The organism is Turicibacter sp. KK003, from assembly GCF_037014675.1.
Lineage (GTDB): Bacteria > Bacillota_I > Bacilli_A > MOL361 > Turicibacteraceae > Turicibacter > Turicibacter faecis.
This window is the reverse complement of sequence record NZ_CP142738.1, coordinates 1,562,041-1,619,711: the sequence shown is the minus strand read 5'-3', so window position 1 is coordinate 1,619,711 and position 57,671 is coordinate 1,562,041. Positions and strand designations below refer to the sequence as shown.

Here is a 57,671-nt window from a genome sequence, read left to right as displayed (position 1 = left end):
TAATGAGTCGAACGCAAAATCGTTAAATGAGGCTGAATCCGAAAATGTAACAGTGTTCATTGGTTCTGCTCCAATGTTTGAGCTAAGTGGTTCATTAAATGAAGAAGTGGGTGTCAATGGCGCGTAAGTATTTTGTAGACTTGGGTTTGAAATAGATGTGACATAACTATCGTTACTCATCATCGGTTGGGGTTGATTAAAGTTGTTACCCATCATGGATTGGGGTTGATTGAAATTATTACCCATCATCGGTTGAGGTTGATTGAAGTTGTTACCCATCATGGATTGAGGTTGATTGAAGTTGTTACCCATCATCGGTTGAGGTTGATTGAAGTTGTTACCCATCATCGGTTGAGGTTGATTGAAGTTGTTACTCATCATCGATTGAGGTTGATTGAAATTGTTACCCATCATGGATTGAGGTTGATTGAAATTATGACTCATCATCGGTTGAGGTTGATTGAAGTTGTTACCCATCATCGGTTGAGGTTGATTGAAATTATGACTCATCATCGGTTGAGGTTGATTGAAGTTATGACTCATCATCGGTTGGGACGAATTGAAGTTATTGCTCATCCCTGGTTGGGATGGATTGAAGTTGTTGTTCATCATTGGCTGCCCTTGATTAAAGCCGTTATTTACCATCGCGTTTATTCCTCCTGTAGGTGGGACCATTCGTCCAGAGACTTGAGGACCCGCGCTATGATTAAAGCCCATTCCTCCTTGAGGCATTCCATTTGGTCCTTGTGGCGTAGGTTTTGGCGGGTTAAGAAATTGATTTAAATAGAATTGCTCCATCTGTTCAACAGGCGATTTTGTTTTTTGTTTTTTTAGTTTACCAAACATGGGCGAAGCCCTCCTTTCTTTTAGGTAAACGAGTTTTAGACACGGGTTGTTAGGCCATACGTTAAGATGTTTGAGTCAAGCGTGAACCACAAAATAACCGGTGCCTTTAACCTGTTAATATATTCTATGATTTATGCCCTAGTTGTGTTATGATATTTTTGTTGAAAAAAAGTATTTTTGTCGGAGGATAGGCCAGTGCGTTTAGATAAATTATTAGCTCATACGGGGTATGGTACCCGTTCTGAGGTGAAGCGATTATTAAAATCAAAAGTTGTAAAGATTGATGGTCAGGTGGCGAAAGACGCCAAAGTAAAGGTTGACCTTTCATCTCAAGTTGTCACTGTTTTTGATGAAGTAGTAGACTACCGTGAATTTGTTTATATCATGATGAATAAACCGCAAAACTGTTTAAGTGCGACACGGGATCGTGATTATCGAACCGTGATCGATTTGTTAGATGAGTCGTATTTGATTTATGATGTGGCCCCCGCAGGGCGTTTAGATCGAGATACGGAAGGATTAGTGCTCTTAACAAATGACGGAAAATTAGCACATGAAATTATCTCTCCTAAAAAAGAGGTGTATAAACATTATAGAGCCCACATCAGTGGCGAGTTAACCAAGGAAGCCGTGAAGCGATTAGAGAACGGGGTCGAAATTTTAGACGGAAGCAATGAGTCTTTTATGACCAAGCCTGCAAAGCTTCAGTTAATCGGATCGATGGATGATCTAACTGTCGTTGACATTTGGATTATGGAAGGTAAATTTCATCAAGTGAAACGAATGTTTGCGAGTGTAGGGTGTAAAGTCGAGTATTTAAAACGATTAGCGATCGGTGAATTGAAATTAGACGAGTCGCTACCTTTGGGTGGATATCGTGAATTGAAAGATGAAGAGCTTGAGTTGCTACGACGAACGGTTTAATAAGATGAGGCAGGGGTCACTAAAAGGTGGCCTCTTTTTAATGGGCTAAGAGAATTGTTGCTTTCACAAAGGCGGGGACATGTGATACAATTAGGGCGATAAAAAAAGACGAAAAAGAAGAAATATTGTCAAAAAATTAAGAATATAGGTTAAGACATCTATAGTAAATAGAAGAAAGGTGCTGATAGTGATGCGTTTAAGAAAGGTAAAAGGAGCGTCCGAAACGATTGCTGCCCATCCAGAGATTGTCATCCCAAATGGTGAGGAGTTAAAAGGAAACTGGCAATCTGTTTTTGAAAAGGAACAACCTATTTATATTGAGGTAGGAATGGGGAAAGGGCAGTTTATGATTGGAATGGCTAAACAAAATCCTCATTTAAACTTTATTGGAATTGAAAAGTTTGATTCAGTTATGGTTCGTGCATTAGAAAAGGTGCTTGAGGCAGGAGAACTTCCTAATTTAAAGCTATTAAAAATCGACGCAGAAGATTTAACCGATATTTTTGCTGAGAACGAGGTAGAAGGTGTTTATTTAAACTTCTCGGATCCATGGCCAAAGCCTCGCCATGCGAAACGCCGCTTAACACATGAAAACTTCTTAACGCGCTATGAACAAATTACGGTCCCAAATGGATATTTACGTTTTAAAACGGATAATCGTTTACTTTTTGAATATTCGCTCGTTAGTGTGACAGGGTATGGAATGAAACTTGAAGATGTTGCGTTAGACTTACATCAACGAGAAGCGTTAGATTGGAATATTATGACGGAATATGAAGAGAAGTTTAGTGCAAAGGGACAACCGATTTATCGATTAGAGGCACAATTTCAATCAAAAAAGTTAGCTTAGGAAAGTGGGGATGAAGTTGAAAGTTGTGGTAGGATCAACGAATAAGGTAAAAGTGGGAGCGGTTAAGCGAATTCTCACCCCACAAGGATATGAAGTAGAAGGAGTCGATGTTTTAAGCCAGGTTTCAGACCAGCCATTTAGTGATGCTGAGACCGTATTAGGTGCAAGTCATCGTGCACAAGGGGCGCTAGCCTTTGGGGACATTGGAATTGGACTTGAGGCTGGAGTTGAATATTTAAATGATCAGCTGTTTTTAGTCAACTGGGGTGTGCTAAAAACGAAGGAAGGTCAAACCTTTTATGCGGGAGGAACGCGCCTGCCATTGCCTGATGAATTACGTGACGCCCTAGAAGATGGAATCGAATTGGGTGATGTCATTGATGGTTATTCTAAGCGACAAAATGTCCGTACAAATGAGGGAGCCATCGGCGTTTTAACAGCTGATTTTGTCAGTCGAGAAGATAATTTCTGTCATATCGTCCGCTTGTTATGGGGACAATTCGTCCGTAATAGCAATTGTTGTCGAAAATAAAAATTTGGTTAGAATCGTCTCCTATGATATAATAGAGTATATCATGTGATAAGGGGGCGATTTTTTTGTCGAAACAAAAAACTGATATGCAAAAAAACAGTGAAGAAATGAAAAAAGTATCACATTGGCTAAAAGAACAAGTGATTAATTTTACTCAATCGTCAAAACGAAAATTACAAGCCATTCGGCTAAAAAATAAATTAAATTCAACATCAGAAGGCATGAACGAACATTCATCGCGACTTCGAGTCATTAATCGTCTAACGACGACAATTAGTGGGGTAGTCGTGGTGGGACTAAGCGTTGGGCTTCTTTATATGGCTCAACCTATTGTAACAGCAGAAACGTTTGAAGGAACGATGGAAGACAGTATTAGTGCCGCATTTAATTACAAGGGAAATAATATTAATATTAAGAATGAGACACTAAGTTATCATATTCCACGACAATTTAAGTATAAATGGTCAATAGGAGTTAATGATATTATTAAATATAAAGATAACGAGGTGATTATGAATTATAATCATCAATATAGTGCTGTCGATGTGAATAATGAGACGTACGACCTCTTACGTGATGAGAATAAGGCGGCGGGTCATGAAGTTTTTTACAAAAGCTTTAATCGCGATGGAAAAAATGGATTTGTTCAATTGGTTCAATTGCCCGAGAAATATTTACTGATGGTGTTAGTGGATGGAACAAAGCTTTCAGCCATTATTGACTATCAAGAGGCCCCTTACTTAACATATAATATGTTAGTTTTAGGGCGTACGGCAGTAGCTGATGAAGTGGGAGTTGCTAAGGAATTACAAGTTTCAAAAAATGAGGCAAAATTAGAGGATGCTGAAGCGAAAGTTCGGTCGGTAGACCCTAATGTAGAGGGGCAAGGGAATGAGGCACAGGACGCTAAGGCGCCTGTGATATCGAAAGAAGATACACAAGCAACAGAAATGAGCGAGTCAGTCGATTCTTCGAATCAACAGATGGCGACTGAGGAAGGAAATCAAGTTATTCAATTTGATTTTAGTACAGAAAAGCGTCAGGAAACAGAGGGAAATAAGTAGCGAAGATGATCATCTTTGATGAGGAGCCGATGATAGAAAACTGTTATCGGTAAGTATAAAAAAGGAGGATTCATATGAAAGAGATTACGACAGTAGAGCAGTATCAAGAGATTATTAAAAATGAAAATGTGATTATTTTATTCACCGCTAATTGGTGTCCAGATTGTATGGTGATTAAACCATTTATGCCAAAAATTGAAGAGAAATACTCAAATTATCAGTTTTATACGGTTAACCGCGATCATTTAATGGATCTTTGTATCGAACTTGATATCTTTGGAATTCCTAGTTTTGTGGCCTTTAAAAATGGAAAAGAAGTGGGACGTTATGTTAATAAGGAACGTAAAACACGTGAACAAATTGAAGGTTTTATTGAATCATTGGCATAGGTCATTAAGATTAAATCGTCATGAAAACGCGTGGCGATTTTTTTTGAACATTGTTGAGAATAATGGAATTTTTCATGTATAATTAAATGTAGACATTTGGGTAATTTAGGGTGAGACAATATGAAAAAAAGGAAGATTTTTGATATTGAGAAAATTGGTTTTGGAGATGAGGAAGTTGTAGCTACTCCAAAATCAGTCTCAATAAATGAAGTGAAACAAAGAGTAAATACGGTTCGTCAATCGGAAGTTAAACCGGTGATAGACCGCCCACAGGCAATATTAAGTCAAGAAATTAAAGTGGTACAGGAAAAGAAACCGATGCCATCAACAACACGCACAGGAGAGGGACAAACGGGTGCACCAAAAACGGCCATTTATAAGCCGGTAGAGTTTGTTTCTCCGATTACTGGACGGCGCGTGCAACAACCTAAAGCGGTCCAACTCGCGCATGGGAAGTATCAATTATCGACTGCAACCATCGTTACCGATGAAGGTCAAGAAGCGGGGCAACGTGAGGAGGAGTTCGCACCTGTTTGTCGTGAGGAGCTAACAGCTATTTCTAACGAGGAGCTAAACGAGCTCTTCGAGCCGACTGATGATGTTACTCCTTGTCCCAGTTTTACAGCTGAGGAAGACGCTTCTTGTTTGGAAACAGACGAAAAAACGGTGGATCGATCAGTATCAAAAGATGAGGAAATTAACACACCGGTAGCGTCAACCCAGGCTGTGAATGACTCCATAGATGAAGGGGCACCGACGGTTGAAGAGGAACAAACGGAACGAGTAGAAAATACGGTTGCTTTTCAACAAGTAGCAGGGGGATTAAAGGAAAAAAATCAGGAGTTAGGATTAGAAGATGTCTTTTCCTTATTAGAGGATGAGGAACAATTGCCTTCGATTTTTGATTCAATTCTTTCCGAAGGTGAAGTCGACCAAGCGATTGAGCAAGATCAAGTCATTGATTTTTCTCAATCGATCGAGGAGGATGACCTTCACTCACAAGATCTCCTTTTTGAAGACGATGACGAACCTTACGATGATGAGAATTTTTGTAACGAATTATTAGATCAGGTTCAGATTGCGGATGAAGAGGAAGAGGTTATTTATTATGAAACGCCTTCTTTAGAATTGCTAAATGAACCGAAACGCGAAGATTTCATCGATGAAGAGTGGATTTTTAGCAAGATGGATATTCTTGAGCGAACGTTCCTTGATTTTGGAGTAAAGGTGAGGCTAACGGGAGAATATACGCAAGGACCAACGGTAACTCAGATTGAAATTCAGCCGGAGTCAGGAACAAAATTAAATAAAATAATGAATTTATCGGATGATCTAAAACTTAGTCTGTCTGTTGAGGAGTTACGTATTGAGCCGATTCCAGGTAAAAATACGATAGGAGTAGAAATTCCAAATCCTAAGCGGAAAATGGTTTGTTTAAAAGAGATTCTTTCGCGACCAGAATTTATTTTACATGAAAGTCCTCTTTACATTGGGTTAGGGCAAGATGTAGCAGGAAATCCAGTTTATGCGGATATCGCGGCGATGCCACACGGATTAATCGCGGGACAAACAGGTTCAGGTAAAAGTGTGTGTATTAATACCTTACTTATTAGTATGTTGTATAAAGCGAGCCCCGAGGAAGTTCGTGTGATGTTAATCGACCCTAAACGAGTAGAATTGGCTCCGTATAACACCATTCCGCATTTAATTACTCCTGTTATTTGTGATGAACACAAAGCTGCTCAAGGATTGCGCTGGGCAGTAGAAGAGATGGAGCGACGCTATGATTTATTTTTAGCAAATGGTGTTAAAGACATTAAGTCCTTTAATGAACGCCGTCACCAATTTGAAATATCTTATGGGAAACTCCCCTATATTTTAATTGTTATTGATGAGTTAGCCGACTTGATGATGGTGTCAGCACAAGAGGTTGAAGATTGTATTATGAGGATTACCCAAAAAGCTCGTGCGGCAGGAATCCATCTGATTGTTGCCACGCAACGACCAACGGTGGATGTCATTACGGGAACGATTAAGTCTAATATTCCAAGTCGGATTGCGTTTACCGTCGCCCAGGCGAATGATTCACGGGTAATTTTAGATGAGACAGGTGCTCAAAATCTGTTAGGGCAAGGTGATATGCTGTTTTTAGGAAGCAGTTCAAAGGCAAAGCGCGTTCAAGGAGCCTATATTTCAAGCGAGGAAATTGAACGTATTGTTGATTGCATCAAAGGAAAGGGGAAACCGAAGTATTTAATTGCAGATGACATCTTTAAACGTGGAACATCTGCAATGAACACGGATACAGACCCGCTCCTATATGAGGCAATGAGTTTTATCTTTGATCGCGGATATGCGACCGTATCATCTTTACAAACACGTTTACGTATTGGGTTTAATCGTGCCGCCCGAATTATTGACACGTTAGAGTTAAATGGATGGATTGGCCATCCTCAGGGGGCACAAAAGCAACGTGAAATAAAAATTACACGTTCGGAGTTTGAAAGTTTACAAGATCAAACGCGCCTATAAATAAAATGAGAAAAAACGTTCCCTCTTCATTGTCATGAGGGAACGTTTTTTTATAGGTGGATGATATAATGGAAAGAATCGTAAAAAGACGGTTTCCAAATACATGATAAATGATATAATAGTAAGGAAATTATGACGAGATAGGAGTCGATTCGAAATGAGTGAAAAATACCATCTCATTGGGATTAAGGGTTCAGGAATGAGTGCGTTGGCACATATTTTATATGATATGGGATATGAGGTTCAAGGATCGGATATTGAGGAGACTTTATTTACTCAGATCGGATTAGAAGCTAAAGGGATGAAGCTTTATCCATTTGGACACTCTCATATCGACCCTGATATGACCGTGATTATCGGAAATGCATTTAAGGATGACCATGTGGAAGTGGTATTAGCGAAAGAGGTTGGAGCAACGTGTATTCGTTATCACGACTTCTTAGGTTCTTTAGCGGGGAACTTTACGTCAATCGCTATTTCTGGAACTCATGGAAAAACAACAACAACAGGGTTGTTATCACACGTGTTACGCCTTAACCACAAAACATCATTTTTAATTGGTGATGGGACAGGACAAGGGGTTAAATCAAGCGAATATTTTGTATTTGAGGCTTGTGAGTATCAAAGACATTTCTTGGCTTATCATCCTGATTATGCAATCATTACAAATATTGAACATGATCACCCAGACTACTTTAAGGATATCGATGATGTGCTAGATGCGTTTAATACATTTGTAAGTCAATGTAAGAAAAAAGTGATTGCTTGCGGTGATGACGTTGAGGTGAAAAAATTAAAAGACACTGATAAAATTATGACCTATGGATTTGAACCAACTAATCATGTCGTTGCAACAAACGTCATTAAAAGTTCAGCAGGAACAACATTTGATGTCTTAATTAATGGAGAATTTTATCATACCTTCCATACACCGTTTTTTGGAGACCATATGATTTTAAATAGTTTAGCCGTGATTAGTATTTGTTATTTAGAAGGGTTGAATCAAGAAACGATTGAAAGTGATTTATGTTCGTTTGAAGGTGTGAAACGTCGTTTTGCACAAAAAAATTATCGTGATCAAATCATCATTGATGATTATGCCCATCATCCAACAGAAATTGCGGCGACATTAAAAGCGGTTCGTCAAAAATATCCGGATCGTGATTTAGTTGCTGTATTTCAACCGCATACATTTACGCGAACAGCTGCCTTTATCGACGAGTTTGCTCAAAGTTTAAATTTAGCGGATTATATTTATTTAACAGAAATATTCGGATCTGCTCGTGAAGAAAGTGGTGCTGTCAATATTCAAACATTAATTGATAAATGTCATAGCGGCCATTTAATTACGAAAGAGACAGTCAATCAGTTAGAACAATATCCAACCGCTGTTATTGTCTTTATGGGAGCGGGAGATATTAAGAAGTATGAGGATGCTTATACCACATTAACGCCAAGCATTTAAGGTAAGTTTTAAGGAGAGAAAAGAATGATTTTAGCAGCAGGAATGACAGTAACATTAACCTTATCGGATTTATTAATGTTAACGATTATTGGATGTTTGATTGTTTTAACGGTATATCTCGTATTAACGTTAAAGGCAGTCATTCGTTTGCTTAATGAATCACGTGTTCTAGTTAATGAGAGTACAAAGATTGTTGATGATGTGCAAGAAAAAACAAAGGTCATGGGGGATTACATGACGGATGCTTTAACAAATGGGCATGGAATTTTTAAAATTTTTTCGGTGATGAATCGTCAGCGATAAGTTGATTCATTTCAATCACCCGATTGTTCAATAATTTTTAGCGGAAACGGTGATAATTTCCGTTAATACTTCATAGGATAATCTGAAATGGGTAAAATAGAAACTGTAAAAGGAAAGGTGGTTTTTATATGAAAAAAAGAAATGCTTTTTTCTTAGGCGCACTAGTGGGGGCAGCAGCTGTTGCCTTATTTACACCTAAGTCTGGTCAAGAAATGCAAAAAGAATTATTACAAAAATTAGAGGACCTTCAATCAAAAATCAAAGATATTGAAGTGGATGAAGTAAAGGCTGCTTTTACAGCGAAATTAGATGATGTAAAAGATGTGATTAATAATTTTGACTGGGAAACATCAAAAGCAGAACTTGAAGTTAAAGTGAACGAAGTAAAAGCTAAATTAAACGAAATGATGGTTCGTTTAGATGAGGCTAAAGATAATATTAAAGATCAAGCGGAATTAGCTCAAGAAGATTTAGAAGAGAATTTTACTATCGTTATTGATACGGTGAAAGAACATGCAAAAGATATTGCCGAAGATGTGAAAACACGTGTTTCTAATGTTTCAGATGATGCAAAAGTGATTGCATCTGATGTGGCAGATGAAGTGAAAAAGGCGACATCTGATGTTGTTGATATTGCCATGAAAAAAGAAGAGAAATAATGAAAAGGAATAGCTCTTTCATAGAAGAAGGGGCTATTCCTTTTTAACATCATAACAATCGGCGTGATGACTTAATGAATAGAAAAAAGAGTTATGCCTTTCCCCAACATAACTCTTTTTAAATTAGCAATAATAACAAAGCGTATAGCTTGTTAATAAATATTGCGGAATAAGATTAACTTTACAAGGTTTAATCAAAGGCGCTAACTCGTACGCATATGCGACGACCTCATTCATTGTTGGATGAAAATGAATATAATCTTCTATGTCTGGATCATAGAGTCCCCATGCTTCCCTTGAATAACAATATTGAATGTAGAGTTCTTTCATTATATCCCTCACTTTCAATGAGAAAATGTAGATTAATTATATAATGGAGCCAAAGTTTATTTTGTCGTTTTTACTCCACGTTTAAAAAATCCATTTTTTCATTTAACGTTTTTAAAATATAAAGAGCTGACTTATATTTATGCTGCTTTTCGTAGATGTGATGAAGTTGGTAAGAGTAGAGTTCGAACGCCTGACGATCATGGCGTTTTTTTGCAAAAGGAATCGCTTCTCCCTGAAGGAAGATTCGAAAAGAATCTGAAAGAGGGCGATTCATGAGGTAATGATAGAATTTCCATTTTAAAATATCGGGGAGCGGCACAGCAAAAGGGAAATGAGTTAACTGCTGTAGCAACTGTTTTAATTTAGTAGTTTGTTGAGACTGATAGTAAAGGTCCATTAAGGACGTAAGGGTTTCAACCTTATAGGATGACGTCTTTAGACCTTGAATGTACATGATTTCAGCATTAGGATAATCTTTAAGGGCGGTGTAATACTCACCGTAACGATTAAATAAGGTAGACACTTGTCTGTATGGGTCTTTAAGTGTTAACTTCGCTTTTAATTTTTCAAGTAAAGGGGAGGCGGTTGAAAATAGATGAGTGAATGTATATTCTTGACATAAAAGAAGCTCACAGTCAAGCGCGTATCCCATTGCATAATCTTTGAGGAAGAGGGCATTCGCCTCATAGGCCAATTGAACGGCCTTCAACGAGTGGCGGGAAAGTGAGTAATAACGGGCTAACATCAAAAGGAGCAGGGGATCATCCCAATGGTGTTTGATCGCTAACTCATAAGAGAGGTCGTAGTATCCTTTACTAAGTTGTCCATCATGTAATAAAAAGTAGTAATAACCCATAAAGAGAAAATAAAATTGAAGTTCTTCTACCGAAAAATAAGGGAGCATTTTTTCAAGGAAGGGCATCTCACGTTTGGCATAACTGGTGTTTCCTTGAAGAAGATAATAAGAAAATTTGAGGAGGGAGAACTGGTAGTGCAGTTCAAAATGTGCTTCGTTTAAGTCATGGGCGGATAAGTCTTGATGATAAATCATTTGGCGAATGGGAAAGAGCCATCCCTTTACGGGTGGCTTTTTCCTAGGAGAAAGCGTTAATTTTTTATAGATAGCCTCTAACAGGGAAGCGGAAGGAGCGAGTTTTCCAGTTTCGATTTTTGATAAGGTAGACGGGGAACAAAGCGGTGTAAAGTCTTCCATTTTTAGCTTTAAAAACAACCGTCTATCTCGAATGAAGAAACCAGCAGGGTACACTTCTTCAGTGGATAAACGTTCATGCATGATTTGTTGAGCGCGTTGATAACATTTCATAAGACACCTCGTTTAGTTAATGAATTAATCCCTTCAAGACTTAAGATAAAAAATAATTTAGGTCTAGTGATAAAAGAGCGACGATTTAAGGAGAAGATCGAAAGGGATAGTCTTTTTTGATATCAGCCTTTTCTAGCAGAAAAAAATCATCGCTACCTTTTTAGTTTAACAAAACAATAGATGGATCACTATGGATGATATGGATAAAAATATGAACGGAGTTGACAATAAGAAGGAAAGGACCACGCTAGAAGGCAGGTGTCGTCTAGTATTAGTAAGGAAGCAGAAAGTTAGCCCTTCGTTTAGTCGAATCGTTTTTCGTAAAAAATGTTCATGAGAAGAGGGGGGGCGTATAAGGTGCATAATGAGCAGGGGAAGGACACATCCCCCTGTTTTTGCAAACAAAAAGACGATTTCAGTAGAGAAATCGTCGTTGTTATTCAATTTATTTTAATGCTTTTAATACTTTGTTTGCAAGGCCGAGGTAAGCAACTCCAATATCCTCTGTTGGAGTGAAGATGGAGTGTGAGAGGTTATTTTGTGGTTGACCGATTGGGAGTGTAGCAAGTAGGTCAACCTTTAAGGCATTTGCAACGATTTCTCCACCACCTGAACCAAAAATCGCCTCATGGGCCTGATTGACTGGATTTGGGTAATAAGACATGTTTTCAACGACCCCAAGGATTTGATGTTTAAGTGTTTGAGCCATATACCCTGATTTCACGGCAATATGTGAAGCGGTCGGATGAGGAGTGGTTACAACGATTACATAGGCTTCAGGAATAAGCTTTTGAATATCGATGGCAACATCACCTGTACCAGGAGGGAGATCGATGAGCATAAAATCTAAGTTCTCGTCCCATTCCACGTCGTTAAAAAAGTGATTTAACATTCGATTAAGCATTGGACCGCGCCACATGAGTGGTTGATCGTCTTCTAAGAAAAACTCTGTTGAAATGACAGGAATATCAAACGCCTTTGGAGGATAGATTTTATTATTGCTCGCTAATTGGAATCCTTCTTTTTTCATTTCGAAAATATGAGGGATACTTGGTCCGTAAATATCAGCGTCAATAATCCCAACCTTTTTTCCTAAGCGTGCAAGTGCAACGGCTAAATTAGCTGTAACCGTTGATTTTCCAACGCCACCTTTTCCCGAGGTAATGGCGATATAAGTTGTTTTTTTCTTTGTTGTCGATTCTTCTTGTGATGGAAGCTGCTCAAATTGTAATTTAACTCCACGGAATTTAAAGTCAATTTTAATAAGTTTCGCTAATTGGCGTGAGAGTGTTTTTTCTTCTGGGCCTTTAATTAATCCGATGGCGAGGATCGCTGTTACAATTGAATCCTCTTCATTGACGGCGAGATGGCGAATACTGTGCTGTTCGCCTAACGTTTTTTGTGTGCTTGGATCGATTAATTGTTCAATCGCTTGTTTGATTTGTTCTTTTATCGTCATGTTTAACAACTCCTTTATTAAAGCATATGAATCATCTAATTTTTATTATACCTTAAAATAGACGAAATGCCTGAGTTAACGCTCAATGTGAAGAGGAAAATTCATATATTCTTCTTGGTTTAGTTGGGTGCAAAGTGGTTCGGGTAAAATCGCGCTATAGGCAGCGGTGACCGCCTGTTCGTGCTTGAGAATTTCATGAGCTTTTAGCTCGAATTTACTATATATAGGAACCGTCACTTCCTTTTTAATCTGTTTTAAATAGCGTTTACCTGTAGGGGTCGAACCTAAAATTCGAACGTAAGGGGCGCCGTTTTCAATCTGTAAAGCACGAATCCAAGTTTTTTCAGTTTGCGTCAAAATGTGAGCACAAATACGTTGAATCCGTGTTCGGGTATAGCGCTTGGTTTTGACATGATTCATAAATTCTTCAAAGCTTGAACTCTTTATCATCGCAGCATATAAACGGTTTTCAAGTCCTTCTTCAACATCATGGATGCCGAGGAGGCCTTTAGGGGTGAGCGTGAGAATTTTTTGCTTAAGAAACGGAAAATAGGCTTCCCACGTGTGGTAGGTTGCTGTTAGCTCATAATGCTCCTTTAATAGGTGGGCCACATTTTTTGGGACAAATGCATCAATGGCTTGTCCCTTTTCACTGAGATTTCTGATAGACGTTGCACTAGAAATCGCGTGATGCGTTGGGGCGAGGTCGCGGTAATCACTATGTATTCGTGTTAACGTGCCAGCCGTTATCGGACTATTTAATTCACGAATAGCTTTGAGGTAGTAAAGACCTAGGGTGTTGTTTGGAGAGGTTGCTAACTCATGATTTAGATTAAAGGATTCTAAGGTCGCGGCACTTGCCTTTGGAAGACTAAGCCCTGCTTTTAGCTGTTGTTTGAGTTTTTTTTGAAATTGATCCTCCTGCATGATTCGATCGAGGGTCAATAATTCATCAATATTTCCGCTTTCGCTTCCAAAAATGAGTTCATTTACGCGTAAATGTGTTAAAATAGAAACGGCCCCTTTTGCAAATAAGTCGGCAGATTGACAACTATAGACATAAGGAAGTTCAACGACGAGATCGGCGCCGTTTAACAGTGCCATTTTAGCACGTTCCCATTTGTTTACAATCGTCGGTTCCCCTCGTTGGGTAAAATGTCCACTCATCACGACAATGAGCACATCGGCCTGTGATTGTTTAAGACTTTCTGTTAAATGGTATAAATGACCGTTATGGAATGGGTTATATTCAACGATTAAACCGGTTGCTTTCATCTTTTATCACCTTCCTTGTTTTATTATAGCAAAGATTAGGTGAACATCGCTAAAGTTTTAGCGGATGAGGCGTTGATTCGGTTAACGAAATGGCCTACTTTTTTGGATGGATAGATGATATTCCCTGATGAGTAGGGGATATTAAAAAGGAGTGCTACGCGATAAATTTATAAGATTACAATTCTTTTTGTTGAAAATTATCAAGTGATGTGTTGACAATAGGATACAAAGTATGTATAATGTAATCTGTTGCAATTAGAGGTGATTGTAATGAAATGGGCAATTGCTCAACTAGTCAAACAAGGTTCCAAAGTTTTTGAAATTGATGAACTGATTGATTTCTCTGACATTGTGAACGCACACGATGAAATTCGTAAACTTTCAAAGCTTAAAGTGACAGGAACAGGACAGCTTCAAGGAAAAAAAGTTGTTTTCAACCTTCATATCGAAGGGACGATGACACTCCCTTGTGCCGTTACACTGGATGATGTAGAGTATCCATTTGATTACGATTCAGTAGAAATTTTCGTATTAGATGCTGATCTCTATGAAGAAGGTGAAGACGAGTATCTCGTAACTGGAACAACAATTGAACTCGCACCGATTATTTGGCAAAATATTTTGCTACAAAAACCTTTACGTGTGGTGAAGGAAGGTGCTTACGAAGAAATGAAGAAAAAAGGTATCGAATTTGAAACAGAAGAAGATTTGCACGAATCAGAACCTGAAGTAAAAGTCGATCCGCGATTAGCAGTTTTATCAAAATTGCTAAATGATACTCAAGATAAGTAGGAGGTGTCAACATGGCTGTACCACAAAGAAGAACATCTAAAACTGCAAAACGTAAACGTCGTACTCACTTCAAATTAGAAGTACCAGGTATGGTAGCTTGCCCACAATGTGGAGAAATGAAATTATCTCACCGCGTATGTGGAACTTGCGGAACTTACAAAGGACGCGAAGTTGTTAAAACTGAAGAATAATCCTTTATTAATGGGCCCATTAATAAAGATTAGCGAACCAGAACAGAAATGTTCTGGTTTTTTTGTGGTTCTATAATATTTGGTGTGGGTGATGCCCACGCCTCTTTTATTGGAATTAAAAAATAAGTACAAAAAAAGAGACATAACGTCCCAAATTCTATACAATGTAATCGACCAAAAAAACACGAAAGGATTGGGTTTATGTCTCACACTAATTGTATCTCAACTTTACTTGATTTAAAAGATAAAAATATTACTTTTTCAAAAAATTGTATCCAAGAAACTCAGATTAAGAATGTTCGTTCTAAACTTATTTTGGGAACTCTTTCTTTTCAACCGACTCATTGCTACCACTGTGGTCATTCTTTTGACTCAAATATCATTAAACACGGCTTCAAAACTTCACGTATTAAGCTAGTCAAAATTTCCGGATTTGATGCTTATCTAGACTTAAAAAAACAACGTTATAAATGCCGTCATTGTGACCGAACATTTACCCTAGAAACATCTCTTGTTAACCCTAATTGTTTTATTTCCACTCCCGTAAAACAAGCCATCTTTTTAGAAGCTAGTCATAAGAAATCCGAAACAGATATTGCACGTGAGCTTAACGTTTCTCATTCAACCGTTAACCGCGTCATTCATTCTTCCTATGAAGAACAGCCGCTTCCCTTTAATTCTCTCCCAAAAGTTCTTTGTTTTGACGAGTTTAAGTCGGTTAAATCGGCCGAGGGTCACCTGCCATGCGAAGCATGTATCCTCCATTGGTAGGGAACGGAGCAATGTCTTTCATTTTTTGTGATGCGTCCAATGGAAAGCTAATTGATATCGTTGAAGACCGTCGCTTAAGTACTCTAAAGGACTATTTTATGCGGTTTTCTAAGGAAACTCGTGAAGGTGTAACCCACATCGTCATTGACATGTACGCCCCTTATATGACACTCATTAAAGAGGTATTCCCTAAGGCTAAGATTGTTTTAGATAAATTTCATATCGTTCAACTAGTCTCTCGTGCTCTTAATAAAACACGCATTCGTTTCATGAATCAAAATAAAGAGTTTTATAATAAATTCAAACATTATTGGCGACTTCTCTTAAAAGCCCAAGAAGATCTTAATGCCACTCATTACTTCTATTCCAACTGCTTCAAAAAGATGATCTCTCAACAAGAAATTATTGACTTTTTATTAGCCCTAGACCCTGAACTAAAGGAGACTTATGATTTCTACCAAACTGTCCAACAGGCTATTAAACTTCGTAACCTTGAAATATTTCATCATGCCATTCAACACCCCTCTGACCTGCTTTCACACGAAATGAAAACAGCTTTAAAAACACTCACTCATTATCAAGATTATGTCAAAAATACTATCGAAACTCCTTATACAAATGGAGTACTTGAAGGAATTAACAACAATATCAAAGTCATTAAGCGAATCGCTTTTGGATACCGTAGTTTCTACCATTTCAAAGCAAGAATTTTGATTATCCATAAATACACTTTTGAACAAAAAAAGAAGAGGAATCAAGCCGTCTAAAAGATGGCCTAATTCCTCCCGATTACATGTATAGATTTTATTCACCCACACGATTTGACAAAGAACCTTTTCGGTTATGTCGAAAAAGGGTAATCAATACAGGTGCCAGCCCTTTTTATCATAAATTGAAGGATTCCCCTCTTGTGAATGGGTTGGTAAACTTTACAATTTCTTGTACGTATGGTAGGATTAGTTATAGTATGACAGTGGGGGAGACTAGATGATTAGAAAATTGATGGAAAAGGACCGCGAAGCGGTTTTAACGTTTTTGCGAGAGGAGCCCCTTTTGAATTTATTTCAAATCGGGGATATTAGAAATTATGGGTTTAACTCAAGTATTCAGACTGTTTATGGTTATTTTGATACGAATCATCAGTTAACAGGTGTTCTTCTTCGTTACCGGCAACACTATCTTCCTTATTTTAAGGAGGAGGGCGAGGTGTGTCAGTCCTTTTTAGATGTTATTAAAACAGACCCTGAGGCACAGATGATTTCAGGAGATGAGCGGTTGGTTCGCCCTTTTTATCGTTGTTTTAATGAAGTAGAGAAAGAGATGACCTTTTTGTGTGAATTAATAGATGGAACTCATTTGCCCTCAAATGAGTTAGTAGGGGTAAAGCGAGCGACAGTAGCAGATGCTCCTCGGATTGCGACATTAATCCAGATGATAGCGGAGTTCCACTCAGATTCGGCTAATGTTCAGAATATAAGACAAAAGATTAAGGATGAATCTGGACGGATTTACTACATTGAAAATGAACACAAAGAAGTGATTAGTGTGGCACAATCAACAGCTGAAAATGAGGAATCGGCAATGATTGTCGGGGTAGCGACGCATCCTTTGTATCGGCGACGGGGGTTCATGACGCAAACCTTATCAAAGCTATGTTATGATTTGTTAGCAGAACAAAAGCGAGTATGTCTATTTTACGATAATGAAGAAGCGGGAAGGATTTATCATCGATTAGGTTTCAAGACGATGGGGACATGGGCCATGTTAAAACGTGTCCAACAAACACGATGAGTTTGATGTTAGCAGGAGTTGAGACAATCTGATGGAAAAATGAAGAATTTTGCAGAAGAAATACGCTATTTTTAAAAAAGATGTGATACAATAAAGGAAAAAATAAGGTATAGGAGTGAGACAATGGAAAGCTTAATTTGTTCAACAACTGCAATCGCATTAGGTGTTGCACGAAGCGATGTAACCATCGATTACCGATTGATGGGGGGGATGTCAAACTTAATGTACGTCGTTTCAGCCAAGGGGAAAAAGTATACCTTCCGTATTCCGGGAAAAAACTCGGAGGTATTTGTTGACCGTAAAGAGGAATTGTTCAACATTCAAATTATTGATGGACTTGGAATTAATAATAAACTGGTTTACTTTGATACGAAAACGGGATATAAGTTATCAAAATTCGTTGAGGGAACACCATTAGGAGAGATGCCAGACCCGGAATCTCACTTAGAAGAAGTAGCCTGTGTTTTACATCGATTACACGATTCGGGACTAAAAGCGCATAAGGATTACGGTCCTTATGAACGATTAGAGAAATACGAACAAGAGGTTAAATTATTAGGATATACGCACGATGAAAAGTATACCCATCTTAAGTCAGTATTTTTAAGTCACCGCGAATTCCTCGATCAATTTGAACAAGTGATTTGTCATAATGACAGTCAAATTTCAAATATTGTGATTGGGGAAGAACAACCTTATTTATTGGATTGGGAGTTTGCTGGAAATAACGACCCGATGTATGATGTTGCTTGCGTCGGTAATAAAGATTTTGGATTAGCCTTAAAATTTTTACCGGTTTATCTCGGTCGTGAACCACGTGCTGAAGAATATCGTCGAGTGTATTTATGGCGAGCATTTCAATGCTTGCAATGGCATAATGTTGCTTTATATAAGGAAATGATCGGACTGAGCCAAGATTTAGGTGTTGATTTTAAAGGGGTCGCAACCCTGTATTTGGCCAAAGCTGAGGAGTTCCTAAACGGGGCCAATCAATATTAATTAATTAGGAGGGGAAGCTAATGGGCTCCTCCTTTTTTTGTTTTTAGCGGAGTAACCGTGTAAAGTCGCCTAATGGCACGATTCGATAAAAGATGGCAGACATCGCTGTCTGATTGGTCGTCGTTAAAGCAAAAAGCAATTCACGTCAAAAAGTGAGTTGCTTTTTTCATAAATGGGACGATTACCGTATATTTTTATAGTAAGGATGTATCGGGTGGAGGGATAAAATGGATGGATTTTGCTGTTTAACATTGGAACAAGTCTATGGTCCGCAACTCAAACAGGCGGTCCTTTTAGATCCGAATGTGGTCAATTACGACGAATTACGTTATTTAAAGGTGTTGCACATCGGCTATGATGGTTGCCCTCATCAAGGGGAGCTCATTGTCCACCACACCGTAGCCAAGGAGGTTCTTGAAATCTTTCAAGCGCTGTATGAGATGAGCTACCCCATCGAAAAAATGCGTCTTATGAATTGTTACGACGGTGATGACGAATGGTCGATGACCGATAATAACAGTAGTGCGTTTAACTTTCGTTATGTGACGGGAGACGGGGGGAAGAAGTATTCGAAGCATGCCTACGGTTTGGCGATTGATTTGAATCCACGGGTTAATCCTTATATAAAAGGTGAAATCGTCCTTCCGAAGAATGGGTTACCTTATATCAACCGGGACCAGCATGCGCTGGGGATGATTAAAAAGGATGATGCCGTCTACCGATTGTTTAAACAATACGGTTGGATTTGGGGGGGAGATTGGGAAACCTTGAAAGATTACCAACACTTTGAGAAAAAGAAAAAATAAAAATCCAGGAGTTTCCTGGATTTTTATTTGCGTTTAAATAACACTTTGTCGCTTGTTATTTGCGAGGTTGTATCCCAAGTGGTCTCATCCTTTGGATCATAGGCTTCTAAAAATTCAATAACTTCTTTTGTTACCGCCGTTGGAGTTGATGCTCCTGCTGTGACAGCAACGGTTTCGATCTCTTTGAGCCAATTAAGGTCGATATCCGCTACAGAGGCGATGCGATGTGAAGGGGTATGGGCACGCTCGATTGAAATTTGTGAGAGTCGCGCCGTATTATTGCTATGCGGATCACCAACAACTAATGTTAAATCAGCTGCTCCTGCTTGATTGGCGACGGCCTCTTGACGCACTTGAGTGGCGTTACAAATTTCTTTAATAAAGGTTGCCTGTGGAAATTTTTCTTTTATTTTTTCTGAGAGTGAGTAAACATCCCACAGGCTCATTGTTGTTTGATTGGTGATAATAATTTTTTCGTTAGTTAGCGCGAGTTTTTCTAATTCATCGGCCTTAGATAAGAGATGGATATGGTCTTTATCTACACCGAGTGCTCCTTCAGTTTCTGGATGTCCGTGCTTACCAATATAAATGACGTCATAGCCAGCATCGATATGTTCTTTCATCAAAACATGGGTTTTAATGACGTCTTTACAACTAGCATCAATAACGGTTAACCCTTTATCCATCGCTTTTTGCTTTACCGCGGGAGCGATTCCGTGTGCAGTAAAAATAACAGTTCCGGCGTCGATTTGTTCAAGGAGTTCTTCACGTGTTTTTGTTTTATCGTCGATGGTGATGACGCCTAAATCATCAATCGCCTTCGTGATGTGTTCGTTATGAACAATCATGCCAAGGACATAAATAGGTCGTGGTAACGATTCGTCTTTTGCTGCATCTTGAACAATATTTAGGGCGCTAATAACCCCGAAACAGTAACCTCTTGGGGCAATTTTTATGACTTTCAATGCATTCACCTCTACTTTAGATTATGTATTTATTATAGCATATTTCGACTTAAAACTCCTAATAATGAACAATATAGCTTGAATTTTAAGTCCTATGTTTGATATGATAGAATTTGTATGTCAAATGGAATAGCAAAATAACGAGTTATTTTCGTTAAGATGGATAGAAGTTAGTCATACTAACAGTGAAGGAGTGGTAGAAATGTCTGTACGTTTTGAAGAGTTAAAGATTAAGCCTTACTTAAAGGAAGCCGTAGCGAGTCTACATTTTGAAGAATTAACACAAATCCAGGAGGAAGTCATTCCGTTAGCATTACAAGGGAAAGATATTATTGGACAATCGCAAACAGGAAGTGGAAAAACACATGCTTTCTTATTGCCGATTTTTCAAAAGTTAGATGAACAAGCACAACAAGTTCAAGCCGTGATCACAACTCCAACGCGTGAGTTAGCGGATCAAATTTATCAAGTAGCGAATCAACTTGCTTCATTTTGTGAGCACCCAATTAAAATTGGACGTTTCGTTGGTGGAACAGATAAGCAAAAAACAATTGAAAAATTAGGAACACAACCTCAAATTGTAATTGGGACTCCAGGTCGTATTAAAGATTTATCGATTAACGAACGCGCCTTATTCGTTCATACGGCAAAAATGTTTGTAGTTGATGAGGCAGATATGACGCTTGAAACTGGATTTTTAACTGAAATTGATCAGATGGCCGGAACGATGGGGAACGATTTACAAATGATGGTGTTTTCAGCAACGATTCCTCAAGCGTTAAAACCCTTTTTGAAAAAATATATGACGGCTCCGGTGCATATTCATATTCAACCTCGTCAACAAACAGCGGTTAAAATTGAGCATGTTTTATATCCGACAAAACACCGTAATCGTGTAAATATTGTGGCCCAGTTATTAAAGGCATTAAACCCTTATTTAGCGATTATTTTCGTGAATACGAAACAAAGTGCAACGGAGGTGGCGAATGCTTTAACATCGGCAGGGCTTCGTGTCGGACAAATTCATGGGGATTTAACCCCACGTCAACGTCGTCAAATGATGCAACGTATTCGTCATTTAGAGTTTCAATATATTGTAGCGACAGATATTGCCGCACGTGGAATTGACATTGAGGGAATTAGCCACGTGATTAACTACGAATTACCACAGGATTTAGAGTTTTACATTCATCGTGTCGGTCGAACAGCGCGTGGAAATTATGATGGAATGGCGATTACGTTATACGATTCAAAAGAGGAAGAATTATTACAACAACTTGAAGCGCGTGGAATTGAATTTAACTATCGTGAATTAAAAAATGGAGCATTAGTGGAGGTAAATGCGCGTAATGCTCGTCAAAAACGTGTGAAAAAGGAAAATGAAATTGATAAAATTGCGAAAGCTAAAATCCGTAAACCGAAAAAGGTAACACCGGGTTATAAAAAGAAAATGAAAGCTCAAATGGAGCAGGTGAAGCGTCAGGAACGACGTAAACGTAAATAATAGAGGGTTAGGTGGTATAAGATGTTAAAAATTGGATCACATGTTGGGATGGCTGGAAAGGAAATGCTTCTTGGAGCGGCTAAGGAGGCCGCCTCATATGGTGCAAATACGTTTATGATTTACACGGGGGCCCCACAAAATACGCGTCGTAAACCGATTGAAGAGCTAAATATTGAAGCGGGATGGGAGTATATGAAGCAGCATGGACTATCTGATATTGTCGTCCATGCACCTTATATTATTAATTTAGCGAATACTGTTAAACCGGAAACGTTTGAATTGGCCGTTGAGTTTTTAGCGAAAGAAATTGAACGATCAGAGGCGCTGCGCGCTTATACACTTGTCTTGCATCCAGGTGCACATGTAGGAGCTGGAGCAGAGGTTGGATTGGCCAAAGTGGTTGAAGGACTTAATGAAGTGTTAACGAAAGATACGAATATTACGATTGCGCTAGAGACGATGGCAGGAAAAGGGACGGAAGTTGGGCGTAGTTTTGATGAGCTGGCCTATATTTTTGATAATGTCGTACATAATGAAAAATTACGTGTTTGTTTCGATACCTGTCACGTTCATGATGCAGGCTATGACTTAGTGAATGACTTCGCGGGTGTTTTAGAATCGTTTGATCGTTTAATTGGAAAGAAACAGATTGCCGTTTTCCATATTAATGATAGTAAAAATATAATGGGGGCCAAAAAGGATCGTCATGAGAATATTGGATTTGGCGAAATCGGATTTGATGCCCTCAAAACCATTATGTATCATCCAGATTTTAAAAAGGTTCCGAAAATCTTAGAGACACCTTATGTTGCTGTTGGCGGGGATTCTAAAGAGAAATTACCACCGTATAAACAAGAAATTGAGATGTTTAGAAAAGGGGAGTTTGACCCTAAAAATCTTGAACGTATTTTAGGAAAACAATAAAAAAAGGTTCTTTGTCAAATAGTGTTGCTGATTAATTTGTAACCTGTTACAACGAAAATTCAAATCGAAATCCTAGTAGCTATGCTGCTAGGATTTTCGTTTTAGGCTTTGTTAGATTTTGAACCATGAGAATACGAGATTTAAAGTGATAGAAACTACGATATCCAAAGGCAATACGCTTAATGACCTTAATTTTATTATTAATTCCTTCGATGGGACCATTTGTGTAATGAGTTGAGAGTGTATTTTTAATATAGGATTGATAAGTTTTAAAGGTTTGGAAAGCCGTTTGAAACTCAGGAGAAACAAGCGGATGTTCCGTTTCGAGTAAATGATTAAATCGTTTTAAGTTTTTTGTCTGAAGAGCGAAAAGTAACTCTTGATATAAATCATAGGTTGCTTTTAATTCAGGAGATAAATCAAGTAGAAAGTTTAAGATATCAATTTCACGCATGGGTTGTTTAAAGCAGTAAACTGATCGATAAGTGGTGGTATTAAGTAAAGCGTGAGATTTTAAAAATAAGCGCCAATAACGTTTGAATTTACGACCATGCTTTTTGAACTTTTTCATGAATCGGATTCGAGTTTTGTTCAGTGCACGAGAGAGATGTTGAACGAGATGAAATTTATCAATGATAATTTGGGCATGAGGAAAAAGATCCTTAATGAGGCTGATGTAAGGAGCGTACATATCAATCACAATATTTTTTACTCGATGACGTGCTTCCTTTGTGTATCGTTTAAAATAAGCTTGAAGGGAGTTTAAACGACGATCTTCAACGATATCGATGATTTGTTTTGAGTCAGCATCGCAAAAAATAAAAGACATATGCCCCTCAGCAGACTTAACGGATTTAAATTCATCAAAACAGAGATTTTCAGGTAAATAATTAAGGTTTAAGGTTTGAGATTCATAAAAGCTATGGATGATTCGATTGACGGTTGAATGAGAGACCTGATGGCGACGTGCGATATCACATTCAGAAATTTTATTTTGGGCCTCTAAAGCAATGGCGTGTTTCGTATGATAAGAAATGTAACAGTTCTTTTCAACAATTGAAGTACTTAGTGTAAAAGTAGACTGGCAATGCCCACAATAATAACGCTGTTTTTTTAGGTCTAAGTAGGTATCGTGAAGAGAGACTTTTGGAATGACAATTCGAGAGGTTTTAAATCCATGCTTCTTAAATTTTGAATCAAATAGGGTTCCGCATTTTTGACAATGAGTCGGTTGATACGTAAGAATACCTTTAAAGATAAAGCTAGTAATTCCGTTCAACTTCACTTCCTCAAGATAATCTTCTGAAAATGTAATATTTTTATCTTTAATATTTAAAAGTTTTCTAGTAAAATATGAGTGAGACATTAAATCTTATCCTTTCAATATTGTTTTAGTCGATAACATTGTAACAGGATTGAGACTTGAAGTCTCTTTTTTTTTATCCTATGAAAAAAGTGCTGCTTAATCAGCAACACTAAATATTATAGAACCTAAAAAAATAACCATCCGTTTGGATGGTTATTTTTTATGACGAATTGTCAATACAAATGCGACAGTTTCTCATGAAATAGCTCGAATGAAGTTTTCCAACCTAAGCATTTTCGTGGTCGATGATTAATGAGGAGGAGGGCTTCATCAATCTCTTTCTCACTAACTCGTGCTAAGTCCGTCTTCTTCGGAAAGAATTCTCGAAGAAGACCATTGGCATTTTCATTACTTCCTCTTTGCCAAGAGGAATAGGCGTCAGCGAAGTAAACAGGAACCTTTAAATCTGCTTCTACTTTGGAATAACAAGCAAACTCTTTTCCTCGATCAACGGTATAAGTTTTAAAGGTGTCTTTAGGAAAATGTTCATATAACTCACTAATCGCTCGGTACATTTCAGATGCTGAGCGATTTTCGATTTTAACGGCGACATAAAATCGTGTTTGACGTTCAATAAATGTAGCTAAACATCCTTTACTTTTACCACGGCTTGAAACAACTGTATCAAGTTCCCAATGACCAAATGCCTGACGTTTTTTTACCTCTTTCGGACGTTGATGAATTGATGTCCCAATGTTAAATCGTCCGCGTGTTTCTCGTGGTTTTCGGCGTTTTCCCTTTTGCCTTAAACAGCTTAAATCCCCTAACAAAATCGTTCCGTCATAAATCCAACGATAAATAGTTTTGAATGAAATAACACCCTTTAAAACCGTATTAGAAATTTGTTCAGGCGACCAGGTTAACTTTAAATAATGTTGGATGGTTTGAATAACTTCTTCAGATTTGGTCTCTGGACGATGACAAACTAAGCGACGTTGCTCGGCTAATTCATCTGCTAGCTCTGCTTGATACGTCTTTTGAGTATTTCGTTTTAGTTCACGAGCAATGGTTGAATGATGACGATTTAATTGCCCCGCAATTTGTCTCGTTGAATAACCCATTTTTGAAAGAACTTCTATACGTGTACGCTCAAATGTGTTAAGATGTTTATAACTCATAAATAGATCTCCTTGTTAAGAATTTGGTGTGGTAACTTCATTCTATAACAAAGAATTCTATTTATGAGCTTTTTTTATTTGTCGCACTTAATATTACAATCTGTCTTATTAAAAATGATATTTCGTTTAATTCCAGTAATTAATTCATTGTATTTAGATATATTAGACGTTTTTAAATAGGTACGTAATTGGTCATGATTTAAAGATAACGAAGGCTCATCGATAATCTCACTCCAATGATGGGTCAGGAGATGATGAAAGTTTATTAAGTCATTGGGATCAATTTTCAAATCGTTCTTACAGTTTAAAGTGAATAACTCCTCAACACTTAAATGCATCAAGGTTGTTTTTAGTAACTCATACATAGCAAGTCCCCCTTTGTAACAAATGAGTGGCACTTCTTTATACTATGCAGTTTATGGAAGAATGGTTCGAAAAATGCTTATCTTTTTTCTGGCATCGTTTACAAGTGAGATTCTTTTTTGTGTCTTTACGTGATATGAAAAAAACCTCGAAGCATATTCGAGGTTTTTAAGTTAGGCTTTTTGTTGTTGCTCACGTTCTTTGACTAAAAGTTGAATTTCTTCGACTAATGTATCAAACATTTGATCTTCTGGGACTTTTCGAATAATTTCTCCGTGTTTGATGAGGATTCCTTCTCCGCGACCACCGGCAATCCCAATATCGGCATTTTTAGCTTCACCTGGGCCGTTAACCGCACACCCCATTACAGCAACATGAATATCGTGAGGAATTGTGGTTAAGTAATCTTCAACGCGTTGAGCGAGTGGAATTAAATTATATTGAATACGTCCGCACGTTGGACAAGAAATAAGGGTTGGAGCATTTTTGATTAATCCAAAATTTTTGAGAATTTCACGTGCGACTTTAATTTCCTCAACCGGATCGGCACTTAATGAAACGCGCATGGTATTTCCAATTCCTTGGTGAAGTAAAATCCCGAGTCCGATTGAACTTTTAATTGTTCCAGAAAATGCCGTTCCTGCCTCTGTAATTCCTAAATGTAAAGGATAGTCAAACGTTTGGGCTGCAAGTTCATACGCTTTAATCGCTAAATCTGTATCCGACGCTTTTAGCGAGATAATGATATCTTCAAACCCTAAGTCTTCTAAAATTTTAACATGCAATTGGGCGCTTTCGACCATTCCTTCTGGCGTTGCTTGCCCATATTTTTTTAAAATTTCACGTTCGAGTGAACCGGCATTGACTCCAATACGAATGGCCACCTGTTTTTTCTTAGCCGCTTCAACGACTTGGCGAACCTTTTCTTCGTTTCCGATATTTCCAGGATTAATTCGGATTTTATCGACACCTGCTTCAATCGCAAGTAAGGCTAAACGATAGTCGAAGTGAATATCAACGACTAACGGAATAGAAATTTGTGCTTTAATCTCTTTTAAAGCGTGTGCATCTGCCTCATCTAAGCATGCGACGCGGACGAGTTGACATCCCGCTGACGCTAAACGATTAATTTGTTCGACTGTGGCTAAGACGTCGTGCGTTTTCGTTGTGGTCATACTTTGAATAATGACCTCATCTTTACCACCAATAAATAAGTTTCCGACTTTTACACGTTTTGTATGTTGACGATGTGTGAACTGAGACACCGTAAATCACCCCACAATTTAGCTTCTTTTGATATAAAATGCGAAAATGACATTTCCTATCTGTCTTTAATTATATAATAATTCCAGAGTGTTTCAACTGTTATACAAAAAAATCAGGAGGCGAAGAGATGACGGAATATCCTTTTTTACCATTACCTTATACTTATAATGCGTTAGAACCTATTTTGGATGCAAAAACAGTAGAGATTCATTACACTAAGCATCATAAAGCTTACTTAGACAAATTAAATGCACTCGTCAAACGATATCCTTCTTTTTTTGAGGGGAAAACGATAGAAGATGTACTGAGTCATCCCGATGAAATTCCAGCTGATATTCGTCAAGAGGTGATTAATCAAGGGGGCGGGTATGCCAATCACAACCTGTATTTTTATTGTTTATCACCGAATGGCGGAGGGGAGCCGTTTGGAAAATTAGCGAAAGAAATTAAACTCGCGTTTGGAAGTTTTGATCAATTAAAACGATTACTCGCACAGGCAGCAACGTCTCAATTCGGATCGGGTTATGGATGGCTAGTTCTTGATCAGAATAAAAAGTTACGGGTGGTGAAGACACTTAATCAAAATTCTCCATTAAGTGCAGGCTTTACACCATTATTAAATCTTGATGTTTGGGAGCACGCGTATTATTTGAAATATCAAAATCGTCGGGCGGATTATACAGAGGCTATTTTTGAAATTATTAACTGGGATGAAGTGGAGCGCCGTTTTGAGGAAGGGCTTCGTAAATAGTAAAAAAACTGGTTCGAGTAATGAACCAGTTTTTTTAATTTTAACAAAAGTGGACAGACTAAAGGTATGTATCCATAGGTGAGGAGGGAGATTTATTTGATTGGAGAATGGATCTCATGAACAAGGATAACAGGGTTAAGATGATGAATGAAATCTTCCCACCTATCGCGCCCCTGTTGGATGGAAGAAGAGGTGTGGGGGTCGTGGGAACCCATACGACAAGATGACCTATTTTTTTACACAAAAAATTCAAAAGACCCGTTTTTAAGTGTGATATAATAGGTGAGAAGTTAGAGTGAAAGGTGCGGGATGGACGTGGATAAGTTATTTAAACTAATCAAGTCATTAGTTTTTAGAATACAAGTATTAAAAGTAGTTTGTTTGTTAATGTTTATTGTGATTGCGTTCCGTTTATATGCTATTCAGGTGAAGTATTCGGACGATTATCAGGCTTATGTGAATAAGACATCGACTGTTGCCTTGCAACGGAATGTTCCGCGTGGGGTCATCTACGATCGAAATATGTCTGTGTTAGTTGATAACGAGGCGGTGAGTACGATTACGTATCAACGGTATGCGGATGTCAGTGAAAAAGAGATGCATCAAATTGCTGATAAATTGGCGGATTTAATTGAAGTGGATTTTAGCAAGTTGACGTCACGTGATTTAAAAGACTTATACTTAGAGAAATTTGAGGATGAGGCGAAGGAGTTATATACGAAAGAAGAGTTGAAAAAGTATGGGGATAAAAAGCTCTATCAATTACAACTCAGTCGTATAACGGATGACATGTTATCAAAACTTACCGATCAGGATAAAGAGGCCCATGCGATTTATATTAATATGAAAAAGGGGACAAATCAGACATCTAATATTATTAAAAAAGGTGCAACTGAAGAAGAAGTAGCGATCGTTAGCGAACATTTGGAGTCGATGCCAGGGGTGAATACAGAGGTCGACTGGGATCGAACGTATCCAAGTGTTGCGCAGTGGCACCCGATTTATGGACGTGTTTCAAGTTATGAGCAAGGATTGCCAGCGGTGTTAGTAGATTATTATAAGGCGCATGACTATCAATCAAACGATCGGGTAGGATTATCCCAGTTAGAACTTTATTATGAGGCGTTACTTGGTGGGCATAAGTCGCAATATTTATTAACGAATGATGACGATACGTCAACGTATGATGAAATCTATGAGGGGCAACGAGGGTATGAATTAGTGTTAACCATCGATGCCGAGTTGCAGGCAGCCGTTAATGATATTGTCCGTGATGAGTTGTTAAATGCGAAGAAAAATTCATCGACGACGAAGTATTTACGTGAGGCGTACATCGTGATGACAAACCCTAATACGGGGGAAGTGTTAGCGATGACAGGAAATATTATTGATTGGGACGACGAAGCAAAAGATTATGTGATTTATGATAACTCGCTTGGAACTTTTCAAAGTTCGTTTACGGTCGGATCGGTTGTTAAAGGTGCGACCTTGCTTAGTGGATTTAAGTATGGAGTGACGACGCCAGGACAAGTGGTTAATGATACAAAGATGTACTTTAAAGGTGGTCTTGTCAAAGGATCGTGGCAAACATTAGGGGCGGTTAATGACTTAACAGCGTTACAAAAGTCGAGTAACGTGTACTTCTTTGACCAAACGATTCGTTTCGGTGGCTCATATTATTCACCGTACATGGCGCTAAATCTGAATTTAGATGTTTTTGATAAATATCGTTCAACCTTTAATGAGTTTGGACTCGGTGTAAGTACTGGAATTGATTTACCGAATGAGTCGACGGGATTAGTTGAAGCGCAGCGAACGTCAGGGAAACTTTTAGACTTCGCGATTGGACAGGCGGATTTATACACGCCGATGCAACTTGTTCAGTACGTTTCAACGGTTGCGACGAGTGGGAAACGTTTTGCTCCGACACTCGTGAAAGAAGTCTATTTGCCATCGAATGACGATATAAGTGGAAAACAATTAGTTAAAGGGTTTGCTCCTAATTTATTAAATGTGGTTGAATTAGATCAACAATATTTTGATCGTGTTCATCAAGGGTTTGTAATGGCCTTACAACAAAGTGGAGGAACGGGATATTCAACGTTCTATAAGGCAAACTATAATCCTGCAGGTAAAACAGGGACGGCACAGGAATATGCGCGTGATGCGGATGGACGATACATCAAGGATGCCAACGGCGAATTTATTGACGTGCATAGTCGAACATTAATTGCCTACGCCCCTGCGGATAAACCAGAGGTGGCTCTTTCTGTTATTGTTCCGCAATGTGAGTTACCGAGTCAATCCCACCCGATTTCGCTTCAAATTGGTGAACGAGCGATGCAAGCCTATTTTGATTTAAAGAAAGAACGAATGGCGGCTCAAAATGAAGTGGATAATGGAGAGACTATAGGACAAGCACCGGAGAATGTAGCACAAGGTGAGTAAAGAAAAACAGAAATGGCTGAATAAAAGGGGAGAAAGGCCCCATAATAAATTGATTTAACGTGTAAAAAATATAGGCGAAAACGAATGACTTGGAAACTATTTTTAAATAAGGGATAAATTACTTATAAATAGGTCTTGAGGTACGATTAAGCTTTTGTTATAATTTTTACACAGGAGATTAAACAACAAAGAAACACTTTATAGTACAAATTGATAAAAAAAACTTTGTTTTTTGATGTCGTGCGTGCTATAATGTAGAAGTTGTTATTAGATTGGAGGGATTTTAGTGCGAGTAAATCTTACATTAAAATGTACAGTTTGCGGTGAAGAAAATTACATTTCTAAAAAAAATAAACGTAATAACCCAGAACGTCTTGAGATGAATAAATACTGCCCACGTTGCCGTAAATCAACTGCTCATCGCGAGAAAAAATAAGGAGTCATCCTTTTTACAAGCCCTGCCTTCGGTAGGGTTTTTTTTATGTTCAAACAAAATGTATGGATGAGAACTTTAAGAGTTGAAGGTTTTAGCTTTTTTAGGCAGTGAGGAGACTAATCTAGTAGAACGAATGGGTTATTTTATCTATTGACTAAAGAAAAATAAAGAAAGAAAGCGATTTTTTACACTTTTTAGTGAATAATGTTTGTGAAAAAATAAATCATGGTATATAATTAAAAATGAATTTAAGACACATTTGCATTTCATAAAAATAGTGAAGCTGTCGGAGTTCGCGAAAATATGGCATACGAAAGTGTATGTCATAAAAACATGTTGTAGAGGTGAAAGATATGAAAACAGGTGTAAGACGCGTTGCTTTAGTCGGAACAGGATTCGTAGGAATGAGTTTCGCATACTCAATGTTAAACCAAGGCGGATTAGAAGAATTCGTTTTAATCGATGTAAACAAAGATAAAGCTGAAGGGGAAGCAATGGATTTAAGCCATGGTTTACCATTTGGACCACAAAAAATGGATATCTGGGCGGGGACATATGAAGATTGCCGTACAGCAGATATCGTTGTTATTACAGCAGGAGCTAACCAACAACCAGGGGAAACTCGTTTAGCTTTAGTTGAAAAAAATGCAAAAATCATGCGCGGAATCGTTCGTGAAATCATGAAATCAGGATTCAATGGAATTTTATTAGTAGCAAGTAATCCAGTTGACGTATTAACTTACGTTGCATGGCAAGAATCTGGATTACCACGTCACCGTGTAATCGGATCAGGAACAACTTTAGATACAGCTCGTTTACGTTTCGAAATCGGTAAATATTTAAATGTTGACCCACGTAACGTACACGGATACATTATCGGTGAACACGGAGATACTGAGTTCCCATTATGGTCTCATACAACTGTAGGTGTTCAACCAATTATGGATGTTGTGGCTAACAACCCTAAATTCAACCAAGAAGATTTAGAGCAAATTTACGTAAATGTACGTGACGCTGCTTACCACATCATTGAACGTAAACGTGCAACTTACTACGGAATCGGTATGGCATTAGCTCGTATCGTACGTGCTATCTTAGGTGATGAAAACAGCTGTTTATCAGTTTCAGCTTACTTAAATGGACAATACGGACAAAATGACGTATTCGTAGGGGTACCTGCAATCGTTAACCGTAACGGAATCCGTGAAGTATTCGAATTAAACATTACTGAAGAAGAAACAGAAAAATTAACAAAATCAGTTAACGTATTAAAAGAAACTTTAAATACAGTTAAATAATTTTAAAAAAAAGCACCGGACTCTGACACGGTGCTTTTTTTTATGAATTTTGAATATGTAACGGGTTTGGTTATTTTTAAAGGGGTTACATCTTTTTATTAAGAAGACTTTATGATAAAATGAATACGAAGAAATTATTAAAGGATCAAGTACATGATATAGGAAGATATCTGACTTTATGTGGCATGATAAGGAGGAGTTTGAAAATGAATAAATATGTATTCGGAATTGACGTTGGTGGGACAACAATTAAATGCGGATTATTTTCATCAAAAGGTGAAATTTTAGATTCTTGGGAAATCGTTACGAATAAAGAAGATAACGGGGACCATATCGTTTCTGATATTGCACGTACGATTGAAGCAAAATGCGAAGAAAAAGGAATTCAATTAAGCGAGGTTGAAGGTGTTGGAATTGGGGTTCCAGGACCTGTTGATAATAATGGTGTTGTCAAAGTTGCCGTGAACTTAGGATGGACAGAACGCCATGTGAAAACGGAATTAGAAGAAATGATTAAAGTTCCAGTGGCAGTTGGAAATGATGCAAACGTCGCTGCATTAGGTGAATTATGGTTAGGGGCTGCTGCAGGGGCACAAGATGCGATCATGTTTACGTTAGGAACAGGTGTTGGTGGTGGAGTCATCGTTGATGGTAAAGTTGTTGCAGGTGTTCATGGTGCTGGGGGAGAAATCGGTCACTTAGCGGTTGTTCTTGAAGATGGGAATCAATGTAACTGTGGGAAAAAAGGATGTTTAGAAACGGTTGCTTCTGCAACAGGAATCGTTCGCGAAACAGAAAAATTCTTACTTCATACAGCAGAAGAATCAACGTTACGTCAATTAGATAAAATCGAAGCTAAAGATGTCTTTGATGCAGCGAAAGCTGGAGATGCTGTTGGATTAAAAATGGTTGATCAATTAGGTCGATATATTGGTTTAGCGGCAGCTAACTTAGCAGCAACAACTGATCCACAAAAGATTATTATCGGTGGAGGGGTTTCAAAAGCCGGAGACATTTTAATCGATACCATCGTTAAACATTACCAAAATTATGCTTTCAGTGCGGTTCGTCAAACACAATTTGTTTTGGCTGAATTAGGAAATGAAGCGGGAATTGTTGGTTCAGCTTATTTAGCTAAAACGTTATAATAATAATTAGAAAAGCACCCTTTGTGGGTGCTTTAATCGATTGATGAGGTGATTTTGTTGAACGTTTATCCATTAGTATTAGGACCTGTTCAAACGACGTGCTACGTTGTTTCAAGTCAAGGAAGGGCAGTTATTGTAGATCCCGCTGCCAATGCCACTAAAATTATTCAATATTTAGGGACGAAGAAACTCATCCCTGAGGCAATTTTGTTAACTCACGGTCATTTTGATCATATTGGTGCTGTCAATGAGTTAGCAGCGAAGTACAGTCTTCCAATTTATGCGCATAAATCGGAAAAAGAGTATTTTGATCAACCAGAGGTTAATCTTTCAACGATGACGTATCAACCGTTTGTGTTAAGCGAAGACCTGGATTATCATTGGTTAGCGGATGGGGCAACACTTACTTGTTTGGATACTCAAGTAAAAATCTTTCATGTACCTGGTCACACGTCGGGAAGCCTATGTTACTATTTTGTGAAAGATCGCATGGTATTCACAGGAGATACACTATTTAAACAATCGATTGGACGAACAGATTTTATTTATGGAAACCATCAACAGTTAGTGACTGGAATCAGACAGAAATTATTAACCTTGCCAGATGATACACTTGTTTATCCTGGCCATGGTGACTGTACAACGGTTGCAGACGAAAAAAGAAACAATCCATTTTTAAACAACTAGGAGGAGGCGAATTTGCCTCCTTTTTTTATAGGTTCATTGGTGATGAACAATGTTTAAACATATTTATTGTTTTTTAGACATAGGGTATACAAGTGGCGCCATGTTTTATCCTAAACTTACGGTCATTATCATTGATCCGATGTGTTTGATGATTAAATCGTGAGAGAGGTAACATGAGAGGTGAAAGCTTTTTCGCCCCATAAGAGATAGATTTTTTATAAAGGGAGGAGAGAAGAAATGGATCAAACGGGACAATCAAATCCATTAGGGGAGGCCCCTCTTTTTAAATTGATTTGTAAATTTGCCATTCCCTCAATGATTAGCCTTTTGGCGAGTGCGATTTATAATATTACAGATCAGATGTTTATTGGTCATCAGGTGGGTGTTCTTGGAAATGCGGCAACGAATGTTGCGTTTCCTGTCGTCACTTTGGCAACTGCTATTTCTCAGTTGGTTGGTGTTGGGACAGCGGCTCATTTTAATATTTGTCAAGGAGCCGGACAGGAGTCGGATGCTAAACGATTTATTGGAAATGGACTTGGGTTCATGTGTTGCGCGGGAGTCGTTATGATGGGGGCTTTATTTTTGTTTAAGTTAACCATTTTAAATTTATGCGGAGTAACGGATGAAGTGTTTAACTATGCTAATCTTTATTTAAGTGTCACGCTATTTGGTATCCCGTTCTTTATCTTTTTTACCGCGGGTAGTTTTCTGATTCGGGCGGATGGGAGTCCACGCTATGCGATGGGGTGTTCGATGACGGGGGCGCTATTAAATGTCGTTCTTGATGCTCTTTTTATGCTCGTTTTTAAATGGGGAATCTTTGGTGCTGCACTCGCCACCGTTTTAAGTCAAGGGGTTTCAGGAACGCTTTGTTTATGGTATTTTAATCGCTTCCGGGCGTTTAAGATTAAGTGGCAAGATCTTCGGCTTCAACCGACGTATGTGTGGGAGATTGCCAAATTAGGATTTCCTAATTGTTTAACGCATTTTTTAATGATGGTGGTCAACGTGTTGATGAATCATACGCTCGTTTTTTATGGTGCCCAAAGTCTATATGGAAGTGCTATTCCGTTGGCAGTTTCCGGAGTGGTCGCCAAACTCTATACAATTTTATCGGCGTGTTCAATTGGACTAGCCCAAGGATGTCAGCCAATTTGGGGATTTAATAAGGGGGCTAAAAACTACCGTCGGGTGAAAGAAACGTTTAAAAAAGCGATGATGATGGGATTGATGTTTAGTTTTACGGCATTTTTACTGTTTCAACTCTTTCCACGCCAAATTGTTGGGATTTTTGGTGGAGGAGGGGAGCTGTATTTTCAGTTTGCGACTAAATACATGCGCATTTATTTGATGCTCATTTGTGTCGTTGGGGTTCAACCGCTCATTGTCAACTTCTTTACCAGTACGAAAAAAATGAAACAGAGTATGATTCTTTCACTGGCCCGTCAAGGACTCTTTCATATCCCTTTAATTTTGTTGTTCCCGATGTGGTTAGGGATAGATGGAGTGCTATACGTCGGACCCATTGCGGATTTTTTAACCTTTATGTTATCTATTATTTTGATCATGCGCTATTTTAAAGAACTAAATGAATCTGAGTTTTAAGTGTATTTTTACAATAGACGAATTAAAGCCCTTAACTGTGAATTGAAAACAGGTAAGGGCTTTTGTTTATTGAGGAAGTTTTTGTTTAATGAGGGTGACGATTTCTTCTACGGTTTTATGATCGGTCTTAATGGTATCATGGGCGCATTCTCTGTAGAGGGATTCCCTTTTGTCGTACAAGGTACGAAGTTTTTGTTCCATTGGTTCATTTTGGAGGAGGGGACGATTTTGGTCATCGACCCGAGTGACTAATGTTTGGATGCTTGCTTCTAAGAAAATGACGTAGGCGTTATTTTTGAGGTGTTCTCGATTTTCTTTTTGGATGATGATTCCGCCTCCGGTTGAGAGAATGCCTGGAAAGGTTAAAAGGGTTTGGAGCGCTCTCGTTTCTAGTGTGCGAAAGTAGGCTTCCCCTTTGGTAGCAAAGATGTCTTTGATTTGTTCATGGGTTGTTTGTTCGATAAAAAGGTCGCTATCGTGCCACGGGAGGTGGAGTTCCTTTGCGAGTTGTTTTCCAATGGTGGTTTTCCCACTTCCCATCATGCCAATGAGGGCAATTGGTTTCATATGAAATCCCTCCTAGTTCATAGTGTAATCATGGGTCTTTTTGTCATAGGTAATGCTCCCAGATTCTAAGTATTCATTATAGTGAAATTGATAGGTGACTGCAAGTGTCTCATACCCATTTTTATAGCTTATGGTAACCGGGGTCCCATTATGTAAGGAAATGACCTGAGGTGGTATTTTTTCATGTCCTTCAACGATTTTTGTTCCTAGTTGGTCTGTTATTTGTTTGACGCATTCTTTTTTGAGTAGGGAGAGTGTTAAGTGATCGCGTTCGAGGTGATAAAGACGCGCCTGATCTTCAATTCGATAGGAGAGGTGAAGCAGGAGAAGGGCGATCATTAAGCTCATCGCGAGTGTTAAGGGAAGAATCATCCCCTTTTGGTTCATCAACTGGCACCTCCGTTTCGTCAATCTGATCCTCGTTAAGTGGTTGAAGTGGGAACCGATGAGAGGTTAGGTAAATGGAAAAGCTATTATTTTTAGTGCGAAGGGTGAGGGTGACGGACTGATCATGATGTTGGGTGATGTCTAATTGGTCACAATGATAGAGGGCGACTTCGCCGCCCTTTCCATCGACTTGGCGCATGAGGCGATGATTAGAAATAAAGTAGGTAGATTGTTTGCCCGATTCAAGATAGAGGGTAAGCTTTTCTCCTGAGATATCGAACCGAAGCGCGTGTTGAGCTTCTTTTTGCAAACGTGCGCGCAAGGTTGTTATTTCCTCATGACTCACCCGGTCTAAATCGGTTTGGTACGTTTTAATGAGGGGGAAGAGTCGAAGGATGAGAAGTGTCAGAAGGGCTGTAATGACGAGACCGATGAGATGTTCAACGAGTAAAAATCCATGATTAGATAAGCTATAGACAAATTTTTTGTTCACCGGATTCCCTCCAGTCATAAGTAGCACAAAGTTGAGCATCTTTTTGGGTGACGGTATAAGGGATGGGGGAGGTAAGATGAAGGGGGAATGAGAGGGTGTTGGGTTCAAAGAGCCAGCGATCTTTTAATACATAGAGGTGATAATAGAGCGTTTGTTGGACGTCAAGGTGCTGTTGCTTTTTGAGAAGTTTAGGTAAGACGTGGGAAAGACTCATGGCAACGGTACATAGGATCATCAGCCCGATGAGGCATTCAGTCAGAATATAGCCCTTTTGGTTCGTTCGAATCACGGATATCAATTCCTCCTGTTCCGATTGAAAAGACAATCTTTTTTTCTTGATACTTACTTTTAATAAGAAGTGTTTGACCACCTCCAATGTGGCCGAGGTTATTAAATGATAAATCGGTTAGTGTTGTACTAACGGATGGAAAAGAAATTCCTTGAGGGAGTGTCCGGAGTTGCTGGTTGGTTCCGTTTTGTCGAAGCGCATACTTGTTTTCTTTATGATAGATGCGTAACGTGTACGTCCCTCCTTGAAAGGGCATCATATTCGCTTGGCGAATGTAGTTTAAATCTGATTGGAGTAACGCAATGGCCTGATTAAGTTTGATGCCGTCATAAAGTTTTACAAGGGGTGGGAAGGAAATCAGAGATAATGTTCCGGTAATTAAGAGGGCTAGGAGCGCCTCGATGAGTGTAAATCCTTTTTGATTAAGAATCATTCGCCCTCCTTACACACTTTTTCGCGGTCTTTGGCGATTTGATTGAGTTCAGATTCGGATAAGGGCTCGCCTAGGAGATCGGCTGACGTTTTTTGTGCCTCAACGGATTGGTCAAAAGCCTCACATCCGGTCTGATTGGTTTTCTCTAACACGGCACTTGCTTTTGGAAAGACGAGGAGGACGAGTACCCCGACGATGACCATGACAATTAACATTTCAATAAGTGTAAATCCTTTTTGATTCATTTGAATTCTTTTTTTCATAAGATAATCCTCCGATTGTTTAGATAAGTTCCGCCATTTGAAAGACGGGTTGTAATAGACTTAAGTAAATGAGTACAATAATGAGCCCGATGAGGGCTAAAAAAATAAATTGAATCGTTTTAAATAAGGTGTTCATGTGTTGGGTGAGTCGTTTGAATTCTTCGGTGCTATAGGTCTTTAATTCTTGGTGCACCTTTGCAAGCTGCAAGGCGTGTTTCATTATAAGTTTGAAGTACGCGGTAAAGTACGGGCTCTTTTCGAACAAATCGCCAAGGGAAATACCGTTTTCTAGCCGTTGTTGAAGTTCGTCAATGATGTGGCGGACGAAGGGGATGTTTTCAAAGGATCGCATCATGAAAAGACTTTCTTTTAGCGGGAGTCCGCAGTTTAGGAAGATGAGCCATTGGCTGCTAAAGTAGTAGGAAAAAACGTGCTGAGAAAGCGATTTGAGCAGCGGAAAATGAAATAGGAGATGCGGAATACATCGGTGGGGACTTGTTAAAATGAGAAAGAAGCTACCGATGAGGAGAAAGATAAGGAGAAGGAGCCCGCCAAGAAGAAGGAGGACGCCATTTAGTAAGGTAGGATCGCCTTCAATATGGAAGCTTTGGTAAAAATCTTCAAGTTGTGGGAAGAAAAAAAGATAGACGATGCCAAGTATTCCGATCATTAAGGTAAATAGGAAGAGAGGGTAACGTAATTTTTTAGAAAGCTCCGCCTTGTTTTGAATTAAATGCTCGCTATATTCCGCCGCCTTTTGTAATCCTTGCAAGAGGGACCCCGCCTCTTCGCCACATCGGACAATATAGACAATTCGTTTTTCAAAGTGGCAAGTTTCTAAGGTGGAGGCAAAGGGTTGTCCATTGGCACAATGCGCTGCGAAGGGAGCGATGGCCTCTTGTTTAAAGAGTGTTCCCATAATCTCTAGTGCTTGTGCTAACGAAAATCCTTGCTCAATCAGTTGGCTAAAGCGAGTTAAAAATTTTTGTTGTTCGCAAAGGGGCCAACGGGGGGATAAGTGATGGATTGTGGGCATTATACTAACTCCTCGTCTAATGTGTGATAGGGAAGCGAAGCGGGCGAAAGTTGGGAAAATAGGTGATCGAGTTGTTCACCAAAACAAAGTTCAAACATGGCCTTTCGTTCGGCCCTATTCTCAATTAATCGTTGATTCGCGATGCCAACGAGTGCCTGTTCAAGGTCTTGGGTGGATATCCCGAGGTCGATGAGTCGATTTAAGGTCCCCCGCACATTTTTAGCATGGACGGTTGAGATGACTAAGTGACCGGTAAAGGCTGCACGCAGCGCCTGCCGAGCAGTCTTGACGTCACGAATTTCACCGATGACGATGACATCAGGATCGTGGCGCAAAATTTCTTTGATTCCAACATCGTAGGTCATCCCAAGACTTTCGTTGACTTGCATTTGAACGATATCGGGTTGTTGGTACTCAACGGGATCCTCAATGGTCACAATGCTTTTTCCAAGCTCGTCTTTTAAGTAATCGATCAAGGCGTAAGTCGTTGTTGTTTTTCCACTTCCCGTCGGACCGCTGATGAGAATTAAACCGGCCGGCATTCTTGCCATATCTTTTAAAATATCAGTCGTTTGAGGAAAGTGCGAAATTTCATCTAATTTTTTTTTATGGTGATGATTGATGAGTCGCAGCACAAGACTTTGATAATGAGGCGTCGGTAAAATGGAGACGCGCGTATAGTAAAGCGCTGTTGCATCTTTTAGCTTGAGTAATCCTGACTGAGGTTGTTTAGGATGGGTAAGGGTTAATGAAGCATGAAATTTGATATAAGCGAGGAGTTGTTCGTAGGTGGATGGGCTCATACGATCGCTTGAAATCATTAATGAACCGACCCGAAATTGAACGAGGATGTCGCGGTCTTTTAAGGTAAAATGAATATCGCTCGCTTTAAGGGTGATTGCTTCTTGTATGAGACGTTTAAGTCGCGTATGAATCGAGGGACCCGACTCCTGCTGAGTGGGAGTGAGTGGGGGATAGATTGGTTTTCTTTTTGTAAATAATGAGCTAACCCGCTGAAGGGGCATTAAAATCACCTCCTGCCTTACTATACGAAAAAAGAGGGCGATTTCCTTTTTTAAAAAGCTCTGTTTTAGGATAATTTTGATATTTCACATAGAATTTGCATAACTTAATCCTCAACTATCCATTATAATAGTGATAGAACAAACGTTTGTTTAGTTGGTTCATGCCAAAGTCAATAATTTTATCATTTTTAAATCGAGTAGCGCCAATTGATTTACCAGAAATCTTAGTTGAAGTTAAAAAAGGAATCTTTAAATCAAATTTATCTAAACCTCAAGCTGAAATTCAAGAAACCAGATATTCAGCAGGGTAATATAAATGCCCTTTTTGTCATGATGACCCTATCGTAAGGAAGGTAAAGCCAAAGGAATTTAACGCTATCTTTGCCGTAACTGTGGCCAATCATTTAGCCAACGAACTCAAACGCCAACTTCCTATTCAAAGAAAGAACCAAAAGCGTGGATTGATTATATCGAATGCATGATTAAAGAGCTATAAAGGAAATCACTCCAAAAGAACACGATTTAACATGCCAAGACCATCCCGTAAGTGTGAACGTTTCTTTGAAGGTCATAGTTCTCCCCACTCTGTTTTGTGTACGGATAGCGCCCCTGGATATGGGAGGTTAGCTTCCCAATTAGACTTAGAGCATAAGGTAATTCCGTCTGGAAAATACATGAAAGGTATTTATTACATCCAACATATCAATGTTTTTTATAGTAATTTTAAAGCTTTCTTACAAAAGTTTAGAGGTGTCTCAACTAAGCATCTAAATAGTTATTTAAAATGGTTCAAGTGGATTAAACTTTTTAAAGATGAAAAAGAACTTCTAAAGATTCAAAAAACTTACATTTAAATTACAGGCGAGTTATTCCGTAATTTCTAATGAGAAAATCAGCTTAAGAGAGCCCTTATGTATTTAAAATACTGAGTATATCTTTCTGATATGTTTTATATCTGACATGTCTTATAGTAGTATTAAATTATATTTTTAAACAGTTAAAAGAGAAAATATCTTAATCATGTTTATTCTTTTCTTGAGCATACTAAAGAATAAAAAAGGAGAAAAAATAGGATGAAAAAATATGTTATTTCCTTATTTATAGCTTTTCTATCTTTTAGCAGTCTTATTGCACAAGCACATCCGAAATCTGCTCAATTCATTGAAAGTAAAGATGACAGTGTAGAATGTTTAAATGTTGTATTTGAGAATCCAGATTTCCGTATATCATTTAGTTCAGGAAATGGAGAAATTATGGGTTGGACTGTACCTGAAGGAGCTGAGGATATAACTGAAGAGGAATGGTGTTATATTTTAATAGATTGTGCTGAAAAAATTTTTGGAAAAAATAGTGATCGTTATGAAGTGAATAAAGAGAAGTTTATGCATATGATTGAAGAAATGAAAAAATAAATTAGAGTTTACAATGAAAGGTTGGTTCGGTTAAACAGGATGGAGCGGGCGAAAGCGCCCCTTTGTTAAAGGTCGAACAACCAATCAGGCATCCGTTGGGGAAGTCGATGGATTGAACGAGGAGAGGCCATTAAAGGGGAAAAGTATAAAAAAAGCCACTCAGTTACCGAGGCGTCTGTTTAGAATCAATAGCGGATGAGGTGAAAGGCAGTGTTTGTTTATGGAAGGGGGAAGCCTTTTTTTAGTAAAGGGCGAATTTAATGGATTTAAATCGTTTAAAAGGATTGAAAGTATAAAGGAGTCTCGGTAGAATAATAATAGGACTAGTGAAAGTGAAGTGATATCAAGTGAATCTTGGATTGTTTTTTAGTGGAGGAGCACTTCCGCTGATTATTATTGTGATTGCCTTATTTCAAAAGATCGAGTGGCGGAAGGAAATAAAACGTCAGGCACGAACGTACTTTTATGAGGGAGCCTGGTTAAAATTTGCTCTTTGTTTGGTGATCTCGGTTGTGGGTGTGATTGTTTTATCTGCGTTACTCGGGGTGTTTATTCCCTTTTTATCGGTGTTATGCTCGGTGTTTGGAATGGGCGTTGTTTCGTATGGGACGATTGAGGTGATGCGTCTTATAAGAAACCATCAAGAGTTTGGATTAAGAGATTTTATTTCTATTGATAATGTAGGTGGAGCAGTTAGCGTCTATTTTATTAAATGGTTATATACCTTTTTTTGGTCGTTGCTATTAGTAATTCCAGGGATGATCAAGTCGTATTCTTATTCTCAAGCGATGTTTATTATCAGTGAGGATCCGGCGATTGGGGCTGATGGGGCGATTACCCGTAGTCGTGAAATGATGAATGGTCATAAATGGGAGTTAGTCATTTTACAATCGAGTTTCTTCGGATGGGCGATTTTAGGAGCCTTAACCTTTGGAATAGCGATTATCTATATCTTACCGCTTTATGCGATGTCAATGGCGGTATTTTATGAGTATGTGAAAAGGGACTATTTTGCTGCAAAGGCATAGGTGTTCATGAACGAACAGAGCGTTCATGGATTTATGGCGCGAATGAGCGTTTATGAGATAAATTTTAGGGTTAAAGCGAAAGTGACCGGTCGATTTGAGAGGCCGGTTGCTTTTTTTATGGTGTAGGAAAATGATATAATGGATCGTTTTGTGCTATAATAAGAGGACGAAAGTGAGTGATGTTATGATTCGAGTCGCACAAATTAAAATTTCAATAGATGATTCAATTGATAAGGTAAAAGAGTTAGTTTTAAAGCAATTACGGTTAAAGGAGCATGAGCTTTTAGATTATCGTATTTATAAACAATCGATTGATGCCCGTCGCCGTGGAAAGTTAGATTTCGTCTATACGGTCGATGTGGCGGTGAAAGATGAAGAAAAAATCTTGGCGAAGAAGTTACCTAATGTGTCTAAAACGCCAGATATTGAGTATAAGTATCCTGTGAAAGGTCAAGAGGCAATGAACCATCGTCCTGTTGTTGTTGGCTTTGGTCCAGCCGGTATGTTTGCGGCCTTAATTTTAGCTGAAATGGGGTATCGCCCCATTGTGTTAGAGCGTGGTGAAGCGGTTGATGAACGCGTACGTTCGATTGAAAAGTTCTGGAAAGAGGGAATCTTAAATCCAAATTCAAATGTGCAGTTTGGGGAAGGCGGAGCTGGAACGTTTTCTGATGGAAAGTTAACGACACGCGTGAAAGATTTACGCGGTCGAAAAGTGCTTGAAGCATTGGTTGAGGCCGGAGCTCCGGAAGATATTTTATATATGGCGCATCCTCACGTTGGAACAGATTTGTTACGCGGAATTGTGAAAAATATTCGCCAAAAGATTATTTCACTTGGAGGAGAGGTTCGCTTCAATCAACAAGTGACAGGGTTTTTAATGGAAGATGGGCACATTTGCGGGGTGAAAGTCAAAGGTGGTGACACACTGTTAACAGAAAATGTGATTGTGGCGATTGGACATAGTGCACGCGATACGTTTTATGAGTTATATGAGAGTGGGGTCTCTTTTACGGCTAAACCGTTTGCTGTCGGTGTAAGGATTGAGCATCCTCAAACTTTAATTGATGTGGCCCAATATAAAGAGTTTGCGGGACATGAAAAATTAGGGGCGGCAGAGTATCGATTGACGCATAAGGCTGAAAATGGACGTGGCGTGTATACATTCTGCATGTGTCCAGGTGGGCTTGTTGTCCCTTCAAGTTCTGAAAAAGGGCGTTTAGTCACAAATGGAATGAGTGAGCATGCACGTAATCAAGAAAATGCGAATAGTGCCTTACTTGTTCAAGTGTTTCCGGAGGATTTTGGATCAGATCATCCACTGGCTGGGATTGAATTTCAACGTCGATTAGAGGAAAAAGCCTTTGGGATGGGAGGAAGCGATTATAAGGCACCGGCTCAACTAGTTGGGGACTTCCTCAAAGGACAGGCCTCAAAACGTTTAGGAACGGTGACTCCCTCATATGCATTAGGTGTTAAGTTAACAAACTTACATAAGTTGTTCCCATCGTATATGACAGATGCCATGAAAGATGGTCTGAAGGCTTTTGATCGAAAATTACACGGCTTTGGGATGGATGATGCGGTGATGACTGGCGTTGAATCTCGCTCTTCTTCGCCAGTGAGAATGGATCGCGATAGCGAAACATTACAGTCGCTGACGGTTAAAGGGGTCTATCCATCAGGAGAAGGTGCAGGCTTTGCAGGAGGTATTGTATCAGCTGGAATTGACGGAATTAAGTGTGCAGAGGCAATGATTCAAGCCTTTGCGCCAAGTTTAAAGAAGTAGATGAGAACGTCATTGCTTTTATTGAATATAAAAAATCACACCGTTTGATGGTGTGATTTTTTAATGTTGAATCGTTACCATTTGACCGGCTTGCAAAAAGAGGTCTTGATTGAGATGAACGAGTTCATCTGGGGTTAGTTTGTAACGAATTAAAAGATCTTGGAGGGATTCCCCTTCAGCAATGACATGGATCCTGTTATTCTCTAGCAGGGGAACGTTGATGAATTGTTTAGGTTGAATGATAAGGGGCTTATTTCCGTTTAATTTCATGAGTTCAACCGGGGTTGTGTCAAATTGGGTGGCAATGCTTTTAATCGTGTCACCCGCTTGAATCATATATCGAGTTATTGTTAATGGTTGCGCATTCATTTTATTCACTTCCTTATCGTTAGGGATAAGTTTCCTACTATAATCTATGCAAAAAGTGTGGGGATTTGCCCTCTTTTTTGGATAGATTAGCAACACGATTTCAACCGTTTAGGCATAGGTTGATAGTAGGAAGGTAGAGGAGGGGATTTTAATGATTATCGTTTTTACAACAGTGACCCTTTATATGATTGGGATGCATCTTAAAATGAATCAATCACTAAAACATCGCGTGACCCCAGAGATCAATTGCCTTTTAATTTTAGGATCTTGTTTAAAGGACCAGCATGTCTCGCCTACATTACGTGCCCGTCTTGAATTAGGGGCAACGTTATTAAGAGAAAATCCACACCTTCATGTCATTGTGACGGGAGGAAAGGGAACCGCACAGCTTCCTGCAGAGGCACAGGTGATGAAGCGGGTACTGATCGAAGATTATGGAATTGAAGAAAATCGTATTCTTGTTGAAGACCGCTCGACGAATACGTTTGAAAATTTATTTTTTTCTCAATCACTATTTGGAAAACATCAGGTAGCAATTGTAACGAATGAGTTTCATAGTGTGCGTACTTCATTACTTGCCCGCCGATTAGGTATTTCTCATATCATCATCGGCGTAGCGACCCCTGCTAATAAACGGCTAAAATGGGAGTTGCGTGAGCACTTGGCGCTACTTAAATCATGGGTGGTGGATCGTTAGTTGGCATTCGTTTCTTGCGTTTTCTGATCATTCGCCTTATAATCTTTACAGGACGCAAAAATGAGGTGACGCAATGGAAACATGTAGCATAGAAGCTATTCATGATGAAGTCGTTTTATCGGTGAAGGAAAAAATGCCAAGAGACGAGGAGTTATTAAAACTGGCAGATTTATATAAAGCGATGGGAGACTTAACACGGATTCGCATTTTGGCTGCTCTTGTTCAGTCGGAAATGTGTGTGTGCGATTTAGCATCGTTGCTTGAGATGACACAGTCAGCTATATCGCATCAATTACGTGTGTTGCGTCAAGCCCATCTTGTTAATTATCGTAAGGTTGGCAAAGTGGTTTACTATTCACTGGATGACGAACATATTAAAATGTTATATGAGCAAGGATTAGTCCATGTGTTGCATCAACATCAATAGCTTTGTTTTTGAGGAGGATCGGATAGGTTATATCGGATGCTCCTTTTTATGTGACGTCTTGTCGAGGTGAACAGAAGACATCGTGGATTCCTTTTAATAGGGAATCGAATGGAGAATAATTGTGGTGTTAGTGCATGACGGGCTGTCTGAGATGAGGGTGTTTTTAGTCTAAGAAAAGAGCGTTGTGTAGAAGGTGTTTTCTCTTAAGTGAAGGCGAATCTCACTCTTTTTCCCAAGGCAGAGGGCAGTTTTAAAATCGTTGAGAGCGCCCATACGATTCGATGCTTGCCGGCATATATAATAAGAGGGCAGGAAGTGTTGAATAAAGGAGTGATAGTATGCCTTATATTGTTGTAGATGCTGGTCATGGTGGATGGGATAATGGTGCTCATTACAATGGACATCGTGAAAAGGATATTACGTTGCGTGTAGCGACAAAAGTAACCAAACGATTGAGAGAAATTGGATTTACTGTGACGCAATTAAGAACGGATGATACGTATGTTGGAAATGCTTCAGCACGTGGTCGTCAAATTGCAGAGTTACAACCTAATTTAGCTATTAGTATTCACGTCAATAGCTCAGGTGGAGAGGGAAAATTACGTGGAGCCGAAATTTATGTGCCGCTGGCAGAGGATAGCGCACGTTTTGAGTATTATTTACAAGAAGAGTTGAGTCATCTTAATGCGTTTCGAGAAATTTATTCACGCGCTTACACCGGAGAGTTTTACGATCGTCATATTAATCCGCAAACGTTAAGATTTACCCAAACGTATAGTTATACGGATTATTATGGAATTATTCGTGAGGCTTGGCGTGGAGGTGTTTCTTGTGATATTATCGAGATGTTTTATTTAGATAATGAGGGAGACCTTTATACCTTTTTAAATCAAGAGGATGCTTATGTTGAAGCGATTGTCGTGGCGTTAAGTAAAGCGTTTAATATGAATTATGAACGCGAAGATCGACATGAAGTGGTTGACCGTCCAGAACCATTAAAAACGGAAACGTATTATCGCGTTGTTTGTGGATCATATTCTGATTTAAACGAGGCGAAAAAAGTACAGCAAGCACTTGCTCGTGCTAATTATCCAGGGGTTTGGATTCAACCCGTCGAAACGAAACGATAAAAAGGTTCTTTGTCAAATAGTGTTGCTGATTAATTTGTAACCTGTTACAACGAAAATTCAAATCGAAATCCTAGTAGCTATGCTGCTAGGATTTTCGTTTTAGGCTTTGTTAGATTTTGAACCATGAGAATACGAGATTTAAAGTGATAGAAACTACGATATCCAAAGGCAATACGCTTAATGACCTTAATTTTATTATTAATTCCTTCGATGGGACCATTTGTGTAATGAGTTGAGAGTGTATTTTTAATATAGGATTGATAAGTTTTAAAGGTTTGGAAAGCCGTTTGAAACTCAGGAGAAACAAGCGGATGTTCCGTTTCGAGTAAATGATTAAATCGTTTTAAGTTTTTTGTCTGAAGAGCGAAAAGTAACTCTTGATATAAATCATAGGTTGCTTTTAATTCAGGAGATAAATCAAGTAGAAAGTTTAAGATATCAATTTCACGCATGGGTTGTTTAAAGCAGTAAACTGATCGATAAGTGGTGGTATTAAGTAAAGCGTGAGATTTTAAAAATAAGCGCCAATAACGTTTGAATTTACGACCATGCTTTTTGAACTTTTTCATGAATCGGATTCGAGTTTTGTTCAGTGCACGAGAGAGATGTTGAACGAGATGAAATTTATCAATGATAATTTGGGCATGAGGAAAAAGATCCTTAATGAGGCTGATGTAAGGAGCGTACATATCAATCACAATATTTTTTACTCGATGACGTGCTTCCTTTGTGTATCGTTTAAAATAAGCTTGAAGGGAGTTTAAACGACGATCTTCAACGATATCGATGATTTGTTTTGAGTCAGCATCGCAAAAAATAAAAGACATATGCCCCTCAGCAGACTTAACGGATTTAAATTCATCAAAACAGAGATTTTCAGGTAAATAATTAAGGTTTAAGGTTTGAGATTCATAAAAGCTATGGATGATTCGATTGACGGTTGAATGAGAGACCTGATGGCGACGTGCGATATCACATTCAGAAATTTTATTTTGGGCCTCTAAAGCAATGGCGTGTTTCGTATGATAAGAAATGTAACAGTTCTTTTCAACAATTGAAGTACTTAGTGTAAAAGTAGACTGGCAATGCCCACAATAATAACGCTGTTTTTTTAGGTCTAAGTAGGTATCGTGAAGAGAGACTTTTGGAATGACAATTCGAGAGGTTTTAAATCCATGCTTCTTAAATTTTGAATCAAATAGGGTTCCGCATTTTTGACAATGAGTCGGTTGATACGTAAGAATACCTTTAAAGATAAAGCTAGTAATTCCGTTCAACTTCACTTCCTCAAGATAATCTTCTGAAAATGTAATATTTTTATCTTTAATATTTAAAAGTTTTCTAGTAAAATATGAGTGAGACATTAAATCTTATCCTTTCAATATTGTTTTAGTCGATAACATTGTAACAGGATTGAGACTTGAAGTCTCTTTTTTTTTATCCTATGAAAAAAGTGCTGCTTAATCAGCAACACTAAATATTATAGAACCGATAAAAAAAGCTCCCAACGGGGCTTTTTTTTTATACGGAAAAAGGAAAGTAGCGATTGTTGGCGTATTGATAAGGGGGGGGGGAGTATTTAAGATTCTGAATATGTTATAATAATGGAGGTTTAATGAGCGACCTGATCATTGAAAAGAGAAGGAATGCAAAGTGTGAGGTTAGTTGGTAATTGGTTTGTTGATAACGTCTTTTTTAATGGGAGAGGTTCGATAATACGGTGTAAACGGGAAGATTAAATCGATGGATGGGGATTGAGCGTAGGCTGTCATCTATAAGATGAAAAGGTTAGCTATTGCTTCTTACAGGAGAAGGGCTCTGACGTCCATGGCTTCGTGTTCTAAGGTTAGGAGGACGTTTATTTCAGGGTCCGTGAAATCGAGGGGTTGTAAAATCCATCATGTGATAGACGGCGAAAGTTTTGAGGGCGTTCGACAAGATGAGAATAAAAAGAGAGTTTTAATGATTAACCGAGGTGGTGATGATGTGTTAGAAGAACGTTTAGTTGTTTTGGGACTAGAAGTTAAGGTTGTACGTAAGAGAATAAAAAATATGTATTTACGGGTCCGTCGTACAGGGGAGGTAGAGGTTTCGGCTGCACCACGTGTTGAACGAAAGATGATTGAATCGTTTATTGTTTCGAAGTGGTCATGGGTTCAGGCGAAACGAAACCAAGCGTTATTATCTCTTGAAAAACAGTTGCAGGCGGATGAAATTTTTTATTTTGGACAGCGTGTGACGATCAAACGGCACCCGGCAAAAAAAATATCAGTTGAACGAGGGGAAGAGACGTTGCATTTTTTTGGTCCCTCAACGTATGACGATGAACGCGTTGTTTTATGGATTAAAAACTGGATGTTTTGCGAGTTGCAGCAAAAAATTGAACAGTTAGTGAATGCGTATTGGCCATATTTTCATGGGAAAGGTTGTGCTCCTGTGGAGATTAAGTACCGCCAGATGACTGCGACATGGGGAGTGTGTCGTCCGCAACGCGGGACGATTACCTTTAATAAGAATTTAATTCATCAGCCTGATGCGTTTATTGAATATGTTGTCGTGCACGAGTTGAGTCATTTGGTTGAGGCTAATCATAGTGCTCGATTTTATCAAGTGGTCGAATTGTTACTCCCGGAGTGGAAAATGTATGATAAACAAAAAATTTCATTTTAGGGGTTCCCTTTTTTAGAGGTGGGAATATAATGAAGTATAGACAAAGAGGTCTTAGTTAATAAAAACTAGATGTGAACAAAGGCGTTCTTCAATAAATGAGGAACGCCTTTTAAATTTTCTTTTGGGCCCAAAGACAATTGCGCATCGTCCAAATTTAGACTAAGGAAATTTCCACTGACTGTGTGGGATTTTAGGAGGGACAGATTATGACAATTGATCTTAATGTAATTATTGATACCCTATGGGTAGTCATTGCTTCAGTGTTAGTGTTTTCGATGCAAGCGGGATTCGCGCTTGTCGAGAGTGGGTTTACGCGTTCTAAAAACGCGGCGAATATTATGATGAAAAATTTCTGCGATTATTCGATTGGTGCACTCGTTTTCTTTGTACTTGGTTTTTCGTTAATGTTTAATGGTTCGAACTTCGGATGGGTTGGGACGCCTGATTGGTGTATTTCCGGTGATTATAGTTTTCTCGGATTAATTATTCCATTTCTTGCCTATGTTTTCTTTCAAACCGTTTTTTGCTCGACATCGGTGACGATTGTTTCAGGGGCAGTTGCAGAACGAATGAAATTTTCAACCTATTTAATTTTTAGTGCGATTATGACAGCCCTTATTTATCCAATTAGTGGTCACTGGGTTTGGGGTGGCGGATGGCTTTCTCAATTAGGATTCCATGATTTTGCAGGTTCTGCTGTTGTTCATTCCCTAGGTGGATTTGCTGCTTTAGCAGGTGTCTTACTTCTTGGTGCACGCCGAGGAAAATTTAATGCGGATGGTTCAGCAAATACGATTCACGGTCATGGATTAACGCTTGCTGCCATGGGGGTTTTCGTGTTATGGATTGGTTGGTTTGGTTTTAATGCAGGATCAACATTAACTGCAAGTGATCCAGAGGCAATTGCTCATGTTATGGTAACAACAAACTTAGCACCATCAGCCGCGACCGTCACCGCACTTATTGTTTCCTGGTTAAAAGGTAAACCTAGTGTAGATGCAGCCATGAACGGAGCATTAGCGGGATTAGTCGGAATTACCGCAGGATGCGACCTTGTTTCACCTTTCGGTGCTATTGCGATTGGGGTTCTTTCAGCTCTTGTGATGATGGCAGGTAATTATTTATTAGAATCTAAATTTAAAGTTGATGATGCGGTGGGTGCAATTCCTGTTCATGGATTCTGTGGAGTTCTTGGAACCATTTTAACAGGTGTATTTGCAACGACAGGTGGTTTGTTATACGGTGGCGGTTTCCACTTCTTAGGTGTTCAAGTGCTTGGGGCAGTGGTTATTGCGATTTGGGGCTTTGTTGCTTCCTATATCGCCTTTGTCATCTTAAAACGTACCATCGGACTTCGCGTCACTGAAGAGGAAGAAATGAAAGGTCTTGATTTATCTGAACATGGTGTAAGTGCATATCCTGGATTTAAATCAGATGAGTCAGACTTATAAAGAAATCCGGTTAAAATAAATAAAAGCCTATCGTGTGAATCATCGACGATAGGCTTTTTGATAAGGAAAGGCTTGTAGAGAAATGCTTGATTAAAAGGTTTTGTCTACAAGTTTTTATTAATGGAATAGAAGGGTCATAAGGTCCATGAGGATACTAATATAAACAACGATGGTGAGGAGGAGGTAGAGCAATCTAATCACAAGATACACGGTATGAAGAAGTGGATGGTGGTCCCACAGGACAGTTAACTTTTGATTAAGTTGATCGATGCCTTGTTTTTTTAGGCTTTTTATACGAGCAAGGATCCCTTCGCCCCAGGAAAAATTTTCAATTAGTATTCGAAGGAACCCAGATATAAGCAAGATAGTCAATTTAAAACAACAAAAAAGATAAAAGATTCGGAACAATATCGAAAAAAAATTCATTTTTTTCACCTCGTTTTTATTTTAACGAGGGAGGGGAGAAAAAACAATAGCGGTGCACAAAATTTTTCAACTCCCTGTTCTTTCCAAGTGAAATAAGGGAATCTGTTTCATTAGAAAATGCTCGCTTTGGATTGATGATAAGTGATAAGTGTGAGAAGTGAACAGGAGAGAGGGTTTTTGGGTGAAAGTTAAGGAATTTGGTGTTTTTTGAAAGAAGATGTATGTTTTGCAACAGAGGTAGAAAAATAAGGGTAGCCAGTTGGCTACTCTTATTTTTGATAGAAACAGGTGATGAGATGAGACGAATGCGGATGTTTTTTTTAATAGGACTGAGTTTTTGTATGTTAGTGGCTGCGATTCCTGTAAAGGCGAAGGAAGACATTTCAACGGATGATTATATTGGGTTTTATGGGATGGATCCGGAGACATTTGATTATCTTTATACGTACAAGACCGTTGATTCAGCGCACTTTGCCAATTTTATTGACGGCTTGCTTGAACATGATGAGTATGGAAATTTAGTAGGCGCGATGGCAACGAGTTGGGAAAGTAATGAAGATAAAACCGTTTGGCGATTTAAGTTAAGAGAGGGGGTGCATTGGTATACGGATGAAGGAGTGGATTATGGTGAAGTGATAGCTGATGATTTTGTTACTGGGCTTTGGCATGCCGCTGATTTTCAATCCCAAACCCTTTATTTGGTGCAACCTTTAATCAAAAATTTAGACGCTTATGTCAAAGGGGAAGTTCCGTTTAGTGAGGTGGGGGTTCGGGCGATTGATGACTATACGCTTGAATATGAGTTGACTCAACCGACGCCGTATTTTCCAACGATGACGACGTATTCGATTTTGCTTCCTGTTAACCGTAGCTTTTTAGAGTCGAAGGGAACCGGTTGCCGTCTTGGGAACCCCGATTATTCAACCTGTCAATTTGGTGCCGTTAAACCGGAATCCATTTTATACAATGGGGCTTATTTCTTAAAAAATTTTACGTCGAAGTCGACGATTGAATATGTAGCCAATCCAAATTATTGGGATAAAGAAAAGGTGCACGTGAAAAAAGTAAAGCTCATTTATTGCCAACAGGCGGACCCGACGACGCTCTTTTTAGCTTTTGATCGTAAGGAGATTGTGTCCGCTCCATTAGATGTGAATAATCCCCCTCTTGTGAAACGTGCGAAAGAAAAATATGGGGATTCTATCTTTGTGACGGATACAAACGGTGCGGTAGCGTTTGCGACCTTTGTTTTTAATCGTCAACAGTATCATTCACCGCTAGATAGTAAACAGGATGTTTCACCCAAAACAAACAAACAACGGGAGGATACAAAACAGGCCCTTTTGAATACTTCTTTTCGACGCGCGATTATGCGAGCGATTGATACGGAATCGATTAATCGTCAAATGGTTGGCGATGAATTGAAAAAGACTTCGTTAAGAAATATGCTTACTCAACCGACTTTTGTTAAAACCTCGACGGGAGAATACTATGGGACGTTAGTGAGCGATTCGCTAAAAGGGTTAGATGCTAAGCTTTACTCTAAACAACTGAGTCTTGAGGATGGACAAATGGCCTTTTTTAATCCGGAACTTGCAAAAGAGCAGTTGGCGATTGCTAAAGAGGAGTTAAGTCGTGAGGGCGTTCAATTTCCCGTTTATTTAGATGTGATTTTAAATGGAGAAAGCGAGACGAGTTTTCGAAGTGCTCAGGCTTTAAAACAAAGTATCGAGGAATCTTTAGAAGGAGAGGTTCGTCTGAACCTCATTATGAGTTCTCGTGAGAATTTATTGGCGTCAAAAACGGCGGAGTTAGTGAATAGTGACTTGATCTTCTCGGCCGGGTGGTCACCTGATTACGGAGATCCGAAAAGTTATTTAGACATTTTAGACCCGGATAACGGGGATTTGTTAAAAAGTTTTGGTCTTAACCGAGCGGCTGTCCAAAGCGAGGAAGAAAAAGAGATTAAGGAACAGATAGGATTGTATATTTATAAGGAGTTAAAGGACCTTGCGAATGCTGAAGTGGCGAATATAGATAAGCGATATGAGCTTTATGCGGATGCTGAGGCGTATGCAATTGATCAAGCTTATTTTATTCCGCTTTATTCTTCAGGGGGGAGTTATGCGATTACGCGAATTATTCCGTATACGAAATCATATAGCCCGTATGGATTGTCATCGATGAAGTTTAAACGCATGCAATTAAGTGAGGAAATTATTACGTTAAAAGAGCGCAATAAACGGTATGAAAGATGGCAACAAGAAAAAGGTGGTCAGTTGGAGTCCACCCAAATTTAGCAAGTGAAAAAATACTTTTCATTCCCTACAATGTGAGATATAATCGAATAAGATAAAATTCAATCGACACATGGAGAAGGTGTGTTTGAAGGGAGAGTCGTTAATGAGTGTTTTAAATGTAACAAACTTAAGTCATGGATTTGGGGACCGCGCCATTTTTGAAAATGTTTCATTCCGTTTATTAAAAGGTGAGCACGTTGGATTAGTTGGAGCAAACGGTGAAGGAAAATCAACGTTCATGAATATTATTACGGGAAAATTGGCGCCTGATGAAGGAAAAGTTGAGTGGTCACGCAATGTCCGTGTTGGATATTTAGACCAGCATGTTGCTTTACAAGAGGGAATGACCATCCGTGATGTGCTAAAAACTGCCTTCCAATATTTATTTGATATGGAAGCAAAAATTAATGATTTATACATGAAAATGGGAGAGGTATCTCCAGAAGAAATGGATGCCTTACTTGAGGAAGTTGGGGTCTTACAGGATATTTTAACGAATAATGATTTTTATGTCATTGATGCGAAGGTTGAAGAAGTTGCAAAAGGATTAGGATTACAAGAAATTGGTTTAGAACGTGATGTAACGGAATTGAGTGGGGGACAACGTTCGAAAGTTTTACTTGCAAAATTATTACTTGAAAAACCGGATATTTTATTATTAGATGAGCCAACGAACCACTTAGATGAGGCGCATATTACATGGTTGACGCGTTATTTACAAGAGTATGAAAATGCCTTTATTTTAATCTCACATGATATTCCATTTTTAAATAGTGTGATTAATCTCATCTACCACATGGCAAATCAGGAGTTAAACCGTTATGTGGGAGATTACGATAACTTCGTCCGTATTTATGAGGCGAAAAAAGCACAGTTAGAATCAGCGTATAAAAAACAACAACAAGAAATCGCTGATTTGAAAGATTTCGTTGCGCGTAATAAGGCACGTGTCTCAACACGTAATATGGCGATGTCACGTCAAAAGAAATTAGATAAGATGGAGATTATTGAACTGGCAGCTGAGCGTCCAAAACCTGAATTTAATTTTAAAGTGGCTCGTACCGCTGGACGTTATATTTTTGAAACAAAAGATTTAGTGATTGGGTACGACGAGCCGTTATCAGCTCCTTTAAATTTAACGATGGAGCGTGGACAGAAGATTGCAATCTGTGGGGCAAACGGAATCGGGAAAACAACGTTATTACGTAGTATCTTAGGAGAAATTCCTGCTATTTCTGGAAGTGTTGAATTAGGTGAACATTTACATATTGGTTACTTTGAACAAGAAATCAAAGGTGGAAAAGACAAAACATGTTTACAAGAGTTTTGGGATGAGTTTCCACATTTAACACAAGGTGAAGCACGTGCAGCATTAGCTAAGTGTGGATTAACAACAAAACATATCGAAAGTAAAGTCATGGTTTTAAGTGGAGGGGAACAAGCCAAAGTTCGCTTAGCTAAATTAATTAACCGTGAAACGAACGTCTTAATTCTCGATGAGCCGACAAACCATTTAGATGTAGACGCGAAGGAAGAATTAAAACGAGCATTAAAAGAATATAAAGGAAGTGTCCTTTTAATTTCCCATGAACCTGAGTTTTATCGTGAGGTTGTGACTGATATTTGGGATGGGGAAAAATGGACTACTCGCTTAGTTTAGGGGAAGAATCGAGCCGTTGAAGGCTCATTCTTCTTTTTTTTTATTTAAGTGGGAGGTGATGGCATGATTATTAAAAAAGGCATTAAAGATATTGTGAGTTATGTGTATCAACAAGGTGATTTGAATTTAGAATATTTTTCTGCTAATCGCGCCCAGTATGGGACGAAAGCTCACCAGGCGATTCAGGAGCGATATTTAGAGGAAGAATGCGAGGTTTATGTAGAAGGGCGTTACGCGATCGGTGAGCATGAATTTCACCTTAATGGACGAGTGGATTTATTGCTTGAACGAGAGGGGCAATGGATCGTAGGGGAGATTAAATCGACTACCCGGCCATTAGACGCTATTATTCCAGGGGATCGTCCTACCCATCTTGCACAGGCAAAAGTTTATGCATACTTACTTTTATGCGAGCATCCGGAGTGGGAACAAGTTTTGGTGCGGCTAATTTATTGTGATTTAGAAGGCGTGCAAACGCGACAAATCGATGAAATGTATACGAAGGAAGAGTTAGAACCTTTTATGGAGCAAACGTTACAAATTTATTTGAAGTGGTATTTGATTCTCGTTCGTTCGATGACGTTGAAATTAAAGTCAGCTAAAAGTTTCACCTTTCCGTTTGGTGATTTTAGAAGTTACCAACGAGAACTTTCGGCATCCGTTTATCACTGTATTAAAGAACGTAAACAACTGCTATTACGAGCCCCAACGGGGATCGGTAAAACGATGGGAACTATTTTTCCAAGTATTAAGGCGTTGAGTGATCAAGAACAAAAAATATTTTATTTAACGGCAAAAACAATAGGAAGGCAAGTCGCTGAAAAAGCTTTTGATGTGTGTTTGGCGACGGGGTGGGTAGCAAAAGTGACCACGATTACCGCGAAGGAAAAAATTTGTTTGATGGAAGAGGTAAAGTGCGACCCCACTTATTGTCCGTATGCTAAAGGTTATTTTGACCGGATCAATGAGGCGGTCAAAGACCTATTTGAAACTGAGCAACTCTTTAATCGCGATCGGCTAGTGGCGTATGCTAAAAAGCATCAGGTGTGTCCTTTTGAGTATTCGCTAGCGATGGCTTCAATTAGTGACGCGATTATCGGTGATTATAACTACATGTTTGATCCACGTGCCTATTTGCGACGCTTTTTTGACGAACCTTCCCCTCATATTGCGTTAATAGATGAGGCACATAATTTGTATGATCGAGCATGTGAGATGTTTAGTGCTTCTTTGACTAAAGGAAAGGTTCAAGAGCTTAAACGTCTATTCAAAGGAAAGAGCAAATCACTTAATAAGGCATTAAACGCCCTCAATTTGAAGTTATTAGAGTATCGGCAAGAGTTAGAGGAGGATAAAAAACAGGAAATTTTTAAGGAGGAAGTCGAGTCTTCTTTTTTAACGAAAGTGATGGCTTTATTAGAAGGGTTAGAAAAATATTTATATGCGCATCCTACAACGGAGTATAAGCCGCAATTAATGGATTTATATTTTGAATGTCATCAGTTTTTACGAATATCTGACTTTTATAATGAATGTTTTCGTGTTCGGTATGAAAGGATGGGGATAGATTTAAAAATCAGTTTGATTTGTTTAAACCCGAGTCTCTATCTTTATGACCGAATGCAGCACGTTCGTTCGGCTATTTTGTTTTCGGCGACGCTTCATCCGTTAAGTTATTATCAGACGGTGTTGCTTCATGATGAGGCGTGTGAGCAGATTTTTTTACCGTCCCCATTTGAGCGTGAAAATTTAGATTTGTATGTTCATTACGGCATTTCAACGAAGTATAAGCAGCGGGAAGCTTCTTTGTCGAAACTTGTGTTTACGGTTTTTCAAGTCACGCGTCAGAGAAAAGGAAATTATTTTATTTTTTTCCCGTCTTATCAGTATTTAGAGCAAGTGTTTGAGGGCTATAAATCGTTAGTTGGCGAGGAGCAAGTGGTGATTGCTCAGGAGCGTGAGATGGATGAACATGATCGTGAGGTATTTTTAGCTCAATTTGAGGCTCAGTCGGAAAAGACATTGGTGGCGTTTGCTGTTTTAGGAGGCATATTTAGTGAAGGGATTGATTTGATTGGGGACCGTTTAATTGGATCGGTCATCGTCGGGGTTGGACTTCCACAACTTAATCCATTAACTGAACAACGACGGTTATATTTTGAGGAAACCTTTCAAAAGGGGTATTTATATGCGTATCTTTATCCGGGATTTAATAAGGTGATGCAGGCCGTTGGACGTGTGATTCGTTCAGATACCGATCGTGGGATTGTTGTTTTAATTGATGAGCGTTATGTAGAGCCGACGTATTTATCGTTATTTCCTTACGAATGGCAGCATGCGAAGTTTTTAAAGTAGTTTGTTTGCGCAGAAGAAGGCCTGTAGTCATTATTTTTTTGGAAGTGATTGACTTTAACCGACAATTATGTTAAATATTAAGATATCTAATAGTTTGATATCTAATCATTTAGAAGGAAGGAGCACCGTTGATGAAAGATGAATGCGAAGGACATGAGTTATTAGATTTGAACCGATTATTTGTAAAAACAGCTAAAATGCATCGCCGAATTTTTCAATATGAATTTCAAAAGCTTGGCTTAACGGAGGGGCAACCGAAAGTATTAGACTATTTGCATCG

55 protein-coding genes and 1 pseudogene (2 of these 56 only partly in view) are annotated in these 57,671 nt (G+C 38.8%); 38 read left to right on the top strand and 18 right to left on the bottom strand.

Annotation, left to right across the window (positions count from 1 at the left end; genetic code table 11):
• Positions 1 to 846, bottom strand: partial view of a hypothetical protein gene (locus tag VXM77_RS07965; protein WP_338505918.1) — the 5' portion only. 315 nt of this gene lie to the left of the window's left edge; the window shows 846 of its 1,161 coding nt (coding positions 1-846); its start codon is at positions 844 to 846; its stop codon lies off the left edge, out of view.
• A 195-nt stretch (positions 847 to 1,041) separates the two neighbouring features.
• Between VXM77_RS07965 and VXM77_RS07960 the strand changes: the two genes are divergently transcribed.
• The 9 genes from VXM77_RS07960 to VXM77_RS07920 all read left to right on the top strand — a co-directional run bounded on the left by VXM77_RS07960 (position 1,042) and on the right by VXM77_RS07920 (position 9,564).
• Positions 1,042 to 1,770: a pseudouridine synthase gene (locus VXM77_RS07960; protein ID WP_161832504.1), complete on the top strand. Its 729-nt coding sequence runs from the start codon at positions 1,042 to 1,044 to the stop codon at positions 1,768 to 1,770.
• A 190-nt stretch (positions 1,771 to 1,960) separates the two neighbouring features.
• The gene (gene trmB, locus VXM77_RS07955; protein ID WP_161832503.1) at positions 1,961 to 2,620 is read left to right on the top strand and encodes a tRNA (guanosine(46)-N7)-methyltransferase TrmB; all 660 of its coding nucleotides are present in this window, start codon (positions 1,961 to 1,963) and stop codon (positions 2,618 to 2,620) included.
• Between the two features lie 10 nt (positions 2,621 to 2,630).
• Positions 2,631 to 3,152: a DUF84 family protein gene (locus VXM77_RS07950; protein WP_237658970.1), complete on the top strand. Its 522-nt coding sequence runs from the start codon at positions 2,631 to 2,633 to the stop codon at positions 3,150 to 3,152.
• Positions 3,153 to 3,217: 65 nt separating this feature from the next.
• The gene (locus VXM77_RS07945) at positions 3,218 to 4,216 is read left to right on the top strand and encodes a hypothetical protein (protein ID WP_161832502.1); all 999 of its coding nucleotides are present in this window, start codon (positions 3,218 to 3,220) and stop codon (positions 4,214 to 4,216) included.
• 74 nt (positions 4,217 to 4,290) lie between these two features.
• Positions 4,291 to 4,605 (top strand): thioredoxin family protein, encoded by a 315-nt coding sequence (locus VXM77_RS07940; protein WP_161832501.1) that lies wholly within the window; start codon positions 4,291 to 4,293, stop codon positions 4,603 to 4,605.
• A 120-nt stretch (positions 4,606 to 4,725) separates the two neighbouring features.
• Positions 4,726 to 7,137 (top strand): DNA translocase FtsK, encoded by a 2,412-nt coding sequence (locus tag VXM77_RS07935; RefSeq protein WP_161832500.1) that lies wholly within the window; start codon positions 4,726 to 4,728, stop codon positions 7,135 to 7,137.
• 157 nt (positions 7,138 to 7,294) lie between these two features.
• Positions 7,295 to 8,602 carry a UDP-N-acetylmuramate--L-alanine ligase gene (gene murC / locus VXM77_RS07930; protein ID WP_161832499.1) on the top strand — a complete coding sequence of 436 codons (1,308 nt, stop codon included), beginning with the start codon at positions 7,295 to 7,297 and terminating at the stop codon, positions 8,600 to 8,602.
• Positions 8,603 to 8,626: 24 nt separating this feature from the next.
• Positions 8,627 to 8,905: a hypothetical protein gene (locus tag VXM77_RS07925; protein WP_237658969.1), complete on the top strand. Its 279-nt coding sequence runs from the start codon at positions 8,627 to 8,629 to the stop codon at positions 8,903 to 8,905.
• A gap of 128 nt (positions 8,906 to 9,033) precedes the next feature.
• Complete coding sequence (locus VXM77_RS07920; protein WP_161832498.1) at positions 9,034 to 9,564, top strand: YtxH domain-containing protein; 531 nt, start codon at positions 9,034 to 9,036, stop codon at positions 9,562 to 9,564.
• Positions 9,565 to 9,687: 123 nt separating this feature from the next.
• On the opposite strand, the gene VXM77_RS07915 is transcribed toward VXM77_RS07920, so the two are convergent.
• The 4 genes from VXM77_RS07915 to VXM77_RS07900 all read right to left on the bottom strand — a co-directional run bounded on the left by VXM77_RS07915 (position 9,688) and on the right by VXM77_RS07900 (position 13,952).
• Positions 9,688 to 9,894, bottom strand: coding sequence for a hypothetical protein (locus tag VXM77_RS07915; RefSeq protein WP_161832497.1), 207 nt, complete (start codon positions 9,892 to 9,894; stop codon positions 9,688 to 9,690).
• A gap of 70 nt (positions 9,895 to 9,964) precedes the next feature.
• Positions 9,965 to 11,218, bottom strand: coding sequence for a helix-turn-helix transcriptional regulator (locus VXM77_RS07910; RefSeq protein WP_262950817.1), 1,254 nt, complete (start codon positions 11,216 to 11,218; stop codon positions 9,965 to 9,967).
• Between the two features lie 445 nt (positions 11,219 to 11,663).
• On the bottom strand, positions 11,664 to 12,677 hold the full coding sequence (locus tag VXM77_RS07905) for an Mrp/NBP35 family ATP-binding protein (protein WP_161832929.1): 1,014 nt from the start codon (positions 12,675 to 12,677) through the stop codon (positions 11,664 to 11,666).
• A gap of 75 nt (positions 12,678 to 12,752) precedes the next feature.
• Positions 12,753 to 13,952 (bottom strand): nucleotidyltransferase, encoded by a 1,200-nt coding sequence (locus tag VXM77_RS07900; protein WP_338505907.1) that lies wholly within the window; start codon positions 13,950 to 13,952, stop codon positions 12,753 to 12,755.
• A 270-nt stretch (positions 13,953 to 14,222) separates the two neighbouring features.
• Between VXM77_RS07900 and VXM77_RS07895 the strand changes: the two genes are divergently transcribed.
• From VXM77_RS07895 to VXM77_RS07865, 7 genes are all read left to right on the top strand, one after another.
• Positions 14,223 to 14,744 (top strand): YceD family protein, encoded by a 522-nt coding sequence (locus VXM77_RS07895; RefSeq protein ID WP_338505905.1) that lies wholly within the window; start codon positions 14,223 to 14,225, stop codon positions 14,742 to 14,744.
• A gap of 11 nt (positions 14,745 to 14,755) precedes the next feature.
• Positions 14,756 to 14,935 (top strand): 50S ribosomal protein L32, encoded by a 180-nt coding sequence (rpmF, locus tag VXM77_RS07890; RefSeq protein WP_006783624.1) that lies wholly within the window; start codon positions 14,756 to 14,758, stop codon positions 14,933 to 14,935.
• A 201-nt stretch (positions 14,936 to 15,136) separates the two neighbouring features.
• Positions 15,137 to 15,706: a transposase family protein gene (locus VXM77_RS07885; protein WP_338505899.1), complete on the top strand. Its 570-nt coding sequence runs from the start codon at positions 15,137 to 15,139 to the stop codon at positions 15,704 to 15,706.
• Positions 15,679 to 16,473 carry an ISL3 family transposase gene (locus VXM77_RS07880; protein WP_338505897.1) on the top strand — a complete coding sequence of 265 codons (795 nt, stop codon included), beginning with the start codon at positions 15,679 to 15,681 and terminating at the stop codon, positions 16,471 to 16,473. The genes VXM77_RS07885 and VXM77_RS07880 overlap by 28 nt, the downstream gene beginning before the upstream one ends.
• Before the next feature lie 220 nt (positions 16,474 to 16,693).
• Entirely contained in the window at positions 16,694 to 17,497 is an 804-nt protein-coding gene (locus tag VXM77_RS07875) for a GNAT family N-acetyltransferase (protein WP_161832902.1), read from the top strand.
• A gap of 123 nt (positions 17,498 to 17,620) precedes the next feature.
• The gene (locus VXM77_RS07870; RefSeq protein ID WP_338505894.1) at positions 17,621 to 18,496 is read left to right on the top strand and encodes a choline/ethanolamine kinase family protein; all 876 of its coding nucleotides are present in this window, start codon (positions 17,621 to 17,623) and stop codon (positions 18,494 to 18,496) included.
• Between the two features lie 227 nt (positions 18,497 to 18,723).
• Complete coding sequence (locus VXM77_RS07865) at positions 18,724 to 19,302, top strand: M15 family metallopeptidase (protein WP_161832904.1); 579 nt, start codon at positions 18,724 to 18,726, stop codon at positions 19,300 to 19,302.
• A gap of 23 nt (positions 19,303 to 19,325) precedes the next feature.
• Here the strand turns inward: VXM77_RS07865 and VXM77_RS07860 are convergent, their stop codons facing one another.
• Positions 19,326 to 20,276, bottom strand: coding sequence for a 4-hydroxy-3-methylbut-2-enyl diphosphate reductase (locus VXM77_RS07860; RefSeq protein WP_317452442.1), 951 nt, complete (start codon positions 20,274 to 20,276; stop codon positions 19,326 to 19,328).
• Positions 20,277 to 20,469: 193 nt separating this feature from the next.
• On the opposite strand from VXM77_RS07860, the gene VXM77_RS07855 reads away from it, so the two are divergent.
• Together VXM77_RS07855 and VXM77_RS07850 are read left to right on the top strand one after the other, a co-directional pair.
• On the top strand, positions 20,470 to 21,771 hold the full coding sequence (locus VXM77_RS07855) for a DEAD/DEAH box helicase (protein ID WP_161832906.1): 1,302 nt from the start codon (positions 20,470 to 20,472) through the stop codon (positions 21,769 to 21,771).
• 21 nt (positions 21,772 to 21,792) lie between these two features.
• Positions 21,793 to 22,695 carry a deoxyribonuclease IV gene (locus VXM77_RS07850; protein ID WP_161832907.1) on the top strand — a complete coding sequence of 301 codons (903 nt, stop codon included), beginning with the start codon at positions 21,793 to 21,795 and terminating at the stop codon, positions 22,693 to 22,695.
• 79 nt (positions 22,696 to 22,774) lie between these two features.
• Here the strand turns inward: VXM77_RS07850 and VXM77_RS07845 are convergent, their stop codons facing one another.
• From VXM77_RS07845 to ispG, 4 genes are all read right to left on the bottom strand, one after another.
• Entirely contained in the window at positions 22,775 to 24,061 is a 1,287-nt protein-coding gene (locus tag VXM77_RS07845; protein WP_289461271.1) for an ISL3 family transposase, read from the bottom strand.
• Positions 24,062 to 24,234: 173 nt separating this feature from the next.
• Entirely contained in the window at positions 24,235 to 25,179 is a 945-nt protein-coding gene (locus VXM77_RS07840) for an IS30 family transposase (protein WP_289461060.1), read from the bottom strand.
• 74 nt (positions 25,180 to 25,253) lie between these two features.
• A complete protein-coding gene (locus VXM77_RS07835) occupies positions 25,254 to 25,544 on the bottom strand; it encodes a hypothetical protein (protein ID WP_161831976.1) in 291 nt (96 codons plus the stop codon).
• 171 nt (positions 25,545 to 25,715) lie between these two features.
• On the bottom strand, positions 25,716 to 26,807 hold the full coding sequence (gene ispG, locus VXM77_RS07830; RefSeq protein WP_161831977.1) for a flavodoxin-dependent (E)-4-hydroxy-3-methylbut-2-enyl-diphosphate synthase: 1,092 nt from the start codon (positions 26,805 to 26,807) through the stop codon (positions 25,716 to 25,718).
• Between the two features lie 128 nt (positions 26,808 to 26,935).
• Between ispG and VXM77_RS07825 the strand changes: the two genes are divergently transcribed.
• The 7 genes from VXM77_RS07825 (at position 26,936) to VXM77_RS07795 (ending at position 35,184) form a co-directional block, all read left to right on the top strand.
• Positions 26,936 to 27,559, top strand: coding sequence for a superoxide dismutase (locus tag VXM77_RS07825; protein WP_262953889.1), 624 nt, complete (start codon positions 26,936 to 26,938; stop codon positions 27,557 to 27,559).
• Between the two features lie 309 nt (positions 27,560 to 27,868).
• The gene (locus VXM77_RS07820; RefSeq protein ID WP_338505888.1) at positions 27,869 to 30,007 is read left to right on the top strand and encodes a penicillin-binding protein 2; all 2,139 of its coding nucleotides are present in this window, start codon (positions 27,869 to 27,871) and stop codon (positions 30,005 to 30,007) included.
• 286 nt (positions 30,008 to 30,293) lie between these two features.
• Positions 30,294 to 30,443, top strand: coding sequence for a 50S ribosomal protein L33 (gene rpmG, locus VXM77_RS07815; protein WP_055242559.1), 150 nt, complete (start codon positions 30,294 to 30,296; stop codon positions 30,441 to 30,443).
• A 353-nt stretch (positions 30,444 to 30,796) separates the two neighbouring features.
• Positions 30,797 to 31,741: an L-lactate dehydrogenase gene (locus VXM77_RS07810; protein ID WP_161831980.1), complete on the top strand. Its 945-nt coding sequence runs from the start codon at positions 30,797 to 30,799 to the stop codon at positions 31,739 to 31,741.
• Between the two features lie 206 nt (positions 31,742 to 31,947).
• A complete protein-coding gene (locus VXM77_RS07805; RefSeq protein ID WP_161831981.1) occupies positions 31,948 to 32,889 on the top strand; it encodes an ROK family glucokinase in 942 nt (313 codons plus the stop codon).
• Positions 32,890 to 32,946: 57 nt separating this feature from the next.
• Positions 32,947 to 33,576, top strand: a complete 630-nt coding sequence (locus tag VXM77_RS07800; RefSeq protein ID WP_161831982.1) for an MBL fold metallo-hydrolase — start codon at positions 32,947 to 32,949, stop codon at positions 33,574 to 33,576.
• Between the two features lie 237 nt (positions 33,577 to 33,813).
• Complete coding sequence (locus tag VXM77_RS07795; protein ID WP_161831983.1) at positions 33,814 to 35,184, top strand: MATE family efflux transporter; 1,371 nt, start codon at positions 33,814 to 33,816, stop codon at positions 35,182 to 35,184.
• A 66-nt stretch (positions 35,185 to 35,250) separates the two neighbouring features.
• Here the strand turns inward: VXM77_RS07795 and VXM77_RS07790 are convergent, their stop codons facing one another.
• From VXM77_RS07790 to comGA, 6 genes are all read right to left on the bottom strand, one after another.
• Positions 35,251 to 35,751 (bottom strand): shikimate kinase, encoded by a 501-nt coding sequence (locus tag VXM77_RS07790; protein ID WP_338505882.1) that lies wholly within the window; start codon positions 35,749 to 35,751, stop codon positions 35,251 to 35,253.
• Positions 35,752 to 36,049: 298 nt separating this feature from the next.
• Positions 36,050 to 36,631: a hypothetical protein gene (locus VXM77_RS07785; protein WP_338505880.1), complete on the bottom strand. Its 582-nt coding sequence runs from the start codon at positions 36,629 to 36,631 to the stop codon at positions 36,050 to 36,052.
• 251 nt (positions 36,632 to 36,882) lie between these two features.
• Entirely contained in the window at positions 36,883 to 37,353 is a 471-nt protein-coding gene (locus VXM77_RS07780) for a prepilin-type N-terminal cleavage/methylation domain-containing protein (RefSeq protein ID WP_262950913.1), read from the bottom strand.
• Complete coding sequence (locus VXM77_RS07775) at positions 37,350 to 37,616, bottom strand: prepilin-type N-terminal cleavage/methylation domain-containing protein (RefSeq protein WP_161831988.1); 267 nt, start codon at positions 37,614 to 37,616, stop codon at positions 37,350 to 37,352. Before VXM77_RS07775 ends, VXM77_RS07780 begins: the two co-directional genes overlap by 4 nt.
• Before the next feature lie 19 nt (positions 37,617 to 37,635).
• A complete protein-coding gene (locus tag VXM77_RS07770) occupies positions 37,636 to 38,652 on the bottom strand; it encodes a type II secretion system F family protein (RefSeq protein WP_262950911.1) in 1,017 nt (338 codons plus the stop codon).
• Positions 38,652 to 39,677 (bottom strand): competence type IV pilus ATPase ComGA, encoded by a 1,026-nt coding sequence (gene comGA, locus VXM77_RS07765; RefSeq protein ID WP_338505877.1) that lies wholly within the window; start codon positions 39,675 to 39,677, stop codon positions 38,652 to 38,654. The genes VXM77_RS07770 and comGA overlap by 1 nt, the downstream gene beginning before the upstream one ends.
• A gap of 161 nt (positions 39,678 to 39,838) precedes the next feature.
• Here comGA and VXM77_RS07760 point away from each other — a divergent pair.
• From VXM77_RS07760 to VXM77_RS07745, 4 genes and pseudogenes are all read left to right on the top strand, one after another.
• Positions 39,839 to 40,598: pseudogene (locus VXM77_RS07760) on the top strand (IS1595 family transposase).
• A 152-nt stretch (positions 40,599 to 40,750) separates the two neighbouring features.
• Complete coding sequence (locus VXM77_RS07755) at positions 40,751 to 41,089, top strand: hypothetical protein (protein ID WP_161831991.1); 339 nt, start codon at positions 40,751 to 40,753, stop codon at positions 41,087 to 41,089.
• Between the two features lie 347 nt (positions 41,090 to 41,436).
• Entirely contained in the window at positions 41,437 to 42,117 is a 681-nt protein-coding gene (locus VXM77_RS07750) for a DUF975 family protein (RefSeq protein ID WP_161831992.1), read from the top strand.
• Positions 42,118 to 42,301: 184 nt separating this feature from the next.
• Positions 42,302 to 43,906: an NAD(P)/FAD-dependent oxidoreductase gene (locus tag VXM77_RS07745; protein WP_262950925.1), complete on the top strand. Its 1,605-nt coding sequence runs from the start codon at positions 42,302 to 42,304 to the stop codon at positions 43,904 to 43,906.
• A 60-nt stretch (positions 43,907 to 43,966) separates the two neighbouring features.
• Here the strand turns inward: VXM77_RS07745 and VXM77_RS07740 are convergent, their stop codons facing one another.
• Positions 43,967 to 44,275: a LysM peptidoglycan-binding domain-containing protein gene (locus VXM77_RS07740; RefSeq protein ID WP_262953910.1), complete on the bottom strand. Its 309-nt coding sequence runs from the start codon at positions 44,273 to 44,275 to the stop codon at positions 43,967 to 43,969.
• 151 nt (positions 44,276 to 44,426) lie between these two features.
• Here VXM77_RS07740 and VXM77_RS07735 point away from each other — a divergent pair, with 151 nt between their 5' ends.
• The 3 genes from VXM77_RS07735 (at position 44,427) to VXM77_RS07725 (ending at position 46,529) form a co-directional block, all read left to right on the top strand.
• Positions 44,427 to 44,972, top strand: a complete 546-nt coding sequence (locus VXM77_RS07735; RefSeq protein WP_161831994.1) for a YdcF family protein — start codon at positions 44,427 to 44,429, stop codon at positions 44,970 to 44,972.
• A 73-nt stretch (positions 44,973 to 45,045) separates the two neighbouring features.
• Positions 45,046 to 45,399, top strand: coding sequence for a metalloregulator ArsR/SmtB family transcription factor (locus VXM77_RS07730; RefSeq protein WP_161831995.1), 354 nt, complete (start codon positions 45,046 to 45,048; stop codon positions 45,397 to 45,399).
• 338 nt (positions 45,400 to 45,737) lie between these two features.
• A complete protein-coding gene (locus VXM77_RS07725) occupies positions 45,738 to 46,529 on the top strand; it encodes an N-acetylmuramoyl-L-alanine amidase (RefSeq protein ID WP_338505874.1) in 792 nt (263 codons plus the stop codon).
• A 77-nt stretch (positions 46,530 to 46,606) separates the two neighbouring features.
• On the opposite strand, the gene VXM77_RS07720 is transcribed toward VXM77_RS07725, so the two are convergent.
• Positions 46,607 to 47,893 (bottom strand): ISL3 family transposase, encoded by a 1,287-nt coding sequence (locus tag VXM77_RS07720; RefSeq protein ID WP_289461271.1) that lies wholly within the window; start codon positions 47,891 to 47,893, stop codon positions 46,607 to 46,609.
• Between the two features lie 622 nt (positions 47,894 to 48,515).
• Here VXM77_RS07720 and VXM77_RS07715 point away from each other — a divergent pair.
• The 6 genes from VXM77_RS07715 to VXM77_RS07690 form a co-directional block, all read left to right on the top strand.
• Positions 48,516 to 49,199 (top strand): SprT family zinc-dependent metalloprotease, encoded by a 684-nt coding sequence (locus VXM77_RS07715; protein WP_262950906.1) that lies wholly within the window; start codon positions 48,516 to 48,518, stop codon positions 49,197 to 49,199.
• A gap of 206 nt (positions 49,200 to 49,405) precedes the next feature.
• Positions 49,406 to 50,650, top strand: a complete 1,245-nt coding sequence (locus VXM77_RS07710; protein WP_161831998.1) for an ammonium transporter — start codon at positions 49,406 to 49,408, stop codon at positions 50,648 to 50,650.
• A 737-nt stretch (positions 50,651 to 51,387) separates the two neighbouring features.
• Positions 51,388 to 53,376, top strand: a complete 1,989-nt coding sequence (locus VXM77_RS07705; RefSeq protein ID WP_237658921.1) for a peptide ABC transporter substrate-binding protein — start codon at positions 51,388 to 51,390, stop codon at positions 53,374 to 53,376.
• 103 nt (positions 53,377 to 53,479) lie between these two features.
• Complete coding sequence (locus VXM77_RS07700) at positions 53,480 to 55,036, top strand: ABC-F family ATP-binding cassette domain-containing protein (protein WP_161832000.1); 1,557 nt, start codon at positions 53,480 to 53,482, stop codon at positions 55,034 to 55,036.
• A gap of 63 nt (positions 55,037 to 55,099) precedes the next feature.
• Positions 55,100 to 57,391 (top strand): helicase C-terminal domain-containing protein, encoded by a 2,292-nt coding sequence (locus tag VXM77_RS07695; RefSeq protein ID WP_338505869.1) that lies wholly within the window; start codon positions 55,100 to 55,102, stop codon positions 57,389 to 57,391.
• 131 nt (positions 57,392 to 57,522) lie between these two features.
• Positions 57,523 to 57,671, top strand: the start of a protein-coding gene (locus tag VXM77_RS07690) for a MarR family transcriptional regulator (protein ID WP_161832002.1). 313 nt of this gene lie beyond the right edge of the window; the window shows 149 of its 462 coding nt (coding positions 1-149); its start codon is at positions 57,523 to 57,525; the stop codon falls past the right edge of the window.

What these genes read in the sequence shown, in the direction of transcription:
- trmB (WP_161832503.1), top strand. Translation starts at nt 1,961, where the DNA reads ATGCGTTTAAGAAAGGTAAAAGGAGCGTCCGAAACGATTGCTGCCCAT.
- VXM77_RS07950 (WP_237658970.1), top strand. Translation starts at nt 2,631, where the DNA reads ATGAAGTTGAAAGTTGTGGTAGGATCAACGAATAAGGTAAAAGTGGGA.
- VXM77_RS07940 (WP_161832501.1), top strand. Translation starts at nt 4,291, where the DNA reads ATGAAAGAGATTACGACAGTAGAGCAGTATCAAGAGATTATTAAAAAT.
- VXM77_RS07935 (WP_161832500.1), top strand. Translation starts at nt 4,726, where the DNA reads ATGAAAAAAAGGAAGATTTTTGATATTGAGAAAATTGGTTTTGGAGAT.
- murC (WP_161832499.1), top strand. Translation starts at nt 7,295, where the DNA reads ATGAGTGAAAAATACCATCTCATTGGGATTAAGGGTTCAGGAATGAGT.
- VXM77_RS07925 (WP_237658969.1), top strand. Translation starts at nt 8,627, where the DNA reads ATGATTTTAGCAGCAGGAATGACAGTAACATTAACCTTATCGGATTTA.
- VXM77_RS07920 (WP_161832498.1), top strand. Translation starts at nt 9,034, where the DNA reads ATGAAAAAAAGAAATGCTTTTTTCTTAGGCGCACTAGTGGGGGCAGCA.
- VXM77_RS07915 (WP_161832497.1), bottom strand. Translation starts at nt 9,894, where the DNA reads ATGAAAGAACTCTACATTCAATATTGTTATTCAAGGGAAGCATGGGGA.
- VXM77_RS07910 (WP_262950817.1), bottom strand. Translation starts at nt 11,218, where the DNA reads ATGAAATGTTATCAACGCGCTCAACAAATCATGCATGAACGTTTATCC.
- VXM77_RS07905 (WP_161832929.1), bottom strand. Translation starts at nt 12,677, where the DNA reads ATGACGATAAAAGAACAAATCAAACAAGCGATTGAACAATTAATCGAT.
- VXM77_RS07900 (WP_338505907.1), bottom strand. Translation starts at nt 13,952, where the DNA reads ATGAAAGCAACCGGTTTAATCGTTGAATATAACCCATTCCATAACGGT.
- VXM77_RS07895 (WP_338505905.1), top strand. Translation starts at nt 14,223, where the DNA reads ATGAAATGGGCAATTGCTCAACTAGTCAAACAAGGTTCCAAAGTTTTT.
- rpmF (WP_006783624.1), top strand. Translation starts at nt 14,756, where the DNA reads ATGGCTGTACCACAAAGAAGAACATCTAAAACTGCAAAACGTAAACGT.
- VXM77_RS07885 (WP_338505899.1), top strand. Translation starts at nt 15,137, where the DNA reads ATGTCTCACACTAATTGTATCTCAACTTTACTTGATTTAAAAGATAAA.
- VXM77_RS07880 (WP_338505897.1), top strand. Translation starts at nt 15,679, where the DNA reads ATGCGAAGCATGTATCCTCCATTGGTAGGGAACGGAGCAATGTCTTTC.
- VXM77_RS07875 (WP_161832902.1), top strand. Translation starts at nt 16,694, where the DNA reads ATGATTAGAAAATTGATGGAAAAGGACCGCGAAGCGGTTTTAACGTTT.
- VXM77_RS07870 (WP_338505894.1), top strand. Translation starts at nt 17,621, where the DNA reads ATGGAAAGCTTAATTTGTTCAACAACTGCAATCGCATTAGGTGTTGCA.
- VXM77_RS07865 (WP_161832904.1), top strand. Translation starts at nt 18,724, where the DNA reads ATGGATGGATTTTGCTGTTTAACATTGGAACAAGTCTATGGTCCGCAA.
- VXM77_RS07855 (WP_161832906.1), top strand. Translation starts at nt 20,470, where the DNA reads ATGTCTGTACGTTTTGAAGAGTTAAAGATTAAGCCTTACTTAAAGGAA.
- VXM77_RS07850 (WP_161832907.1), top strand. Translation starts at nt 21,793, where the DNA reads ATGTTAAAAATTGGATCACATGTTGGGATGGCTGGAAAGGAAATGCTT.
- VXM77_RS07845 (WP_289461271.1), bottom strand. Translation starts at nt 24,061, where the DNA reads ATGTCTCACTCATATTTTACTAGAAAACTTTTAAATATTAAAGATAAA.
- VXM77_RS07840 (WP_289461060.1), bottom strand. Translation starts at nt 25,179, where the DNA reads ATGAGTTATAAACATCTTAACACATTTGAGCGTACACGTATAGAAGTT.
- VXM77_RS07835 (WP_161831976.1), bottom strand. Translation starts at nt 25,544, where the DNA reads ATGTATGAGTTACTAAAAACAACCTTGATGCATTTAAGTGTTGAGGAG.
- VXM77_RS07825 (WP_262953889.1), top strand. Translation starts at nt 26,936, where the DNA reads ATGACGGAATATCCTTTTTTACCATTACCTTATACTTATAATGCGTTA.
- VXM77_RS07820 (WP_338505888.1), top strand. Translation starts at nt 27,869, where the DNA reads ATGGACGTGGATAAGTTATTTAAACTAATCAAGTCATTAGTTTTTAGA.
- VXM77_RS07810 (WP_161831980.1), top strand. Translation starts at nt 30,797, where the DNA reads ATGAAAACAGGTGTAAGACGCGTTGCTTTAGTCGGAACAGGATTCGTA.
- VXM77_RS07805 (WP_161831981.1), top strand. Translation starts at nt 31,948, where the DNA reads ATGAATAAATATGTATTCGGAATTGACGTTGGTGGGACAACAATTAAA.
- VXM77_RS07795 (WP_161831983.1), top strand. Translation starts at nt 33,814, where the DNA reads ATGGATCAAACGGGACAATCAAATCCATTAGGGGAGGCCCCTCTTTTT.
- VXM77_RS07790 (WP_338505882.1), bottom strand. Translation starts at nt 35,751, where the DNA reads ATGAAACCAATTGCCCTCATTGGCATGATGGGAAGTGGGAAAACCACC.
- VXM77_RS07780 (WP_262950913.1), bottom strand. Translation starts at nt 37,353, where the DNA reads ATGATTCTTAATCAAAAAGGATTTACACTCATCGAGGCGCTCCTAGCC.
- VXM77_RS07775 (WP_161831988.1), bottom strand. Translation starts at nt 37,616, where the DNA reads ATGAAAAAAAGAATTCAAATGAATCAAAAAGGATTTACACTTATTGAA.
- VXM77_RS07770 (WP_262950911.1), bottom strand. Translation starts at nt 38,652, where the DNA reads ATGCCCACAATCCATCACTTATCCCCCCGTTGGCCCCTTTGCGAACAA.
- comGA (WP_338505877.1), bottom strand. Translation starts at nt 39,677, where the DNA reads ATGCCCCTTCAGCGGGTTAGCTCATTATTTACAAAAAGAAAACCAATC.
- VXM77_RS07755 (WP_161831991.1), top strand. Translation starts at nt 40,751, where the DNA reads ATGAAAAAATATGTTATTTCCTTATTTATAGCTTTTCTATCTTTTAGC.
- VXM77_RS07745 (WP_262950925.1), top strand. Translation starts at nt 42,302, where the DNA reads ATGATTCGAGTCGCACAAATTAAAATTTCAATAGATGATTCAATTGAT.
- VXM77_RS07740 (WP_262953910.1), bottom strand. Translation starts at nt 44,275, where the DNA reads ATGAATGCGCAACCATTAACAATAACTCGATATATGATTCAAGCGGGT.
- VXM77_RS07735 (WP_161831994.1), top strand. Translation starts at nt 44,427, where the DNA reads ATGATTATCGTTTTTACAACAGTGACCCTTTATATGATTGGGATGCAT.
- VXM77_RS07730 (WP_161831995.1), top strand. Translation starts at nt 45,046, where the DNA reads ATGGAAACATGTAGCATAGAAGCTATTCATGATGAAGTCGTTTTATCG.
- VXM77_RS07725 (WP_338505874.1), top strand. Translation starts at nt 45,738, where the DNA reads ATGCCTTATATTGTTGTAGATGCTGGTCATGGTGGATGGGATAATGGT.
- VXM77_RS07720 (WP_289461271.1), bottom strand. Translation starts at nt 47,893, where the DNA reads ATGTCTCACTCATATTTTACTAGAAAACTTTTAAATATTAAAGATAAA.
- VXM77_RS07710 (WP_161831998.1), top strand. Translation starts at nt 49,406, where the DNA reads ATGACAATTGATCTTAATGTAATTATTGATACCCTATGGGTAGTCATT.
- VXM77_RS07705 (WP_237658921.1), top strand. Translation starts at nt 51,388, where the DNA reads ATGTTTTTTTTAATAGGACTGAGTTTTTGTATGTTAGTGGCTGCGATT.
- VXM77_RS07700 (WP_161832000.1), top strand. Translation starts at nt 53,480, where the DNA reads ATGAGTGTTTTAAATGTAACAAACTTAAGTCATGGATTTGGGGACCGC.
- VXM77_RS07695 (WP_338505869.1), top strand. Translation starts at nt 55,100, where the DNA reads ATGATTATTAAAAAAGGCATTAAAGATATTGTGAGTTATGTGTATCAA.